Annotated in this window: 31 protein-coding genes and 1 pseudogene; 19 read left to right on the top strand and 13 right to left on the bottom strand. The window is 44.1% G+C overall.

The window, feature by feature from the left end; genetic code table 11:
* Positions 1-250 precede the first annotated feature (250 nt).
* From pstB to F0229_RS19355, 4 genes are all read right to left on the bottom strand, one after another.
* Positions 251-1000, bottom strand: coding sequence for a phosphate ABC transporter ATP-binding protein PstB (gene pstB, locus F0229_RS19370; protein WP_004737715.1), 750 nt, complete (start codon positions 998-1000; stop codon positions 251-253).
* Between the two features lie 90 nt (positions 1001-1090).
* Complete coding sequence (pstA, locus tag F0229_RS19365; protein WP_017064256.1) at positions 1091-1954, bottom strand: phosphate ABC transporter permease PstA; 864 nt, start codon at positions 1952-1954, stop codon at positions 1091-1093.
* A 15-nt stretch (positions 1955-1969) separates the two neighbouring features.
* Entirely contained in the window at positions 1970-2899 is a 930-nt protein-coding gene (pstC, locus tag F0229_RS19360) for a phosphate ABC transporter permease subunit PstC (RefSeq protein ID WP_017064255.1), read from the bottom strand.
* A gap of 111 nt (positions 2900-3010) precedes the next feature.
* A complete protein-coding gene (locus F0229_RS19355) occupies positions 3011-3832 on the bottom strand; it encodes a phosphate ABC transporter substrate-binding protein (protein WP_017064254.1) in 822 nt (273 codons plus the stop codon).
* Between the two features lie 480 nt (positions 3833-4312).
* On the opposite strand from F0229_RS19355, the gene F0229_RS19350 reads away from it, so the two are divergent.
* On the top strand, positions 4313-5956 hold the full coding sequence (locus tag F0229_RS19350; protein WP_171733489.1) for a methyl-accepting chemotaxis protein: 1644 nt from the start codon (positions 4313-4315) through the stop codon (positions 5954-5956).
* Between the two features lie 107 nt (positions 5957-6063).
* On the opposite strand, the gene F0229_RS19345 is transcribed toward F0229_RS19350, so the two are convergent.
* Both F0229_RS19345 and F0229_RS19340 read right to left on the bottom strand, forming a co-directional pair.
* Positions 6064-6951 (bottom strand): lipase secretion chaperone, encoded by an 888-nt coding sequence (locus tag F0229_RS19345; RefSeq protein WP_017060037.1) that lies wholly within the window; start codon positions 6949-6951, stop codon positions 6064-6066.
* A 38-nt stretch (positions 6952-6989) separates the two neighbouring features.
* Entirely contained in the window at positions 6990-7931 is a 942-nt protein-coding gene (locus F0229_RS19340; RefSeq protein WP_216606188.1) for a triacylglycerol lipase, read from the bottom strand.
* 464 nt (positions 7932-8395) lie between these two features.
* Between F0229_RS19340 and F0229_RS19335 the strand changes: the two genes are divergently transcribed.
* Entirely contained in the window at positions 8396-9643 is a 1248-nt protein-coding gene (locus F0229_RS19335) for an SGNH/GDSL hydrolase family protein (protein ID WP_171733490.1), read from the top strand.
* Positions 9644-9758: 115 nt separating this feature from the next.
* Here F0229_RS19335 and F0229_RS19330 read toward each other — a convergent pair whose 3' ends face one another.
* Positions 9759-11090 carry a DEAD/DEAH box helicase gene (locus F0229_RS19330; protein WP_017061883.1) on the bottom strand — a complete coding sequence of 444 codons (1332 nt, stop codon included), beginning with the start codon at positions 11088-11090 and terminating at the stop codon, positions 9759-9761.
* A gap of 361 nt (positions 11091-11451) precedes the next feature.
* Here F0229_RS19330 and F0229_RS19325 point away from each other — a divergent pair, with 361 nt between their 5' ends.
* Complete coding sequence (locus tag F0229_RS19325; protein WP_017061882.1) at positions 11452-11718, top strand: Lpp/OprI family alanine-zipper lipoprotein; 267 nt, start codon at positions 11452-11454, stop codon at positions 11716-11718.
* Positions 11719-11893: 175 nt separating this feature from the next.
* Here F0229_RS19325 and F0229_RS19320 read toward each other — a convergent pair whose 3' ends face one another.
* Positions 11894-12868, bottom strand: coding sequence for a L,D-transpeptidase family protein (locus F0229_RS19320; RefSeq protein ID WP_055319663.1), 975 nt, complete (start codon positions 12866-12868; stop codon positions 11894-11896).
* Between the two features lie 346 nt (positions 12869-13214).
* On the opposite strand from F0229_RS19320, the gene deoD reads away from it, so the two are divergent.
* The 4 genes from deoD (at position 13215) to F0229_RS19300 (ending at position 18713) form a co-directional block, all read left to right on the top strand.
* Positions 13215-13925 carry a purine-nucleoside phosphorylase gene (gene deoD / locus F0229_RS19315; RefSeq protein WP_048661021.1) on the top strand — a complete coding sequence of 237 codons (711 nt, stop codon included), beginning with the start codon at positions 13215-13217 and terminating at the stop codon, positions 13923-13925.
* 82 nt (positions 13926-14007) lie between these two features.
* Entirely contained in the window at positions 14008-15477 is a 1470-nt protein-coding gene (locus F0229_RS19310) for an IS1 family transposase (RefSeq protein ID WP_171733488.1), read from the top strand.
* Between the two features lie 186 nt (positions 15478-15663).
* The gene (locus F0229_RS19305) at positions 15664-17133 is read left to right on the top strand and encodes a hypothetical protein (RefSeq protein ID WP_171733487.1); all 1470 of its coding nucleotides are present in this window, start codon (positions 15664-15666) and stop codon (positions 17131-17133) included.
* Positions 17133-18713 (top strand): GGDEF domain-containing protein, encoded by a 1581-nt coding sequence (locus F0229_RS19300; RefSeq protein WP_171733486.1) that lies wholly within the window; start codon positions 17133-17135, stop codon positions 18711-18713. Before F0229_RS19305 ends, F0229_RS19300 begins: the two co-directional genes overlap by 1 nt.
* A gap of 32 nt (positions 18714-18745) precedes the next feature.
* Here the strand turns inward: F0229_RS19300 and F0229_RS19295 are convergent, their stop codons facing one another.
* Positions 18746-19648: a DMT family transporter gene (locus F0229_RS19295; RefSeq protein ID WP_017061876.1), complete on the bottom strand. Its 903-nt coding sequence runs from the start codon at positions 19646-19648 to the stop codon at positions 18746-18748.
* A 250-nt stretch (positions 19649-19898) separates the two neighbouring features.
* Between F0229_RS19295 and F0229_RS19290 the strand changes: the two genes are divergently transcribed.
* From F0229_RS19290 to F0229_RS19265, 6 genes are all read left to right on the top strand, one after another.
* On the top strand, positions 19899-20294 hold the full coding sequence (locus F0229_RS19290; RefSeq protein ID WP_123487236.1) for a DUF3302 domain-containing protein: 396 nt from the start codon (positions 19899-19901) through the stop codon (positions 20292-20294).
* A complete protein-coding gene (locus F0229_RS19285; protein WP_017061874.1) occupies positions 20294-21424 on the top strand; it encodes an HlyD family secretion protein in 1131 nt (376 codons plus the stop codon). The genes F0229_RS19290 and F0229_RS19285 overlap by 1 nt, the downstream gene beginning before the upstream one ends.
* Before the next feature lie 302 nt (positions 21425-21726).
* Positions 21727-22275, top strand: coding sequence for an ECF-type riboflavin transporter substrate-binding protein (locus F0229_RS19280; RefSeq protein WP_017066579.1), 549 nt, complete (start codon positions 21727-21729; stop codon positions 22273-22275).
* 6 nt (positions 22276-22281) lie between these two features.
* The gene (locus F0229_RS19275) at positions 22282-23976 is read left to right on the top strand and encodes an ABC transporter ATP-binding protein (RefSeq protein ID WP_171733485.1); all 1695 of its coding nucleotides are present in this window, start codon (positions 22282-22284) and stop codon (positions 23974-23976) included.
* Positions 23973-24812, top strand: a complete 840-nt coding sequence (locus F0229_RS19270; RefSeq protein ID WP_017066577.1) for an energy-coupling factor transporter transmembrane protein EcfT — start codon at positions 23973-23975, stop codon at positions 24810-24812. Before F0229_RS19275 ends, F0229_RS19270 begins: the two co-directional genes overlap by 4 nt.
* Before the next feature lie 223 nt (positions 24813-25035).
* On the top strand, positions 25036-25500 hold the full coding sequence (locus tag F0229_RS19265; RefSeq protein WP_017061871.1) for a TetR/AcrR family transcriptional regulator: 465 nt from the start codon (positions 25036-25038) through the stop codon (positions 25498-25500).
* Positions 25501-25598: 98 nt separating this feature from the next.
* Here the strand turns inward: F0229_RS19265 and glgB are convergent, their stop codons facing one another.
* From glgB to F0229_RS19250, 3 genes are all read right to left on the bottom strand, one after another.
* Positions 25599-27779, bottom strand: coding sequence for a 1,4-alpha-glucan branching protein GlgB (gene glgB, locus F0229_RS19260; RefSeq protein ID WP_017067442.1), 2181 nt, complete (start codon positions 27777-27779; stop codon positions 25599-25601).
* 175 nt (positions 27780-27954) lie between these two features.
* Positions 27955-30135 (bottom strand): 4-alpha-glucanotransferase, encoded by a 2181-nt coding sequence (gene malQ / locus F0229_RS19255; protein WP_017067441.1) that lies wholly within the window; start codon positions 30133-30135, stop codon positions 27955-27957.
* 185 nt (positions 30136-30320) lie between these two features.
* Positions 30321-32774 carry a glycogen/starch/alpha-glucan phosphorylase gene (locus F0229_RS19250; RefSeq protein ID WP_017068933.1) on the bottom strand — a complete coding sequence of 818 codons (2454 nt, stop codon included), beginning with the start codon at positions 32772-32774 and terminating at the stop codon, positions 30321-30323.
* 567 nt (positions 32775-33341) lie between these two features.
* On the opposite strand from F0229_RS19250, the gene malT reads away from it, so the two are divergent.
* From malT to F0229_RS19225, 5 genes are all read left to right on the top strand, one after another.
* Positions 33342-36050 (top strand): HTH-type transcriptional regulator MalT, encoded by a 2709-nt coding sequence (malT, locus tag F0229_RS19245; protein WP_171733484.1) that lies wholly within the window; start codon positions 33342-33344, stop codon positions 36048-36050.
* Between the two features lie 627 nt (positions 36051-36677).
* A complete protein-coding gene (locus F0229_RS19240) occupies positions 36678-37598 on the top strand; it encodes a DUF368 domain-containing protein (protein ID WP_171733483.1) in 921 nt (306 codons plus the stop codon).
* 203 nt (positions 37599-37801) lie between these two features.
* Complete coding sequence (locus tag F0229_RS19235) at positions 37802-38242, top strand: hypothetical protein (RefSeq protein WP_171733482.1); 441 nt, start codon at positions 37802-37804, stop codon at positions 38240-38242.
* Positions 38239-38835: an SCO family protein gene (locus tag F0229_RS19230; protein WP_004732104.1), complete on the top strand. Its 597-nt coding sequence runs from the start codon at positions 38239-38241 to the stop codon at positions 38833-38835. Before F0229_RS19235 ends, F0229_RS19230 begins: the two co-directional genes overlap by 4 nt.
* Before the next feature lie 83 nt (positions 38836-38918).
* Complete coding sequence (locus tag F0229_RS19225; RefSeq protein WP_017061862.1) at positions 38919-39377, top strand: copper chaperone PCu(A)C; 459 nt, start codon at positions 38919-38921, stop codon at positions 39375-39377.
* Between the two features lie 43 nt (positions 39378-39420).
* Here the strand turns inward: F0229_RS19225 and F0229_RS19220 are convergent.
* Positions 39421-40346 (bottom strand): annotated as a pseudogene (locus tag F0229_RS19220) (IS3 family transposase); the annotation flags it as partial.
* Between the two features lie 114 nt (positions 40347-40460).
* Between F0229_RS19220 and F0229_RS19215 the strand changes: the two are divergent.
* Positions 40461-44729 (top strand): NACHT domain-containing NTPase, encoded by a 4269-nt coding sequence (locus tag F0229_RS19215; RefSeq protein WP_148668791.1) that lies wholly within the window; start codon positions 40461-40463, stop codon positions 44727-44729.
* Positions 44730-44855: the final 126 nt, after the last annotated feature.

The following is a 44855-nucleotide window of genomic DNA, read 5'->3' as shown; positions in this document are numbered from 1 at the left end:
ATTTCACCTCACGGTGAACACCCTTGCATAGGCTAACAGTTCTCGCTCGACTGAGCCCGTAGAGGACTTTCACCTCCTAGATCAACGCCATGCTCGGCGCACCATAAAAAAGCCCCACCTATAGTGGGGCAAAACTTCCATCGCTTATAGTTATAGTGATAATTCTGTTGTTCTATTCGATTATCTAACCTGCGTTTCAGTTAGTGTGTAAAGGTATCTAATCGCTTAAATACCACACGTAAATCGTCGATTAACCGAAGTCACCGTTTACGTAACCTTTAGTACGATCATCTTTTGGTTCACTGAAGATAACGCTGGTTTCGTTATGCTCTACAAGCTCTCCCATTAGGAAGAAAGCCGTGCGGTCTGAGATACGACGCGCTTGCTGCATTGAGTGCGTTACGATAACGATAGTGAAGTCTTTCTTCAGATCTTCCATCAATTCTTCAATCTTGTGTGTCGCGATTGGGTCTAGAGCCGATGTTGGTTCATCCATCAGGATTACATCTGGTTCCATTGCAATGGTACGTGCGATACATAGACGCTGTTGTTGACCACCAGACAGACCAAATGCATGCGCTTTAAGACGGTCTTTTACTTCATCCCACAGTGCAGCACTGCGTAGCGAGCGCTCAACCACTTCATCGATGTGTTTTTTGTCTTTGATACCTTGAGCACGTAGGCCGTATGCCACGTTCTCGTAGATGCTCATTGGGAACGGGTTTGGCTTTTGGAATACCATGCCTACGCGGATACGTAGGTCAGCGACATCGATATTACCGTAGATGTCAGTGCCATCCATATCCAGCTTACCCTTAATCGTAACGCCTTCAATTAGGTCATTCATGCGGTTCAAACAACGCAATAGTGTTGATTTACCACAGCCAGACGGGCCAATCAGAGCAGTAACCTGGCGAGTTGGAATTGGCAGGTTGATAGATTTAAGCGCTTGGTTGTCGCCGTAAAACAGATCTAGGTTCTCAATATCAAATTTATTCATGTTCGTAATCTCTAAATTCTTAAATTCGTGTCTAACTTGATGCTTTCTTTATCACGGGGGCTCGCTTTATTTATGAGCCAGCTAATGAGCTTAGTAAGTTGCCGTGTTGAAGCGTCTGGCAATCAGTTTTGTAACCATGTTGATCAAGAGAACCAGTACGATTAGGACTGTCGCCGTGCCGTAGGCTTGGTTCCACTCATCGATAGTAAATAGCTCTGTTGTCAGCTTATATAGGTGAACCGTTAGTGTACGGCCAGAATCGAATACCGACTCAGGAACACGTGCCACCATACCTGCTGTTAAAAATACAGGTGCTGATTCGCCAATTACACGACCAATACTAAGAATGACCGAAGTTAAGATACCTGGCATTGCGCTTGGTAAGATCAAACGCCAGATAGTGTAGATTTTTGAAGCGCCAAGGCCGTATGAGCCTTCGCGGTAAGTTTGTGGCACTGCCATCAATGCTTCTTCTGTAGTACGAATGATTACAGGAAGAATCAGGATACTTAGCGTTAGTGCACCCGACAGAATCGAGAAGCCAAGACCAAGAATCGAAACAAAGAAGGTCATACCGAACAGACCAAAGATGATCGATGGGATACCAGCTAACGACTCAGTACAGAATCGAATCACTTTCACCAATCGGCTACCTACTTTCGCATATTCAGTTAAGTATATCGCCGTCATGATGCCCAGTGGCGCGGCTACCGCAATCGATGCGATTACCATGTAGATCGTGGCAATGATCATTGGGAAAATACCACGTTCTTCACCAGTACGAGTGTAATCGTCAGTGATGAAGTTCCAATCTACGTATTGCAGACCGTTCGATAGGATGTACCAAATAATCCAGAATAAGAAACCAACGGTTACAGCTGCAGCTGCCCAGATAAAACCTTTTAGGATGTTATCTTTGGTTTGACGTGCTTGTTTTAGTTTTACGCGATCCATATTACTTATCCTCGCCTACTTCGCTTTTTCACGGTTAAGATAAAGTAGAGCACCATTTAACATCATGATGAACACTAGAAGTACAACACCTGTTGCGTACAGTGCGTTAGCGTGAACGCCACTTGCGTAAGACATTTCAATTGCAATGTTTGCTGTTAGCGTACGAGCAGAGTCCAAAATGCCTTCTGGCATTGCTGGCGCGTTACCCATAACCATGATGATTGCCATCGTTTCGCCAAGTGCGCGGCCGATACCCAAAATCACACCAGTCATAATGCCTGAACGTGCAGCAGGAACGAGTAGCTTAAAAATCGTGTAGATTTTCGAAGCACCCAGTGCAAGTGAACCTTCTTTGTATGTACGAGGTACCGCACGAATCGAAGTTTCAGAAACCGTGATAACGGTAGGAAGAATCATGATACCCAGAACAATGATACCCGCCAGGATAGTGTTACCCGCTGGTACTTGGAAAACGTTTTGAATCATTGGAACGATAATTACTAGACCGAAGAAGCCGTAAACTACCGACGGGATACCCGCTAGAAGCTCAACTGCTGGTCGAATAATATCTGCAAGACGCTTTGGAGCAATCTCAGCAATAAAAATAGCGGTTAATACACCAACTGGCACACCAACAACTACAGCTCCAAGTGTCGAAACAATCGATGCAACAATCATGGTTGCAACACCGAATAGAGCTGGAGGTAACCAGTCAACACCCAGAACGATGCCAGAAACACCGGCCTCTTGGAATGCAGGGATACTCTCTGCAACGATAAAGTAAGCGATAACGGCTAGTGATACGATGCCGATTACAGCACTCGATAAGAACAAGCCGTGGAAGATTCTTTCTCTCCAGTCGATGCGCTTCTTAGCACGTAGACTTGGCTTGTTGATTTGAGTCGCTTCAGTATTCATAAGCTTTTCACTATTTGCGATGGTCATATATAAAATCTCAAACTTTGTGGCTCAATAAGAGCTCGAAATAAACAAAGTTGAAAGAAAAGGCTCAGCCTAAAGCAGGCTGAGCAATAATTAAGATTGAGTCAGTTAAGATTAGTTAACTGTGATGTAGCCTTTCTTACCAGCGATAGCTTGAGCTTCATCTGCAACCATCCAATCTAGGAATTGTTGAGTTTCAGCTGTTGGAGCGCCTGCTTTGTAAAGAACTAGGAATGGACGAGCAACTTTGTAAGAACCGTTCTTAACGTTGTCTACAGTCGCAGCAGCGCCGTCGATAGTTAGAGCTTGAACAGATTCGTCAACTGTACCTAGAGAGATAAAGCCGATAGCGTATGGGTTGCTTGCTACAGAAACTTTAAGTGCGCCGTTACCGTTTGCAACTTGTGCACGTTGAGAGATAGCCGATACTTTCTTATCGCCAATCTTCTTCTTAAGCTTCATGATGTCTTCGAATGCACCACGTGTACCTGATGCAGTATCACGAGTGATTGCTACGATTGGCTTGTCAGCACCGCCAACATCTTTCCAGTTAGTGATGTCGCCTTTGTAGATTGAAGTGATTTGCTCAGCAGTAAGAGCAGATACTTCGTTGTTCGGGTTAACAACAACTGCGATACCGTCACGAGCGATAACTAGCTCTTTCAGGTCAGCTGTTTTCTCTTCTTCTTTTAGGTCACGAGAAGAGATACCAAGGTCAGCACTTCCATTTTTTGCTGCTTTGATGCCTGCAGAAGAACCTGGTGCTTGAATTTCGATGAACACTGGTTCGCCTTTATTCATGTAGGTTTCTGCAAAAACTTCAACCAGTGGAGAAGCACTGTTAGAGCCAACTACAGAGATAGTTTCTTTAGCTGAAGCTGTATTCACTGTTAGAGCGCCTAGTAGTGCGATTGCACCGATAACTGTCTTTTTCATCACAAATTTCCTTTAGTGGCGTTATTGCCGTAATGTTTTGCTTGAACGAGGCCTACTTTAGAATCTGAATGTGACAGTTGTGTTTCACTTAATTGAAGCCTATATGACAACTACAAATTAATGGCTAATTTCTCTCCTACTCGATGAATTGATAGTCGCGCCCCCATCAGATGCAGTTAGTGAATGCAGGTCTCACCATCGTTTGAGCACCAAAAAGCTAGATTTCCTTCCCTATTTATATCGAATACTAACCAATATATTTCTCTATTTATCAATCAATTAGCCCTAACACGATGGATAAAAAGATCCACCTTTATCGCCATTTAGAACAATAAACAACCATCTATATCAAATACCTATCGCATATAACGAAATCAAAGCCTTTACTGATTGAATTGTCAGTCTCATTAGTTAGAATCGCCAACTAATTCTAATAATAATAATTCTCATCTTTTTATTTTATTCAAAGAAGGACATTACATGCGCCAACTTCTCAGTGGCTTATCAATCAAAATACAAATTCTTATACCCGTACTATTTTCCGTTGTCTTACTTTTAGCCGGTGTCATTATCGGTGGTGAAAAACTAGAAAGTGCATTCAAAGATGTGTCAGTAGCAACCGACCAGTTAATCTTACATAAAGAAGAACTTAGCGAAATCGTCGACAACAGCTATGGCATGCGCATCAAAGCGATTTACAGTCTATTCAATGCTGATGACGTAAAAACATTGGTTGAAACACTAAACCAAAAACGCGATCAGAATACTCGCCTACTGAATTCATTAGACACAGTGCCAGGCATGCAAGATGAAGTGGCCGCGATGAACAAAGCGATGAATCACTATGTCGACTTTTCTCGCACCACCATGCTTCCTCTATTAAGAGCGAAACACGGCGATACATCACTCTCTTCAGATTTTGAAAACCGCTACCAGATCGCAATCGACCAATACCGACACGCGGGTAATGAAATGGTGCAAGCGATCAATACTCTGTCTAAAAAGCTGAACTTGCTTGCCACTCAAGAGGTCGACATCAACGGCCAGCAACACGCTAGCACGCTGACTACTGCGACCATTGCACTGTTGGTGATCCTATCTGTAGCTCTAATTATCAGTTGGACGCTGGCTGGTATCATTGTTAAGCCGATCAGCAACATTCAAGAAACGATGCGGGAAGTAGCAAAAGGTAACTTGTTAGTTAAAGCAGAAGAGTATGGCGACAACGAAATCTCACGCCTAGCGCAAGACGTAAACCAGTCTGTTGAACAGCTGCGTGACACGGTAAGCTCGCTGTCTCGAATCAGTATCGAAGTGGCTTCTGCGTCGACAGAGCTAGCGGCTGTAATGACACAGTCCAGCGTTAACTCAGACCAAGAGAAGCAAGAGGTGGAGCAAGTTGCTTCTGCTGTGAACCAATTGGAAAGCACAGCAGCACACGTTAATGAGAACGCAGTACAAGCCGACTCAGCGTCTAAGCAAGCTGACGAAATGGCGACACACAGCATGAGCTTGTTTAATGAAAGCAACAAAGCTAACGAACAGATGGCGATTCAGCTAAGCGAAGCCGCAAATGTTGTGGGCACGCTAAAAGAGCACTCTGAACAGATTGGTAAAGTGATTGAGGTAATTCAAAGTATCTCTGAACAAACTAACCTGCTGGCGCTTAACGCAGCAATCGAAGCCGCTCGTGCAGGTGAAAGCGGTCGTGGTTTCGCAGTGGTTGCTGATGAAGTTCGAATGCTAGCGGCACGTACACAAGATTCAACCAAAGAGATCCAAACCATCATAGAAGGTTTGCAGGTTCAATCCGGTAACGCGAATGAAAGCATGAGCAGCTCATTATCTATGCTGGAACACAACCAAACTCTTGCAGGTGAAGTAAGCGCGGCGCTTTCAGGCATTGCTAACTCGGTAACGGACATGACTGAGATTAACACTCAGGTTGCCTCTGCCGCCGAAGAGCAAAGCCAAGTAACCTCAGACATCAACCGTAACATCTCAAACATCTACAGCCTAGTAAGCCAAAACGTTACCGGCATTACTCAAGCCGCTGCAGCAAGCCACGAGCTTTCTAACCTAGCAGAACAACAGAAGCAGCAGTTGGATTACTTTAAGGTATAGGCTTCAAGGTACGAAGTTCAAGGCAAACAGATTCAGGCTGTATGCTCTTTAGAACTCGCCGATAAACAAAAAGCCAGCCATCATGGCTGGTTTTTCGCTTTTAGACACTACTGACGAGATTCAGCCGCTCGAATTCTTTCAATCGCTTCTACCCTTCTAAGCTGTTCTGGTAGGAAATGTTCAGTCCTAAGTTGCGCAATCTTCTCTTGTTGTTCGGTTTTTGATAGGAATGAATCTTTCAAGACATCATTTCGTTCTGCGAAGTAGACCTCTAACGAGTCTTCAAAGGCCGCTCTTTGTTTATCAAGTGCTTCAAGTCTCTGGGTTGCTTCTTCACCGACAAGTTCGCTTCTCTTTAAGTATTTACCCTGTTCATCGAGACCTTCAGAGCTAGAGAGCTGTTGGAGTAACACCTGATTCTGGTGACTCGACTGAACATAATCAGGTTGCTCAGATAGATAGGATTCGAGTCTTTGTTGGTATTCTTCATCCTCTAATCCCTCCTGTTTCAGAAGTAACTTTTCTAAGGCGATTTCTCTCATTCTGTTGTCGTGCGTAAACAGAATACTTATCTCGCTCTCACTGAAAAACTGAGCTTGGAGGTCAAGGAGCGCTTGATTGAGTGCACGTAGATCATCAGCGGAAATGGATGTGGTACCGAACTGCACGTCCAACGATGTCAGTGCCGACTTATACTCAAGATATTTGGCAAACAGTGCTTCATCAACCACGGTTGTTGATGCTTGTTCGTGGTGTTTCGCCACGTTGTCTCGAATATCTTCAAGGGTTAATTCTGCATTACCTGACACGAAATATTCCATCATGTCTTTTGCTGATGCGTTATCGATGTCGGTATCTTGCTGAGAGGTGACTTTCAATGAGGAGACGCGTTGTTCGTCGTCAGTATGTGTATCTTGATTATTTAGATATAAAAAGACCGCCGCTGTGCTCATCAGGGCTATCGTGGTTATCGACAAAATGGCGGTCTTTTTCATCATACTTCCCTTGTTTTCTTGTTAAACGGCTTTGCAGACTACAAGCCAGCCAACTTCAATCGATTGGCATGCTGACGATATAGAGTTACAGGATCTGTCTCAAACAAGTGGTGAATTCCCAATAACCCATTAATCTCATCTAGGTGGTTCATTTTGTAATCATCACCAATCACTTTGCCCAAATGCGCGCTGCATGCTCCTACTAAGCCATCATTAGGTTCGTTGAAGGCTAAGCCTAGGATTGTCATCGCTCCGTCGGTAGGATCAAGAAGGTTGGTAAAAGTGGAAGACCCTGTCCATGAATAGTAATAAACGCCGTTACTTGCTTGCCACTCACCATCGCCACACTCAGACGTCGGAACGCCCTCAGGGTAAAACTGGTTGAAGGCTAGCGAGCCTTCTGTGGTCAATGCTTCAAGAGAAGCGAGGCCATCTTGGTCGAGATCCGTTCCACCAGATAAAAGGTTAATCAGTGTCGTTAATCCACCTGCTAATTTAACCGCGATACCTTCTGTAACAGAGCCTTCAGATACGTTCCCTCGAACGAGATCAGCGACCTTAGAACCTTTATGCACACCGCCAATACTGGTCACTGAAGCAACAAGATCAGGTCGAACTGACGCAACATAACGAGCCGTAGGCCCACCGTGGCTATGACCAACCAGATTCACCTTACTTGCTCCTGTTGCAGCTAACAGCGTTTCAACTTGGCTGAGTAACTGTTCACCACGGACCTCTGAACTGTTGGTTGCAGAGACCTGAGCGACATATACGTTCGCGCCATCTTTGGTTAGGGATTCAGGTAGGCCATAGAAATAGTCAACGCCCGCTAATGTATCGAAACCAAACAGACCATGTACCAACATAATGGGGTATTTCGTTTCAGTGTATCCCCTGGCTTCTAATGCTGATGCGCTCGTTCCGGCATATACGCCAAAACTGGATAGGCAGGCTATCGTCCAAATTAATATCTTTTTCAATGCTCTTTCCTTAAACAGATTAGACCTCTGATGAGTAAAAGAACCGTAGATGATGATTTTATAAAACAGAAAGTAACGACTTCATATTTGTGATGGCGAACTTGAATTAAACAGGTGCGATGAACATCAGGCAAACAAAATCAGGAAAAAAACATAAGCAATTGATTAAATTAACATTTAACTAAGGTTGATGAGATTGTTCTTTCAATATCCCGACTCAAATATCAATTCAACATTCTCAATAAACCAAAATTATTCGACAAATAACCGTTTGGAAACAGGTATTTTTCAACCAAAACTCGTTGATAACTTGATGCTTATTCCATTAACGACACACCACAACCCTGAATGTATTGACGCTAATTATTGATTTTAGATATAGGTCGTACCAGTTATTTACTTATCCACTTATCAAGCAACAGCGTTTCTGTTTGGCTCATCTAAATATAAAAGAGAATACAGTGATGAAAAATACGGCTTTAATACTCACGTTAGCCCTGCCTTTTGGCGCTTATGCCGCTGAAGACTCAATACCAACACCTGAATCGATTACATCTGCACAAGTACTCAGTGCACAAGGCTCAGAGACCTATTCATATGTTAGATGTTGGTATCGAACCGATGCCTCTCATGACTCCCCAACCACCGACTGGAAGTGGGCAAAGAAAGAGAATGGTGATTACTACACGATCAACGGATATTGGTGGTCTTCCGTTTCATTCAAAAACATGTTCTACAGCGATGCCCCGCAATCGGAAATTAAACAACGTTGCGAACAGACGCTCGACATCCAACATGACGCCGCTGACATCACCTACTTTGCCGCAGATAATCGCTTCTCTTACAACCACTCAATCTGGACCAACGACAACGCTTTTCAAGCCAGTAGCATCAATCGTATTGTCACCTTTGGTGATAGCCTGTCCGACACTGGTAATCTATTTAATGGCTCACAATGGGTTTTTCCGAACGCAGATTCGTGGTTTTTAGGGCACTTTTCGAATGGTTTAGTCTGGACGGAGTATTTAGCAAAAGCGAAAGATGTCCCTCTGTATAACTGGGCTGTGGGTGGCGCCGCAGGTACCAACCAATACGTGGCATTGACTGGTGTTTATGATCAAGTCACCTCTTATCTGACCTACATGAAAGTCGCCAAAAACTATCGTCCGGAAAACTCACTGTTTACTTTAGAGTTTGGCCTCAATGACTTCATGAATTACAACCGAGAAGTCGCCGATGTAAAGGCTGACTTTAGCAGCGCGCTGATCCGCTTAACAGAATCTGGTGCGAACAATATCCTGCTGTTCACCTTACCCGATGCAACCAAAGCCCCTCAATTCAAATACTCTACCGAACAAGAGATAATAAAAGTTCGTGGCAAGATCTTAGAATTCAACCAGTTCATCAAAGCTCAAGCCGAGTATTACCAAGGTATGGGGAAAAACGTGGTGTTGTTCGATGCAAGTGCGTTGTTCGCCAGCATTACCGATAACCCAGAACAACATGGCTTTCGAAACGCGAGTGATGCTTGTCTTAATATCAATCGAAGCTCAGCCGCGGACTACTTGCGAAGCCACAGCTTAACCAATGACTGTGCCACCTATGGTTCAGACAGTTATGTATTTTGGGGCGTGACACACCCAACTACAGCTACTCATAAATACATTGCCGACCACATCTTGGCGTATTCGTTCTCGACGTTCAATTTCTAACTAAATATCGAAAAGTAATGGCTGAGCCAAGGTCGAGATACAAAAAAACCGCCTAATATTGGCGGTTTTTATTTATGTCAGTTTTACTAGCAAACGCTTTAAAACTGGCTGGTGATTACTCGTCGTCCACTTTTGGTGCGACTTTCTTCTTAGGGATAAACACGGTATCACCCACGGCCACATTTTGGTGGAAGCTCTTATCGCGCTTAACTGGTTTCTTCGGCGTTTTCTTCGCTTGAGTGTTGGTCTTCTTCTTAGCAGGACCGCCTTTAGCAAACGCAGGTTTACGTGGCTTAATGCCTTTGAATTTACCTTTTAGGCCTTCAAGTACAGAGAAGGTCAAATCTTGTTGAAGGTAAAGTTCAACACGCTTGAAGCTGTCCCAGTCTTTTGGACCAACCAAAGAAATCGCATCGCCTTTGTTACCCGCACGGCCAGTACGACCTACACGGTGCACGTACTCTTCCGTATGCTTAGGCATATCAAAGTTGATAACGTGGCTCACGTTTGGAATATCAATACCACGTGAAGCAACATCGGTAGTTACCAAGATCTTGTAAACCGCACGCTCGAACTGGCTCATAATAGCATTACGTTGCGTTTGGTTTAGGTTACCACTCAGTGCTACCGCTTTAAGCTTCTTCTCGTTCAACTTATCTGTTAAACGGTCAGTATCAGCGCGTGTTGCTGTGAAGATCATTACCTGACGGTATTCAGCTTCTTCCAGTACACGGTCTAAAATCGCTTCTTTGTGATCTAGGTGATCACATAAGTAGAATTTCTGTGTGATATCTAAGTGTTGCTCGTTAGAAACACCAACAGAGATACGCTTAGGTGCGTCTAGCATTTCATTTGCAATGCCATTTACTTCAGCGTGATCTAACGTTGCAGAGAACATCAACGTTTGACGACGACGGTGTTTAGCTGCATTGGCAATGCGACGAAGTTCTGGAGCGAAACCCAGATCAAGCATACGGTCCGCTTCATCAAGGATTAGCGTTTCAACACCATCTAGGAACAATGAACGATGTTCTAGGTGGTCAGCAAGACGGCCTGGAGTCGCAACGATAAAACGAGGGTACTTACGCAGTGCTTTAACTTGGTCGTTAAAGTTCTCACCACCTAAGATAAGCGCCGCTTCATAAGACAGACCACCAAGCATGCTACGCAGTTCGCCGTAAACTTGCTTCGCTAGCTCACGAGTAGGAGCCAAAATTACACCACGAGGATCTTTAGCAGAAAACGCTTTTGTTTTTAATGCTTTATGTATCATTGGCAACACAAACGCCAATGTTTTTCCTGATCCCGTTTTTGATGAAGCCAATAGATCCTTACCAGCAATAGCAACAGGGATCGCTTTTGATTGGATCTCTGTCGCCTTCTTGAAGTCGTAATGTTTTAAGTTCTTCAGTAAGCGGTTATCTAAGCCTAAATCTTTAAAGTGCAAAGGACTCTCCAGTCATGATGGTATTGAATAAAATTAATTTAACGTGACATGATACCGCGAAAGTACTTTATAAGGATAGAGATCACAGTAAATTTATCCCTTTATCTATCTTTAGCTAGAACAACGTATGCATTGCTAGCAAAGGGATAGCTCTCCAAAAACACCTTCAAGTCGTCTCTAAATCCTTCATCTCATAAATGAGACACAACGTGATACTCAGCTAATTACCTCAAAAATTTAGCAATTTCTTTATTTATTGTTTTTGCAGTTAAAAAATTAGTCGCTACAATCATTAATGAAGCGACTATATGATAAAGAATGTATAGCGCATCTTTTGATGATAAATAAGCAAGGAGTTCTTATGAATAAGACGTTAATCGCAGCTGCAGCCTCAGTTTTCATTTTAGCCGGTTGTTCTTCAGAGCCAGAAGAAGCTGCAGTGTCAGAAATGGATCAACTAACTAACCAAGTGGCTCAACTTACTAGCGAAGTTGAAGCACTTAAGAGTGACAAAGCAGCCGCAGAAATGAAGGCACAAGAAGCAGAAGCAGCCGCTATGGCAGCAAAAGAAGAAGCGGATCGTGCTAACGAACGTATCGACAACATCGCTGAGTCGTACACTAAGTAGTTTGAGATCTAAGTGCGATTAAGCTGTAGTTTAAATAAGTCGCAAAAGCAGTATATGGACAGCACCACCTCTTAACGGATGTGGTGCTTTTTTTGGGCGATACTAACTTGAGTAGAAGGGACTAATTCGAGTAGAGAAAGGGAAACCGCCCCTTGTTACAGAAGAGGCAATCGAATTAAAACTCAATCACAGGTGGTGCTATCTCTACAGGCACGCCGTTTTGAGCAAAGATAACCGCCTTCGCTTTTGAATTAGGCAGTTCTGCGTCTTCAAGCCACCATTTTAATTCCACAGGGATCTGTAATGATTTCTTTGAACCATCACTTCGAGTTAATGGTTCGTGCGCTTCGACAAACACACTTCTATCTGGCTCTAGTGACACTTTGATTGGCTCATTGATAATGGTGACCTGTTCGCCACGGTTCACTTGCTCAAACAGCCATTCAATATCCTTAGGTTCCATTCGGATACAACCAGAGCTAACTCGTAAACCTATTCCGAAGTCTTTATTAGTACCATGGATCAAGTAGTCACCAGCGCCATAAGCAAGCCTCAAAGCGTACTCACCCAATGGGTTTTCCGGTCCGGCAGGAACCACTCTCGGTAATTCAATGCCCTTTTCAAGATACTCTTTGCGGATTGAATTTGGTGGCGTCCATGTTGGATTCGGTCTTTTTTGACTTATCTTGGTGATCATCTCGGGGGTATCGCGTCCCACTCGACCGATGCCGACAGGAAAAACATGTACTTGATTTTTATCGGGCTCAAAGTAGTACAACCTCAACTCAGCAAGGTTGATAACAATCCCCTTTCTTGGGGTATCAGGCAGAATCAGACGACTTGGAATGCTCAACACATAACCTTCCGCGGGAAGAAAAGGATCCACTCCTTTGTTGGCTGCCATTAAAGAGAGGAAACCAATATCGTATTGCTTGGCAATGATGGCCAAGGTTTCGCCCGCCACCACTTCATGCTGCTGTATTCTGCCAACAATACGGCTTTCTGTTGGTGGCAATTCAAAGGTTGCAGCAGACACCCACGATGAAGCTATTCCACTGGCAAGCAAAGTAGTTCTTACAACAAGCGATGCTGCCCTGTGTAGTCGGGTTTTCATTGACTGCAAAGGCGTCGAGTTAGCGCAATACGACATACAAATCCTTGGTTTGTCTTTTATCAAAGTTTAGATTATCGCTGATCAAACGTCTCTACAACGTATTGTTGTCTCGAAACTGATAGGCAACAAGTTTATATGTGGGCCTTTTCCTCTCATTGGCTTGCAATTTACCCATACAAAATCGATTGCCTTTACGCTTTCAACATATTTGGTTATCAATATTAATAAAACTATAATGACAGACCTATTTTGTGACTAAAGTCTCATGGAGCCACGTTCTAACTCGCTAATATTGCCTCAACAAAACGAATTCAATTCAACAGAATCGGTAATTGATTAAATCCTGTTCCTATAATTACCGTTTAAACTTTGGAGAACGACCATGGCTACACCTCATATTAATGCTCAAGCTGGTGATTTCGCAGAAACAGTACTTATGCCGGGCGACCCGCTTCGCGCAAAATACATTGCAGAAACATTCCTTGATGACGTGAAGCAAGTTTGTGACGTTCGCAACATGTTTGGCTACACAGGCACTTACAAAGGTAAGAAAGTTTCTGTAATGGGCCACGGTATGGGTATCCCATCATGCTGCATCTACGTACACGAGCTTATCGCTGAGTACGGTGTGAAAAATGTTATTCGTGTAGGTAGCTGTGGCGCAGTACGTGACGACGTTAAACTAATGGACGTTGTTATCGGTATGGGTGCTTCTACTGACTCAAAAGTAAACCGTATTCGTTTCAACAACCACGACTTCGCGGCTATCGCTGATTTCGGCCTTCTAGAAGAAGCAGTAAACCAAGCACGTGCACAAGAAGTTCCAGTTAAAGTTGGTAACGTATTCTCTGCTGACCTTTTCTACACTCCAGAAGCTGACCTTTTCGAAAAAATGGAAAAACTAGGCATCCTAGGTGTTGATATGGAAGCAGCTGGTATCTACGGTGTTGCTGCAGACCTTGGTGCTAAAGCATTGACTATCCTAACAGTATCTGACCACATCATCCGTGGCGAGAAACTAAGCTCTGAAGAGCGTCAAAAGTCTTTCAACGACATGATGAAAGTTGCTCTAGAGACAGCAATCAACATCTAACGACTTGATAAAAGATACATTGAAAAGCGTTACCCCGCAGCCAAGCTCGCTTGGCTGCTCAAATAATCCCGAGGGGGAGATCGTGTCTAACGACAAGCTGCCAAAAGATGCGGATGGTTTGCAACTCAACTTTTGTAAAACATTGGCGTGTGACAACTTTGGCTTGAGCGATGCAAAACGGTATGTTTTGCAACACGCGAACCCTAAGCGTCCAGCGATGGTTTGTCGTGAATGTGGAGCTTTCCCCCCCTTACTTAACAATCGTGAAGTGTTAAGCGAACTTCATCGCCTAAGACAACTTCACAGCGATGGGCTCCCTGCTTGTCGTAATGATGATTGCGATAACTTCGGCTTATCGGTTCATACCCACAAACATCTTTATCATGCCTTCGGCTATAGTGGCGACAGGCAGCGTTATCGATGCAAAGACTGCCAATCAACCTTCGTTGATAAATGGTCTGGATCCAATAAAAAACTTCAATTTCAAGAAAACCTCATGGGCTTACTGTTCATGGGCTATTCCGTACGTGAAATCTGCCGAAAATTAGAGGTCAACCCAAAGACTTTCTATGATCATGTTGACCATATCGCGAGCCGTTGTCGTCGTAAATTAGCGATGATCGATGCACGATGGGTTAACCATGCGAAAGATTACGAGTTCGCATCTCACTACCAGCGTCTGCAACCACAAAGTAACAACGGTGTGGTGTGGATAGCGACGGGCGAGGCGCATTCTGGCTATATACTTTGCCAACACGTTAACTACTCTCAAAATGAAGAACCATCAGGAAACGTCGACCATAACCCTTATGATGATGTGGCACGATTTGTATCCAAAGAGCACTCTTCAGAAGCAAATCTCGAACTGCCTCAGCCCTCTGACAAACTAAAAGAGCGCATTGAACAGCAGTACCAAGTGATTCTTGCGAGAGGTAACGTTGAGGACCCTATGGGTAACCTCACCACATTTAGTTACCCTTCAAAAGGCGCTCTCATTCGACCGCCTTATACCTCTTATGCTCACTTCTTACATGTGTTGGATATGTGTAACGAAGACAAGCATGTCGCCATCTATATGCCACAAGATCCATTACTAAGATCTGCCGCTTTAAGTGTATGTTTGCCGCGCATTCAGAGTCAAAATATTGACCTCATGTATGTCGAAGAAGATTCAGGCTGGCAAGACGACCAAAGTTTTGAAAAGATCGACATCGTTCACATGAGTTGGTGGCGAGATCGCTGGGCTATTGCCAATCAGGGTGATAACCAGAAAGGTATCTGCTACCTAACCGGTAACAATCCAGAACCAAAACAGTGGTTTAACACAGCCTCAATTCAACAAACTAAGTTCTATCAACAGCGCTTTCAGTTGTTATTTGATAGCTTTATTAATGAGCCCAGACGTAAGCTTCGTCCTGGGGGCATTCTTCCATTGCTCGACATATTTAGAGCTTGGCACAATCTGTGCTACCAAGATAAGCAAGGGCTCACGGCAGCACAACGCTTAGGCGTAGCGGAGCTGCCATTAACTCTAAAGCAACTACTTTCATAGCAACAAAGCCTCTAGGTAATTATTCGGGAACTCATTGATTTTAAAGCGACAACATGAGGTAACCCCCATAATTAGAAAAGATCGATGTTCCTTTGACGCTCTACGAAAGATAATTGGTGCTTATCTCAAATTACACTCTTATAATGATTGTGTTATCAATATGTTCGATAATCATGGATGTAAGTCTTGGACAAAAATCAGTACCTTCTTGAAACAGAATTAGAAAAACTCAAAACTCGTGTCGACTCTGAGCCATCGGTGATCCTAGAGATTGCCCAACAGTGCCTAGTCCGATCAGAGCAAGTTCTGTTTGAAGAGGGTGCCATCCAGTCATTGATGCTAATGGCAAGATGTAGCTGGAACCTGATGGATTACCAAAAAGGTTTAAAATACATCAAGGAAGCCTACAAGCGCCAAAGCCGATTAGATACCGACCTTTTTCTCCCTGAAATCCTCCATTTACACGCGCTCCAGTTCTGGGGGCAAGCCAAATATTACTCCGCCCAACAGTTCTGGATCAATGCCTTAGAGCAATCCGCGTTGGTTGATGAAGTCGAAATTCAAATTGAATGTCTCATTGGCCTTGGCAACATTTGGCGAATGACCCACGAATATAAACTTGCACGTTCTACCCACCAACTTGCCGTTAAAGTGGCTAACAACAGCCGCATTGGTTGGTTAGAGGGCAAAGCCAGAATACTGCTCGCGTGGGATTACTACCTACTCAACAACTATGTTGAAATGCTGTCGGTATTGGACGGTGCAGAAGAAGCATTAAAAGACCATAAAGATAACACTTGGCATGCTGAGGTGTGGGACTTCCGAGGCCTTGCTCTACTTGGCCTTGAGCGCTTAGATGACGCAGAGCGTGCCACGGCCAAAGCGCACAATCTGGCAGTCGAACACAACCTAGTTTGGATGAAGGCGCACTCATACATCAGTCGAGCGCGATTGGAGCTCCTGAGAAAAAGACCAGAACAAGCGGCGGAATTACTAAGGCTCGCAGAACAATCCGCAAACGAGTTCGATAATGGCGAGTTGCTGAGCCAAATCTGTTACCAACAATCCTTGGTGGCGGAAGAAAACCAAGACTTCCAAGCCGCGCTCGTCGCCTTTAAAAAGTACCGTCAATATTCTATCGGCATGCTCAAAGAGCAAACGACACGTGTCGGTTTGGACAAAGCACGCAGTTCAAAACGCCAGCTTGAACAGAGAGCACGAAAACTGATTAACCGTATTCGCGGTCAACACGAGTACGACCCTGAGAAGCACCTCTCTTATGTTGTCTCTGAAACCTTTTGGTGGGAAAAATTGGTGCTGTTCAAGACAGAGCTTAAACGCTCGAACCACAGCATCATTATGTTCCATCATGTCGATACTGATTATTTAGATATCTGTACCGAGATTGCTCATGCTTTATGTAACCAGAATGACTTCATCGCAAGGCTAAGTTCTGAACGTGTGGCTCTTATGCTTTCCGAGAAAGGAGAAGCCGCAGAACAAACCTTCCAAACTCTCAGCACCATGCTCGATATCTATCCATGGCATAGAAAAGGATTAAAAGGTTCGAAACCAAGCGTCAGCCTCAATGATATTTTGACGTTCCCGTTCACGCTTGAACAACTCGAAGAAGACGATGCTGAGGTAATAGAATAATGGAAACTCTATTAAGCAAGATCACAGACGCCGGTTTAGACCCTTCATCAGTATCAGGTGAAGAAGCGATCATCTTCTGGAACCACATTCGTCAGCACGTTTCGACAACGCAAACAGAACAAGCGCACTGCTATATCATTAGCTCTGAATACCGTGCCGAGTTACAACAAAATCAAACCAGTATCGAAGAGTTGAGACGAGCACTCGATCTGCTCCACCTTCCTGCCGATATCGAAGATATTCTGACAGTCAAAGCCAGTTTAAGTGACCGCTTAGTTGAAACTGGTGATTACACCTCAGCACTCAATGAATTCGTCAGTTCATCGACTATCGCGGTTGAACACGGTCATATCGATGAGTATGTATTAGCTATTTTAGGCATGGGCAACCTGTGTGATTCCTATGGCGATCACAACAGAGCACTTCGTTACTACCAAAAAATCAGCAGCATAGACCATGCGATAAGCAGTCGCTCACTTCGCCTCAAATTCAAGCTGCATATGGTAGCAAGCCTACTTCTACTCAATCGCATTACAGCAGCCAGCGATTTACTGAATGAGTGCGAAGAACTGAGTATTTTGGTCAGTGACAAGTTGCTCACAGCTCAAATACTGCTTTACCAAGCAAAGGTGCTGCGCGCTAAGAAAAAACACCATGAAGCGCTACGCTGTCTGTCTAAGGTTCAATACCCAGCCAACAGCACTCAAGCAAGCTGGCTTGCAACCATGACTCGTCTAGAGCTCGCACATTGCCTAAGTGCAACCGGCAAGCAAGACTACGCGAGCATGATTTTGTCGAGCACAGACAAACGCGTGAAAGCCTACTCGTCGCCAGTACTTGCAAAACGATTCTACGATTCGCTGAGTGATGTGTGTATGAATCAAGGGCGTTTTCAAGAAGCGCTAAGCTATGAGAAAAAAGGCTACCGAATTGAAACCGATCTGATGAAGCAGATCCCGATCAGTGAACTCGGTGCAAGCCAACTACGCCGCCTGTCCCGTTTTGAATTACAACTCAAACTCATTCTCTCTGAACAAGAGAACAAAGAGCTCAAAGAGACAACGGAACAACACAAGAATGCGGTGGCTCAGCTTCAACAAGACGTATTCACAGATCCATTAACAGGGTTGCACAACCGCCGCTGGTTAGATGTGAAACTGAAAGACATGCTGCTGCACGATACCTCTTTCGCGCTGATGGTTATTGATATTGACCACTTCAAGTCTATCAATGATGAACTGAGTCACTTAGTGGGCGATAAAGCGATTGTTAGTGTGTCTCAAGAGCTACGTTCATACTTTAAGTTTAGAGGCGCGTCATGTGTCAGATTTGGTGGAGAAGAGTTCCTCGTCATTCTAGAGAACACTGATCTTCCGAAGGCAGAAATGCACTCTGAAAATTATCGAGAGCGCATTTTCCAATTCGGTTGGCATGAGATACTTGGGGAGCGCGGTTTGACCGTGAGTATTGGTATCACTTTGCATCGTGACGGAGAGAATACTCAACGTACCTTCTACCGTGCCGATAAAGCGCTATACCGAGCTAAAGCCAACGGCCGTAATCAAGTGTGTACAGAGTAGTGGCATATAGCTCTGTAGCTTAGGCCAACTGCTTATTGATAAAAGAACAGAGAAATACCAGCAAGGGCGGCAAGTGTGCCTATGATACTTTGCTTTGACACCTTCTCCCCTTTCAGCGCATAAATCACCAAAATAAAGACCGGGCTGGTCGCTATCAACGTTTGTGCAATCGCAGGGTTAGCATTCTTCAACGCCACTTGTTGAAGCCATAGAGCGAGAAACGTCCCGACAAAGATTGCTCCTAATAACCACAGTTTATCGAGCTTGGTCATTTCCCATAAATCTCTTTTTATCGATGAATACGGCTTCTTTTCAACGAAAGGGATAATCAGCATCACAGCAAACACGCCAATCGTCAGGCGAATCAAAGCACCTAACAATGGTGGGATATCACCCGCCACTAACGCGTAATGAGAAATAACCACACCAGATGCCTGACAGACACTCGCCACAAGCCCATAACCAATGCCACCCCACTGCGCTTTGTTATTCGATTCACCGCTCGCCGATTTTGATGGCTGGAAGACAACGAAGGTCACCGCTAGTGTTGTAATCACGACACCGAGCCAACTTTGCACTGTCAATACAGCGCCCAGGAACATTAATGCCAGCACACCAGAAAGAGGCGGGGCTAAAGATTCCAGTAACAGCGTCTTATTGGCACCGATTCTTTTCAACGCCGCAAAATAGGCGCTATCTCCAATCGCAATGCCAATCACACCTGAAATTGCCAATATCAGAAAATGGTTGGTACTCAGTTCAAACTCCGGCATCGGAATAAGAGGCATCACCAGCAACATCATCCCTGACGCCACTACACCCTTAACAATGTTCAATTGCATCGCAGAGAAGCGATGACCAAACTGTCCATAAATCCATGTCGCACACGCCCACACAATCGCAGCACCAATAGCCGCCAATTCACCTATATACATCCGTGTTTATCCTTTGTGGTTGTGCACGTCATTTAGAATCGTAGCTGTCATCATTTCAGCTAAAATACCAACCAGAAAGCCGAAATAGCCTCTTCAAACGCGATTAGATTTTATAAGATTCGTCAATGGTTTTGCTCACATTAGAAGTGAACACTCATTATTTATAACTCAGCAAATCATTTTTATAACAATTACTTGGATGATAGCGTACTATATTTATAACTAACATCTAACATTACAAGGATCTGTTATGTTTTTAGACTACTTTGCACTAGGCTTACTCATTTTCGTTGCTCTAGTCATCTTTTACGGCATCATCGTTATTCACGATATCCCTTATGAAATAGCCAAAGAACGTAATCATCCTCACCAAGACGCAATTCACGTCTCAGGCTGGGTTAGCCTATTCACTTTACACACTATTTGGCCGTTCCTTTGGATTTGGGCTACGTTGTGGCGCAAAGATCGTGGCTGGGGCTTCGCTAAGCTTGAAGAAGAACAACACGACATTCATCACCGTGTCGACTCTCTAATCGACCAAGTGAGCGCACTTCAGGACGAAATTGCCCAACTCAAACAAGCGGCTACTGTGCAAAACAGCACAGAGAAAGAGACCACCAACGTTCAAGATCAGGAGGCTAAGTAATGGATTTACTGCTGATAATGACCTACGCGGCACTTTGTATTACGATTTTCAAAGTATTCAATATCCCTCTAAACAAATGGACAGTGCCTACCGCAGTGCTCGGTGGTGTGGTCATCGTAGGAACATTGATCCTATTAATGAACTACAACCATCCTTTCACACAACTTGGCAACCAAGTTTACTCAACGACTCCAATTGTTTCAGGCGTTAGAGGTAAAGTCATTGAGGTTCCTGTTGAGGCGAATTCTCCTTTAAAGAAAGGAGACATCCTCTTTAAAATTGACCCTATCCCTTTTGAAGCAGAAGTCGCTAAGCTCGAAGCGAAAGTAAAAGAAGCAAGCCAAGGAGCACTTGGGCTTGAATCTCAAGTTGCTGAAGCTGAAGCTGCTAAAATCAAAGCGATTGCAGAAAGAGACAAAGCGCAACGCGAATTTTCTCGTTATAAGCGTGGTTTTGAAAGTGGTGCGTTTACCGAACAACAATTGGATACTCGTAGACAAGCTTATAAGGCATCGGAAGCAGCAGTAAAAGTAGCAGAAGCAAGTCAACAACAAGCTCAGATCGCTCTAAATTCTGAAATTGGTGGCGAGAACACCGCAGTGGCAGGATTACTTGCAGACTTACGTAAGGCTCAATTCAACCTTGACCAAACGGTCGTGAGAGCACCAACGGATGGATATGTTACACAACTAGCACTGCGTCCAGGCGTAATGGCTGTACCGCTACCTCTTGCTCCTGTCATGACATTTGTCCATACGGAAGAAAAATACTACATCGCAGCATTCAGACAAAACTCATTGCAACGACTGCATCCTGGTTTCGAAGCTGAATTTTTATTCAGAGCACTACCAGGCAAGATTTTCAAAGGACGCATTGATGAAATAATCCCAGCTATTGGTGAGAGTCAAATTCAAGCGCGCGGGACACTTATTGGTACCAATGCACTTCGTACTAATGGACGCGTATTTGCTAAAATGACCATCACTGATGACCTGTCTGACTACCATTTACCTATGGGTACCGCGGTTGAAGTTGCCGTTTATTCTGACAGCTTCACCCACGTTTCAATCATGCGCAAGGTCCTTATTCGCATGAAGAGTTGGCAAAACTATCTATACCTAGACCACTAAACGGTCAAAGGTACGTGACGAACCCGCTTAACACATTGTTAAGACGAATGAAAAAGCCAGACCCGCTCTGGCTTTTTTGTTGCTTGATTAACCGTAAAATTGCGCTTTTTACACGATATTTAGGTGTTCAGATGGAATTTTAGACATCTAGACACTTACCTTCCCTTATGTAAGGGTTCTACTGTATAATGCGCGCCTTATTTTTTATATTTGCCCAAAAAACGTTCTCATTGAGACGCATATTAATAATGGCGAATATTCGTTCTTTATTAAGCTTTATCTTTCAGTATTCGAGGTTATCTATGAACTTTTCAGCTAAAACAGTGGTCGTTATTGCCATTGGCGCGGCACTGTACGGCATTGGTGGTTTACCTATGTTTGGTGTCCCAGTGTTTGCGAACACGACATTGAAACCAGCGATGGCAGTTCTAGCACTGTTTTCTGTTTTGTTCGGCCCAATTGTTGGCTTCTTAGTTGGCTTTATCGGTCACTGGGTTACGGATCTATTCGCAGGCTGGGGTGTGTGGTTAACTTGGGTTTTAGGCTCAGGTATCGTAGGCATGGTTATCGGCTTATTCCCGATGTTGACCAAGAACCGCCTTCAGCAAGGTGAGTTGCCTATGAAGGACTTCGCGCTGTTTGTGGTACTTGCCCTTGCCGGTAATGTGGTTGGTTACGGCTGCTCTGCATTCCTAGATACCATCCTTTATGCAGAACCGTTTACTAAAGTCTTCACTCAACTCTCTATCATTGCTGCGGGTAACACCGTTCTGATCGCTGTTGTTGGCTTACTGATCCTAAAATCAGTCGCTAAACGCAACAAACAAAGCCGTAACCTGACTGAGGCATAAGCGATAATGACTATAGCATTTTCGAACTTCTCTTTTAGATATGAGTCGCTGGATAAACCGACGCTAAAAAATATCAATCTAAGGATAGAGAAAGGAGAGAAAATCGTCATTATTGGACCAAGCGGTAGTGGTAAATCTACCCTAGGTCAATGCCTTAACGGTCTGATTCCTCATGCTATCAAAGGTGAGGTGACTGGCTCTCTAGAGATCAACGGTAAGAACATTTCTGATTTTTCTATGCACGACTATACCGAGCAGGTTGGCACAGTATTACAAGATACTGATAGCCAATTTGTCGGTTTGAGTATTGGCGAAGACATCGCATTCGCACTGGAAAATCAGTTAGTGTCGAACATTGATATGTACCCTCTGGTTAAGTCGACAGCAAAAATGGTCGACTTAGCAGATATGCTTGATCGCTCGCCACATGATTTATCCGGCGGCCAGAAACAACGCGTGTCATTAGCGGGCATCTTAGTTGATGACGTTGACATCCTGTTGTTTGATGAACCTTTGGCTAGCCTTGACCCGAAAACGGGTAAAGCGACTATCGAAATCATCGACCAACTTCATAAAGAAACCAACAAGACTATAGTCATCATCGAGCATCGCCTTGAAGATGTACTACATCGCGATATCGATCGAGTGATCTTGATGGAGCGCGGTGAAATTGTCGCGGACATGACACCCGATGAAATCTTAGCTTCTGAACTGCTTGAAACACACGGTATTCGTGAACCACTTTATTTATCTGCTCTGAAGGCAGCGAAAGCACCTTTGACCAGTGAAGATAAGCTATCAAACCTCAAAGCTCTCGATTACAAAAGATTCCGCCCTGCGGTTCAGGCTTGGTTTGCAGAGCGCCCGACTCCAGTTGCCGAGAAGCAGTACCAACCTTTGCTTGAGGTCCACGGCCTGACTTACTCTTACGATGGTGAAAAGAACGCTCTCGAAGATGTCAGCTTTAAGATTGGTAAGGGTGAGTTCGTTTCAATCTTAGGCAAAAACGGTTCAGGCAAATCTACCATCACTAAACTCATCATGGGTGTGATCGATGCCGATTCAGGCTCTTCCTATCTAAATGGTGAAGACCTATCTGAGCTTTCTATCTTTGAAAGAAGCCAGAAAGTCGGTGTCGTGATGCAGAACCCAAATCATATGATCTCGCATCATATGATTTTTGATGAGATTGCTTTTGGTCTTCGTAACCGCAACATTGCAGAAGAGCTGATCACAGAAAAAGTAGAGCATGCTCTTGAGTTGTGTGGGCTGAGTAAGTTCCGCCACTGGCCGATCGAAGCACTGAGCTACGGTCAGAAAAAACGAGTAACCATCGCTTCTATTTTGGTGCTGGAGCCTGAGCTTCTTATCTTGGATGAGCCGACAGCAGGTCAAGACTACCTTAACTACACATCCATGCTGGCATTCATCCAAAAGCTTAATCGTGATTTGGGTATTACCGTTGTGATCATCTCACACGACATGCACCTCGTTCTCGAGTACACCACACGTTCAATCGTAATCGCAGACAGCAAGTTGATTGCCAATGCCGCGATGACGGAAGTATTTAGCCAACCATCACTTCTAGAACGTGCAAATCTTTGTACCACCAGCATTTATGAACTCGCGACTATGATGAAAATCGACGACACCAATGCGTTTATGCAGTACTTCATCGACTACGAGAGAAGCGCTCAATGAACGCATCAAAAGTAAAATTCGGCATCAATTACATTGATACAAAATCACCGCTTCATGCACTTAACGGCATCACCAAATTTGCGCTCTTCTTAGCTTGGGTAACCGTGGTCTTAACTACGTTCGACCTAAGATTGATTGCACTGCTTATTGTGACTGGTTTATACCTGCTAAAGCTGACCAATGTGCCTGTACGCGTGTACAAGCCTTTGTTATTAGGAACGGCGAGTGTATTAAGCCTAAATGCTCTGTTCATGTACCTACTGGCTCCACAGCAAGGTACTGAGCTCATCGGCAGCGAGACCTTATTGCTGACATTGCCGGGTAACTACTCGTTGAGCCAAGAGACTCTGTTTTACTTAGTCACTGTTACGCTCAAATACATGAGCATGTTCCCGATAGCGTTGATTTTTGTCTTCACAACGCATCCAACGGAGTTTGCTGCGAGCCTCAACCGTATCGGTGTTCCCTACAAGATCGCCTATGCGGTCAGCTTAACACTGCGTTACTTGCCAGAAGTTAAGAAAGACTTCATCAATATCATGCATGCTCAACAGGCTCGTGGTGTAGAGCTCTCAAAGAAAGCGCCTCTAATTACTCGAATCAAAAATGTGGCTAAGGTTCTAGGCCCGCTCATTTTCTCTAGCTTGGACCGAGCAGACGAGATCTCTAACGCAATGACGTTACGAGGTTTTGGCCGACACAAAGCTCGCACTTGGTATAGCTATGCACCTTTGAAACGTATCGACTTTGTTTGTTTAGGTGTCATCGCTTTTATCGTGGTGTTAGCCATTGCGAAACGCATTCTAGAGCCGCAGTTATTTTGGTATCCGTTCTAGTCATCTGAATTAGCATAGATAAACAAAGACTTTAAATAACACACCGCTCAATAGGGCGGTGTTTTTGTTTATGCCAAAATCTGATTGATAATTGAACCAATGACACAATACTGACTATATTTAACGATAAATTGACCAGTTATTTACCCTTGGAGTTTGAGATTTAATTCATAAGCTCTTAATATACTCGTTTACAGAATGTTACACTCAATAGAGATTTGTAATGGCTCGAATTACTCAAGTACAGAAACTAGAAAATCAAAAAAACTACGATGAGATCGTACTAAACCTTTTTCTGGCTGAAGGACATGAAGCACTAACTTATGCAAGGATTGCTCAAGAGATTGGCATTAGTTTAACGACGCTTCAGGGCTATTATCCGTCGACCCGCGCTATTCGCTCAGTACTTCACGAACACATGCTATCGATCGTTATAGACAGTCTAGACTTTTCATCGGAAGCGCTTTTTATCCAATCTTGGCAAGCCGCTCTAGATAATGAGCAGTTTCGATACGTGATTAAATTGATGTTTTTCCATGCTTCGCAAATCAAGAATCCTGAGCAATTTAACCTCAGCTCGAACGGCGAATTTCGTGAAAAGATGTTGGACAGTTTCGGCAACAACTCAGTTCGAATCCTTGAAATGGTAGTCGGACGCTCAATGTTCTATCTCACCAACTTCAAGTAACGCTAACCAGCTTACTGAAATAGAAAAAGGGAACCCTAGGGTTCCCTTTTTTAGACTTTCAGAAAAGTGAGCAGCGATGACCTGCTCAACTTATAGACCTAATTTAGCTTGTAAAAAACGGTCGATAACGGCGGCAAACGCAGCTCAATCGATGTGTCTAGCCCTTCGCTTTCTACAGATTCAATCTCAGCAGTCTGCTTCACTTCAAAACCGCTGCCTGCATAGTCGACAGAGTCTGTATTCAACAACAATGCGTATTCACCTTTTGCAGGAACACCTAAGCGGAAATGCTCGTGAGGCACTGGCGTAAAGTTAGACACTATCAATACTCGCTCACCAGATTCACTGATGCGCTCGTGCGCAAGAATGCTCGCTTCAGCAGAGTCCTGTAGACGCCATTCAAAGCCTTTCGGATCAAAATCAAGATCGTGCATTGCAGCTTCAGAGCGGTACAGATTGTTCAGGTCTTTCGTTAAACGCTGAACACCTTGATGACGCTCGTAATCCAGCAAAAACCATTGCAGCTGGTCGTCATGGTTCCATTCAGCCGTCTGACCAAATTCTGCACCCATGAAGTTCAGCTTCTTACCTGGTTGCGCATACATGTAACCCATGTAAGCACGTAAATTAGCCGTTTGCTGCCATTCATCACCCGGCATCTTATTGTGGATAGAACCTTTACCGTAAACCACCTCATCGTGAGACAGAGACAATACATAGTTCTCACTGTGTGCGTAAACCAGCGGGAACGTAATCGTATCGTGGTGGTACTTACGGTTGATTGGATCTTCTTGAATGTAAGACAGGCTATCGTGCATCCAACCCATGTTCCACTTAAAGCCGAAGCCTAAGCCGCCCATAAAGGTCGGTGCTGAAACACCAGGGAACGCCGTCGATTCTTCCGCAATGGTCATCGCATTCGGGAAGTGCTTGTACACTTCTTCGTTCATCCACTTAAGGGTAGCAATAGCATCATAGTTCTCGTTGCCACCATCCGCATTCGGGATCCATTGGTCATGGCTACGCGAATAGTCGAGGTACAACATCGAAGCAACCGCATCAACACGAATGCCATCAATGTGAAATTGCTCGAACCAGTACAGTGCATTAGAAACTAAGAAACGACGAACATGCTCTTTGCCTAAATCGTAAATGTACGAGTTCCAATCTTGATGCCAACCACGACGTGGATCTGGATCATGGAATAATGGCGTACCATCGAAGTTTGCTAGGCCGTGATCATCACTTGGGAAGTGAGCAGGAACCCAGTCCAGAACAACGCCAAGACCCGCTTGGTGACATTGATCGACGAAGTATTTGAAATCATCTGGAGAGCCAAAACGGCTAGTCGGTGCAAATAGACCTACAGGCTGATAGCCCCAAGAACCGTAGAATGGATGTTCTGAAACTGGCATTAGTTCAACGTGCGTGTAGCCAAGATCCGTTAGGTATGGGATCAGCTCTGCCGCAAGCTCGCGATAATTTAAGAATTCACCTTCAGCGTTACGCTTCCAAGAACCTGCATGCAATTCATAGAACGAAAGCGCTTCTTTGCGCTTTTGCGTTACCGGGCGATTTTGCCATTGAGTATCTTGCCACTGGTAACGAGCGTGATCGTAAGTTACAGATGAGAACGATGGGTATTGCTCAGAGTAGAAACCCCATGGGTCAGCTTTGTGTGGTAAGCCTTCGCCATTTGGTCCTTTTAATTCAAACTTGTATTGAGCGCCTTCTTCCAGTTCAGGAATGAATAAGCCCCACATACCGTAATCTAGGCGTTGCATTGGGTGGCGGCGACCATCCCAAGCGTTGAAGTTACCCACCAAGCTTGCCGCAGTTGCATGCGGTGCGTACACCAAGAAACGCGTACCTGAAATCGTCTGTCCATCACGCTCTAGCGTAATAAACTGAGCCCCCATGTGATGATACATATCTTTCGGTGTATGAAGATCTTCATAACTCGCATATAGATCGTGGTACTGATACGGATCATCAATGATCTGTTCTACGCCAGCCCAATCAACCGCAAGCTTATAGTGAGTGAAACGTAAGTCTCTCTCTTGCTTAAGAATGAAACCACTTTCACCCTCTCGCGCTAACTCAATACGAGGTTCCTTTCCAACAATCAACTCGACTTTATCTGCCCCAGGAATCCACACACGTAATGCACCTTGCTCAGAAGGTAGGTATGGCCCTAAAAACGCGAATGGGTCTGTGAAACAAGCCTGTGATAGTTGGGTATATATTTGTTTTTGCTTTGAAATCGAACTTAGTTCCAAAACGTTTCTCCCTAACCAAACATCCAAAAAACATAATACAAAAATGCCCGCTATTAGTGCGGGCAATATAACGACGGTTTATTCTACCAGATGAGCATTCATTATTGAGTGACCGAGGTTGTAGTTTCGTACGGCGTAAGCAAAAAACCACCTAATTTCAAGTCACTCAATATCATTACTTACCTGCTTTTTCTCGAACGTCAGTCAGCTTAGAAGCGATACGATTAACGCCTTCGTGAGCAAATATTTCGTCCAAGTTCATTGATAGTTTACGACGCCAGTTAGGGTATTCATCAACCGTGCCAGGAATGTTTACTGGCTTGTCCATCTCTAGCCAATCTTCTAGCTGAACGCTCAGTAGTGTTGAACCACCAGCCGCTACGTGCAGTTGAAGTGCCTCAGCAAGGTAAGAGTCCATCGGTACTTGGCTCGCATCGCGGCCCACACCTTCTGGTAGGAAACCATGCCATGCTACTGAATCTAAGATACCTTGCTTGCACTCTAGGCGGTCATCGAACAAGGTTTCTAATTGTTCTGCATCTGGGTATAAGCCAATCTCTTGGCCCATTTTTAGGTCATCACAGTGCCAAAAGCCGCGAAGCGTTGGCATATCGTGAGTACACAGCGCCGCCATCGATTGTGATGCGTAGTGTTTTGGTGAGATGAAACCACCGTCGTCTTCTGATGTTTCGAAGAAGAACACTTTGTAAGAATGCACACCAGCATCTGCAAGGATGTCGACAATCTCATCCGGTACCGTACCTAAATCTTCACCGATAACGCTACATTGGTAACGGTGAGACTCAAGCGCCAGAATAGACAGCATATCTTGTACTGGGTAGTAGATGTACGCGCCCTTAGTTGCGTTCTCACCCTTTGGAATCCACCACAAGCGCAGTAGACCTAAAACGTGGTCGATACGCAGTGCACCACAGTGCTTCATGTTCGCACGAAGTAGCTTGATGTAAGCGTCGTAGCTTGTTTCTTGAAGCACTTCTGGGTTTAACGGAGGTAGACCCCAGTTCTGACCCAAAGGACCAAGAATATCAGGTGGAGCACCAATGCTCGCATCCATCACTAGGTTGCCTTCGTCAGCCCAAGTCTCGCTGCCTGAATCTGCAACACCTACCGCTAAGTCACGGTACAGGCCAACAGCCATGCCCTTCTCTTCTGCAAGAGACTGTGCATCGTTGATCTGGCAATCTGCTAGCCATTGCAGGTACATGTACAGATGAACGTTTTCTAAGTTCTCTTTGATGTATTTCTGTGTCGCTGGGCTGTCGAATGTACGGTACTTCTCAGGGAATACCGGCCATCCCCACATGCCAGAATCTTCTGCATGCAGTTCACCATGTAGAGCATCAAACGCCGCTTGATGCATCAGGCTATCGCCACCCTCTTCTACGAAGGCTAAGAACGCTTGTGCACGGTCGCTGTTTTTGTCTAGATGACGAGTCTTAAATTCTGCGAATAGCAGAGGCAAGATGCTCATCTTAAGCTCAGACACTTCGGTGTAGTTTACCCAGTGTGCTTCACGCGCTTTTTGTAGACGCTGTTGGAACTCTGCGCTGCCGACTGTTTGTTGTGCTTCAGCACTTAATGCGAATTCAGGAACTGAACTCACATCAATGTATAAAATGTTCAACCAGCGACGAGAAGATGGGCTATATGGGCTCGCACCTTCAGGGTTCGCAGGGAACAATGAGTGAATGGGGTTTAGACCAACGAAGTCACCACCACGAGAAGCGATATCCGCAACAAGCTGTTTTAGGTCACCGAAATCACCAATACCCCAGTTATGCTGAGTTCTTAGGGTATAAAGTTGAACACTGGGTCCCCAAAGCTTTTTGCCTTGCTCGATTGGTGACTGCTTGAAACACGCTTTTGGCGTAATAATCAGTGTCATCTCGTAAGGCTTCTTACGGCGCTTACGGCTCACAATGAGCTTGTGATAACCCCATGCCAAATCACTTGGCAATGCAAACACTAAAGGGCCACCCTCGGCACGCTCATCACGAATGACTTGAGATTGAAGATAGCCTTCAAGTACCTCTCCTTGCTCGGTTTCTAAGCGCCAGCTGAACTCACTTTCACGAGCACTTACACCTAGATTAAGCGCCACTTCTACTGGCTCACCGTCACGCAAGACAAGAACTGGGTCTAGTACATCTTTTTTGTGTTTTCTTTCTGCTGACTTAAGCAGTGCATCATCGCTGCTTGTATCGTAGCCCAACGAAGCCAATAGAGACGTGATCGTCTCGTCTGATACTTGTGCTTCATCGCCCCACGCACTAACGTAACTGTCGGCAATGTTTGCCATTTCTGCGACTTGTTTTAATACGGTCTGTTCTTTCATCGCTCTCTCCGAAAACGTTCTGACGCTTTCTATTTTGTAGGGTTGTTAATTTAATTTTTACTAATCAATTAGCTTGTGACAATCGGTTTGTAAGCAGCTTGTTTATAAACGAAACCTTTAAGCCTTTCGTTTGCTCACAAGCTAATTGAGCCAAGGCAGAAACTGCCTTGGCTACTTTGGAAGTATTAACGGTTAACCGCTTCAAGTTTCCAGATGTTGTTCACGTAGTCGCGGATAGAGCGGTCTGATGTGAACTTACCAACCAATGCTGTGTTAAGAATTGCTTTCTTAGCCCAACCTGCTTGGTCTTTGTATTGCGTGCCCATGTCTTCGTGCGCTTTCACGTAAGATGCGAAGTCAGCAAGACATAGGTAAGGGTCACCACCGTCTAGCAGGCTATCAAACGTTGCACGTAGAAGGCCTGGTTGACCTGGAGTGAACTCATCGCCAGTCAGTAGGTCTAGAGATGCTTTCAGTAGTGGGTCTGCATTGTAGTAGTCGTATGGGTTGTAGCCTTGAGCTTTCAGAGCTTGAACACCATCAACGTCTAGGCCGAAGATGTAGATGTTTTCATCACCCACTTCTTCACGAATCTCAACGTTTGCACCATCCATCGTACCGATAGTTAGCGCGCCGTTTAGAGCCATCTTCATGTTGCCCGTACCAGATGCTTCTTTACCCGCTAGTGAGATTTGCTGAGAAACGTCTGCTGCAGGGATGATGATTTCAGCCATGCTTACACGGTAGTCAGGAATGAATACCACTTTCAGTTTGTTACCGATGCGAGGGTCGTTGTTGATCTTCTCTGCAATCTTGTTAACCGCGAAGATGATCTCTTTCGCTAGGTGGTAACCCGGTGCTGCTTTCGCTGCGAAGAAACATACGCGTGGCTCACACTCGAAACCAGGTTCGTTAAGAATACGGTGGTACAGAGATAGAATGTGTAGCAAATCTAGGTGCTGACGCTTGTATTCGTGAAGACGTTTGATTTGAACGTCAAAGATAGCGTTAGTATCTAGCTCGATACCCATGTTCTCTTGAACCCAATCAGCTAGGCGCTGTTTGTTTTCTTTCTTAACAGCCATGAATTCTTTTTGGAATTTCGCGTCTGTTGCAAACTTAGCGATGCCTTCTAGCTGCTCAAGTTTTGCTGGCCATTCAGTGCCGATCTTACCCGTGATTAGCGCAGATAGACCTGGGTTACAGAACTTCAACCAACGACGTGGCGTGATGCCGTTCGTTACGTTAGTCAGTTTACCTGGGAAGATTTCGTTGAATTCAGGGAACAAGTCTTTCTTAACCAGTTGAGAGTGAAGCGCAGCTACACCGTTTACTTTGTAAGAACCAATCACACATAGGTTTGCCATGCGAACCATACGGTGGAAACCTTCTTGGATGATAGAAAGCTTCGCTTGCTTCTCACCATCACCAGGCCACATCTTGCGAACTTCTTGCATGAAGCGGTGGTTGATTTCAAAGATGATTTCCATGTGACGTGGAAGAAGACGATTGATTAAAGATTCAGACCAAGTCTCTAGCGCTTCTGGAAGTAGTGTGTGGTTCGTGTAAGCGAACGTGTGAGCACTGATTTCCCATGCTTGATCCCAAGATAGACCTTTCTCGTCAATCAGGATGCGCATTAGCTCAGGAATCGCGATCGTTGGGTGTGTATCGTTCAGCTGAATCGTTTCTTGCTTAGGCAGATCTTCTAGAGAGAAACCTGCTGCTTCGTGGCGACGTAGAATATCGCGAACCGATGCTGCTGAATGGAAGTACTGCTGCATTAGACGCAGTGTCTTACCTTTCTCGTGGTTATCGTTCGGGTAAAGAACCTTAGTGATGTTACCTGCATCGATTAGCGAGTGTTGCGCTTCGAAGTAATCACCGTTGTTGAAGCTTGCTAGTGAGAATGGTGCAATTGCCTGACATTCCCAAAGACGCAGCGGGTAAACCGTGCTTGACTCGTAACCTACGATTGGTAGATCCCAAGGCATTGCTTTTACTTCCATACCTGGAACCCAAGTACGTACTTCTTTACCGTCGATGAATTCAACGTCTACATGACCGTAAAAACCAATGTGTTGTGCTAGTTCTGGACGAGCTACTTCCCATGGGTAACCTTCAACACCACGCCATGCGTCAGGTGCTTCTTGCTGACGACCGTCTTGGAAAGACTGTTTGAATAGACCGTATTCGTAGTGAAGACCGTAGCCTACTGTTGGGTATTCTTGAGCGGCACAAGAATCCATAAAACAAGCGGCTAGACGACCAAGACCACCATTACCTAGTGATGGGTCGCGCTCTTCTTCTAGAAGATCAGTTAGGTTTTGACCTAGCTCTTCCATTGCATGAGTGATCTGTTCATACAGACCCATGCTGATCAGGTTATTACCGGTTAAACGACCAATCAAAAACTCTAATGAAAGGTAGTTAACGCTCTTCGCGTTCTTAATTTTTTCGTCATTTTCAGTTTCTAACAGATCAAATGTTGTGAGTTCTGCTAGCGCACGCCCCATTGCTAGGTACCATGCGCGGCTATCTGCGTTTTCAATCGTTGTTGCGTAGGTTGCAGATAAATGTTTCTTAACACTCTCTTGGAATGACACTTTATCGAAAGTTTTTTGCTGAGTTGGTTTCATTTCAGAAATCTCGCTTTTAATAGTTCTAATTCATCTGTGACATATCGTGCATGGTCACCATAAACTAAACATCCTCCCGCTAATGCAACTGACTAGGAGTAGATGGGAGGGCGTAGGGGGCGTACCGACTTAGGGTTAGTGATCTGACTCTCATGTTCTGACTGCGAACAAAAACTTGGAGTGACTAAGATCACAAGCTCCCGTTCGATAACTTAACTTCAATTGATGTGACTTTTATTTAACCCATTTAAAGTCATTGCCAAATCTGAGTTTCAGATCACGAAAATAATTTCCAACTCTCATCTTTTGCATTGATTTCCGTGTAGGGATGAACGAAGTCACATTCACAAACCAACCCGCAACGTGAGCAAAGTCTCAAATAAAGGGCGTAGACACCCAAAAACATGCAGGAGTGCAAGGTTTCTGAGGAGGATCGTAGTCGGTAACGTTTGGCTTCACGTAATATGAGTAAAGACTTAAGTAATTAGGCTCATGTCATTGGAGTGCACTCAACGATAGATTGGGATATTCCAGAACATAGCCACGGAATAGGTGTAAAACTTCGATATGTGGATCCCTTCGAAACTGACTCGTCCCGGCCGCTTACATAATGCAATCCTACGACCTAGGGTTCTCGATCTGCTTCACAATGCAGATTGCTATAAGCTTGTGTTGTTCCGCTCTCCAGCGGGCTACGGCAAAACCACCATGGCTGCACAATGGTTGGTAGATAAACCTAATGTGGGTTGGTACAGCATTGATGATAGCGACAATGATGCCTTCCGCTTTATCAACTACCTACTTCAATCACTTAATAAAGCGACTCAAAATGCCTGTCCGAATGCCCAAAAACTGGCAGAAAAGCGACAGTTTTCATCGCTGCATTCTTTATTAAGTGAAGTATTTGCCGAGATGTCGGAATTCCATCACGAGTGCTTTCTGGTGTTGGATGACTATCACTTGGTCAACAATGACGACATCCACGAAGCCATGCGCTTCTTCCTCAAACACATGCCCGATAACCTAACGATGGTTGTCACCAGTCGTGGTACGCCACCACTTGGTACAGCAAACCTGCGCGTTCGTGACTTAATGATCGAATTAGGTAATGACTCGTTGGCGTTTGATACCGAAGAAACCACACGCTTTTTCAACCAACGCGTAGCCGACGGCATTGATGACACCACGGCAGATAGCATTTGTAGTTATGTAGAAGGTTGGCCTTCTGCACTACAACTTATCGCGCTACAAGCACAACACCAAAAACGCACTCTTGCACAGTCCGCAGAGTCATTCTCTCACTTTAACCACGCCCATCTTTGGGACTACTTGGTTGAAGAAGTATTCGACCTGCTAGACAAAGAAACCCGACAGTTCTTGATGCAATGTTCTGTGCTTGATCACTTCAACGATGAGCTTGTGTGTGCACTTACACAGCGTGAAGATGCGTTAGGTATGATCGAATCACTCAACCGTTTTGGTTTGTTCATCTACCCGCTTGAAGGTGAAAAGAACTGGTATCGCTTCCATAACTTGTTTGGTGAATTCCTCGCACATGAGCGCCAAGCTCGAATTCCTCAGCAAGAAGCTGAACTGCATCGAAGTGCTGCAAAAGCGTGGATCAAGCAAAACACACCACACCAAGCACTACGTCACGCACAGCGCGCTGAAGATCCAGAACTGATCATTCAAATCCTGACTGAGCACGGTTGGCCGATGTTCAACCAAGGTGAGCTTTCGTCATTAGAAATGGCGATCAAACAGCTAACCACAGATCAACTATACAGTGAGCCAAAGCTTTCGATGTTGCGCGCTTGGCTTGCACAAAGTCAGCACCGTTATGACCAAGTGGGTACTTTGTTGGAAGAGGCTGAGACTCAATATCAAGCGCGAAACATTGAACTCGATACTCAGCAGCAAGGCCAATACAACGCCTTACGCGCACAAGTTGCCATCAACAGCAATGAGCCTGAGAAAGCATTGGAATTGGCTGAGCTTTCGTTGAGTCAGTTGAACACCACCGTTTATCGTAGCCGCATTGTCGCAACCTCGGTTGTGGGCGAAGTGAATCACGTAATGGGTAACCTAAGCCGTGCGCTACCGATGATGCAACAAACAGAAAAACTGGCACGTCAGTATCAGGTTTACCATCAGGCTCTGTGGGCGATTCTGCAACAAAGCGAAATCTTGATTGCTCAAGGTTATGTTCAAGCTGCATTTGAGCTACAAGACAGTGCATTCAAATTGATTGAAGAACATCAGCTGCAATACGTACCTCTGCACGAATTCTTGCTGCGTGTTCGCGCTCAGATCTTCTGGTGTTGGAACCGACTAGATGAAGCGGAAGAGTGTTGCTACAAAGGCTTAGATATCCTTGGTCACCACTCTCCGAGTAAACACCTGCACAGCTATTCTATGTTGGCTCGTATTTCATTGAGCCGTGGTGAGATTGATAAAGCGTCGAAATTTATCGACCAGATTCAGCACCTATTGCGTCAATCGACTTACCACGTAGATTGGACGGCAAATGCTTCTCTTTCTTTGATTCTGTTCTGGCAAGTAAAAGGCGATAAAGAAGCTATCCGTGATTGGCTGAGTGTGGCTGTTCGACCTGAATCGGCAAGTAACCACTTCTGCCAACTTCAGTGGCGAAACATCGTTCGTGCTCACATCATCCTTGAGCAGTATGAAGACGCAGAAGAAGCGCTGACTTTCCTTAAGAGTGAAGCCCAGCGTTCGCACCTGATTACAGACACCAACCGCAACTTGATCGTTGAAGCCGTGTTACGTACACAAATTAACGATGAAGACAGCGCACGAATACTACTCGAAGAAGCGCTTCATATGACTAACCAAACCGGTATGGTCGGTAACTTCTTGGTAGACGGTGGGACTATCGGGCATATCTTGGATAAGTTGAGCAACAAGCCAGGCTTAGGTGATTTAGAACGTCACCGCGCACAACAAATCATGAAAGATATTTCCGCGACCCAACGCAGCCGCTCGGTTCACTTCGATGAAGACTTTGTTGAGAACTTGGTTAATCACCCGAACATTCCTGAGCTTGTGCGTACTAGCCCACTCACCCAGCGTGAATGGCAAGTACTTGGTCTGATCTACTCAGGATTCAGTAATGAGCAGATCGCTCAAGAACTCGATGTAGCGGGTACCACAATCAAGACTCACATCCGTAACCTTTACCAAAAGCTCAACATTGCTAACCGTAAAGAAGCAATCAGCACAGCGGAGAACTTGCTGCAGTTGATGGGGTACTAAAACGGATTCAAGATTCGAGATTCGAGATTCGAGATTCGAGATTCGAGATTCGAGATTCGAGATTCGAGATTCGAGATTCGAGAAAAGTTTAAGCTAGTCACCTATGGTGGCTGGCTTTTTTTCATCTGAAGTTTAGAGCCTAAAAGTGTAGGAACGGGAAATGAAAAAAGACAATCACCAAATGACAAGCAAAAAAATAGCCAACCGCAATAATCGCGATTGGCTCTATATATTTGTGAACAAATCATAAGTTCACTAACAACGTCAGTTGGCTAGGTGACCCTCGGCTTAAGAAGGGTCAATGTATATAATGCAGTTAGTGTGCCAACTTTTATTCGACGTTTTATAAGCCCTGCATCGCATAAAAACCATGAATTTGTCATGCGAATTGCAAAGTGCATTTGCATATTGCAACCAAGATGCAATATCGATAAGGGATCAGTTTCATCTCTGCTCTTAATGACAAATCACTAAGTGGTTGTTATCTAAATGTTAGGCAAATATTCACTTCAACTTATTGCCTTACAATTAATAGAGTAATAAAAGCCCTTCCCCAAAAGCATATTCATACTTTTTTTACACTAAAGTTTGTATACTGCACAAAATCATCCTCAACTCTATGAAGCAATGAACTACTTAAGTACTTTTTTCAAAGGCATGGCAATGGGCGCAGCAGACGTTGTACCTGGCGTGTCGGGCGGAACCATCGCATTCATCACTGGTATCTACGATACGCTGCTAGAAAGCATTCGCAGAATTAACCCTAGCGTACTTGGCTTATGGAAACGCGAAGGCTTCAAAGCCGCGTTTAATCACATCAATGGTTTCTTCCTAATTTCACTGTTCGCGGGCGTATTCACGAGCATTGCGACATTCGCAAAATTGATTTCTTGGTTATTAGTCACCCACCCTGTTCCACTGTGGTCTTTCTTCTTCGGCCTGATCTTGGTCTCGGTTTTCCATATTCTTAAGCAAGTAGAGAAACGCGATATGATTCGCTTCGTGTTTTTGCTGCTTGGCGTTGCTTTCGCTTATAGCATTACCGTGCTTAAACCGCTGCAAATGGAACCAACCAGCATCAACGTATTGATTGCGGGTGCGATTGCTATCTGCGCGATGATTTTACCCGGTATTTCAGGCAGCTTTATTCTGCTCCTGATTGGCATGTATGGCCCCTTGCTTGGCGCCGTTAAATCATTTCAAGTCGATGTACTTGCGCTATTCCTTGCGGGCTGTGTGATCGGACTGCTGACTTTCTCACATGTACTGTCTTGGCTATTGCGTTCATTCCGCGACTTCACATTGGTATTCTTAACCGGTTTGATGATCGGTACGCTGCCTAAGATCTGGCCTTGGAAAGAGACCATCAGCTGGCGCACAAACTCAAAAGGTGAACAAGTTCCTCTGATTCAAGAAAACCTATCACCGTTTGATTTTGAAGCGGTAACCTCTCAGCCTTCTCAGTTGGTCATGGCGATTGTGATGATGTTTGCTGCGATTGCATTGGTTTTAGGCCTGGAGAAGTTCGCAGAGCGTAACGCTGACTAATCATTCAACGTATTTCTGGAACATGTTCAAAATGGATAGAACTTAGAAATACTAAGCTCACATATCTATTAAACAGACAAAAGCGAAGCCAATGGCTTCGCTTTTTTAGTTCTACCATACGCACAAAATTGCTTTTTGATACAAGCACGTATTGAGGGGTGTGATAACATCGCCGCTCTTATAAAATTAAATGAGAACACGACATGCACTCTGCATTAAAGGTTGCTGCTGTTGGGATCGCTCTCGTGGCAGGCTTTTATGGGCCGCAAGCAATTCAGCAGTTTAAATCAGCGATGGAGCACTCAACTGCCGACGTCAACTTAGATGATTACTGCATGCTTTCAACCACATCGTGTGAGCAGGAATCCATTTCAATGTCGCTTGACCGAGAAACCGCGCAACCTCTTCTACCCACAAAGATAAAGGTAGTTTGGGAAGGTGCTGCATCTGAGACACTGGTGTTATCGCTCACAGGTTTAGAAATGGAAATGGGATCAGCGCGTTTTCAATTAAAGAGCATTGGCAACAATACCTATGAAGGTGATGTGATTTTACCTGTATGTACTTTAGATAAAATGACATGGATCGGTGAACTCACTGATGGTGTCGATACTGTAAACCCTGCAATAAGGATGGCAAGATGAGTAGAAATTGGTCGTTAGCATTGGTTGTCGCTTTTGTACTTGGCTTTGGTGTCAAAAGCTATCTTGATGGGCAAAACGAAGTTCAAGAACAACACGCTGCAAAACAAGAGTTCTCCGCAACGACTCTTTTCGGCAAAGACAACCAACCAACGGAAATCTTTGACCAAACCGATGACAGAATTCGTATCGTTTACTTCGGTTTCACACGCTGCCCAGATGTGTGCCCCACTTCTTTGGCTATGTTGGCCGGAGCACTTAACCAAGTCTCTGATGAAGCAAAAGCCAAGATTCGCCCGATGTTTGTCTCTCTCGACCCTGAGCGTGATGCAGCAGAAGCCTCATACGAATACGCACAATACTTCCACCCAATGATGGAAGGATTAAGTGGTCCTTTGGATGTGACAACCACGCTTGCACACAACTACGGCGTTATTTTCAGAAAGACCAAGCTTGAAGGTTCAGAGTTGGAATACACCCTAGACCACAGCTCATATTTTTATTTTTTAAAGCCCGACGGTACCTTGATTACCAAAGTACCGCACACGTTGACGCCAGCGCCAATTGTTGAGGCTATCAACAAGCTGACGCAGTAAAACGTAAAAACAAAGAACTTACTCAATAAAGTTCTAAAAAAGTCAGGTCCCAGACCAAAAACATAAAAATTAAGGACAACAACATGAAGTTAAAAGCACTTGCTCTAGCAGGCTTATTGCTCACCCCTTTTGCTCAGGCTAGTAGCGATATTATGGTTCATGACGCGTACGCTCGTGCAACACCGCCTTCAGCAGTGAACAGCGCGGTGTTCACTACTCTGATGAACCACAGCGATAAAGATCGCGCTATTGTTTCTGCAACAACACCTGCAGCAGGTAAAGTAGAACTTCATGATGTAATCATGGATGGCGATGTTATGAAAATGCGCCAAGTTCAAGAAATCACCATTCCTGCGAACGGTGAAGCGGTACTTAAACCTGGTAGCCTACACATCATGTTGTTCGACCTAGCAAGCAGCCTAAAAGAAGGTGAGCAAATCGAGATGACACTGACTTTCGCCAATGGTGAAACACAGACCTTCGATGCGCCGGTTAAGAAAGTGATGAGCGGCATGAAGAAGATGAATCACGATCATCATTAATCGTATTCATAATTGTGTCTCGTCCTAAAATACGTTGACGATTTTAGTAAGCCAGTAACGCAAGTTGCTGGCTTTTTTCATGCATCTTATTTGGCGTATTCATACCTAGGCTGAGATGTGGCCTCATTTCGTTGTACGTATATATCGACTCTTCAACAAGTGTTTTCAACTCGCGAAGATCTTTGCACTGAGTAAGCAAGAACTCTTGCTTGAGGATACCATTGACCCGCTCAGCTAAAGCGTTTTGATAACAGTCATAACCATCTGTCATTGATGGTGTTATGCCATACTTTTTAAGTTTCTCTTGATAGAGGTTTGAGCAATACTGAAGCCCTCTATCTGAGTGATGGATTGTCGCATGACGATAACATCGAGTTTTTACCGTCATATCTAAAGCCTTCACAACATCGCTCGCTTTCATTTCATTGCTGACTTCATACCCCATTATTTTACGGCTGAAAGCATCTGTAACCAATGACAAGTAGTGAACGCCCTCGTTCGATTGAACATAAGTGATGTCGCTCACCAGAACCTCTTCGGGTTTTGAAGGAACAACTTCTTTTAGCAAGTTCGGATGTTTTTTCATCCAGTGCCTGCTGTTCGTTGTTTTGGTATAACTCCGTTTTGGCTTAACGAGTAAGCGCTCTTCTCTGAGGTAATCAAACAAAGCATCACGCCCAAGTTTTATTCCCATAGCTATCAGCTTAGGTTTCAATAAGAAATAGAGCTTACGAGTTCCTAATCGAGGCATGAAGCGTCTTAGTTCAAGGACCATTCCTTTCACTGGGGCAAGCTCAGCCTGACGAGTTTTCTTACGTTTTTCTATCTGATAGACATATTGACGAGATATATCGAGCAATGAGCAAGCTTTACTTAAGCTTACTTTCCTCTCTTTTTGAAGGCTTCTTGCTCCTTCGCTATATACTTTTTTCTTAGCGACATCCCATGCTCAGCGTCAAGAATATCGACACCTCTTATATCAATTAATGTTGTCAGAGCGCTAACTTTTTTAAGTAACAAGTTGACTATAGAGCTTTGTAGGGAAGAAGATCAGTCAATTAATGCAAGTATAAGGTCATGTCAGTGTATATCGACTTAAAGCGGAAACTAAAACAAATTCCCATAGACAAATTAAATGAAGAAAGTGATTTGACTCTAGGATGGGGAAGCTATGGAAGCATTGGTTTACAAGATATTACAAATGAATATCGGACGGTTATCTTATCAGAAGCAGGAACAGGTAAAACAGAAGAGCTTAAATCTCTAACAAATAAACTTCGCTCAAAAAATCTCCCTGCATTTTTTATTCGACTAGAAGACCTTACCGGCGATCTTGAAGACGCTTTTGAGCTTGGTACTTATGAAGAATTTATCTCTTGGATAAGTTCAGAAAATGAAGGTTGGCTATTATTAGACTCTATCGATGAAGCACGACTGTCTGACCCAAAAGATTTTGAGCGAGCAATAAAAAAGATCTCTAGGCGACTAACTACTGCTCTAGATCGTGTGCATATTATTTTAACAGGAAGAACATCTGCATGGCGTCCTAAAAGTGATTTGCTCTTATGCGATTCAATGCTTCCATTAAAACAAAGCCAGAAAGGCAATGCTAAAGATGCCCAGAACCCAAGCGATAGCGCTTCTACTTCTGACTCAACGTTAAGTACTGAGTTCAAATTCTACCAATTGGTTGAATTGAGCCGTGAACAGATAAAACTATTTGCGGAAGCGAAAGGTATTAGAGATCCATCTAAGCTACTTAATGATATTGAGCGAGTTGATGCTTGGAGATTTACGACCCGCCCTCAAGATCTTATAGACCTTATCGAATATTGGAAAGTTCATAATAAACTCGGTACACGGATGGAGTTAATGGAAGACAATATTCAAAGAAAATTGTCTGAGCGCTCTCTCGACAGGGTTGAAGCAAGCGAATTATCACTGGAGGAGTTATATTCAAAAGCTCAAACCCTAGCTGCGGTATCCACCCTGACAATAGTACCGCACATCGAGCTCCCTGAAGGTTCTACACACTTTTTCGGTAATTCATCTACTTCAATTCTGCGTGATTGGAATGGCAATCAGATCCTGAATCTACTTAAAAGGCCTATTTTTGATGAAGCAATATACGGTGCTGTGCGCTTCCATCATCGTTCAGTCAGAGAATTCCTTACAGCAAAGTGGTTCAATGCCCTGCTATCTCAGAACTCTTCTCAGGCACACATAGAATCTCTATTTTTTAAAACGCAGTACGATATTGAAGTAATAACCCCTTCATTAAGACCTATTCTCCCATGGTTAGTCATCTGGAATGAAAGCATCCGTGAACGAGTATCCCAAGTAGACTCTAAGGTATTTTTCGAAGGTGGTGACCCTAGTCAACTTAACTTGGAAGTACGTAAAAAAATATTACGAGATGTGTGCGAGGAATTAGCTAAAAAAGATTCCAGGCAACTTCAATATGATATTAGTGCAATTCAGCGTTTTGCTAGCCACGATTTAACTACACATATAAAATTACTTCTTGAAGAGTATTTCGACAATGAAGATGTCGTCGGGTTACTGTTAAGAATGATTTGGACAGGTAAAATCAAAGGGCTCGAAAACGAGGTCATCAAAGCGATAAAAACACTACATTTTGAAAAGTACACCCACATCTCTGCCATAAGAGCCGCTATGGTAGTTTGCTCTCCTGAGACTATAGAGATGCTCAGAGATTACTATCTTGAGAGTCACTCCAAGTTAAGCAGAGAAATACTGTCAGACCTAATTGAAGACTTAGAAATAAACGAAAAGAATTTGAATTGGTTAATAGCTTGCTTTAAACAACTTGCTCCAGCAAAAGAGTATACATATGACAGATTAGGCGAGAGCCTGATTCATACTTTAAGAAAAGCAGATGCTGATAAGTGTTGGTTTGTCATCACTAAAATAAAAGAACTCGTTGGAACAGAACCATTTCATGATACTTGGCGCTATTCCATTTCGAAAAGGTATGCATGGTTACTTCCCCTTGCAGCATGCTTAATTGACCGACTTATTAATGAACAGAATTCTTTAGCTCTCAAACCTAACGTGATTGAGTTGCTTCAAATGATTTCGGTAGCTAGAGAGTACGACATAAGAGGTATTGATGAGGTTAAGGAAGATTTTGCCAAGAAAATACCTGAGTGGAGTGAGTTGAATTGGACTCTCTTTTGGGCTTCCATTGAACAAACAAGAGAAAATGTAAAGTGGGAAGTACAAAATTATAGGCAAGCTACTCTTTATGGAAAGTATTGGAGCTTTGGGGTTAATGACTTTGACAAGGTACTAAGTGAGCTAAACAACAGGAAGACGCTCGATGACAAAAGAATCGTCTTATCTTTAGCCTTCGACTTATACAAGTCATCTGGAAAACAAACGGCTTGGCTAAACAAAATTCAAGAGGGTATATCCGAAACCCCAGAGCTTCTAAACTGCTTGTCCCTATTAGTCACACCGCCTCTCCCTACCCAAGAAGAACTTAAACACCAAGAACAAGAAAAAAAATGGGAAATAAAACGAAGAGCGCGCGAGGACAAAGACAAGAAATACCACGATGACTGGAAAACCTGGCTAAATGTTAACTTACAGAGAATCAAAACTGAGCAAACAAAGAGCCCTGGAGTTCTTACTAATGCATTATGGTATCTGCACCATCAAACAGAGAAGTCTGATGATTCTTCCGCACGCTGGACTAACTATAACTGGTCTTCTTTGAAGACAGAGTATGGCACAAAAGTCGCTGAATACTATCGGAATGGGGCCACTAACTTTTGGCGCAACTTCAAGCCACAGATACGTTCAGAAGGTGCTGATTTTAATAGTACAAAAGGTGACGTGATTTTCGGCCTTACCGGTTTAGAAATAGAAGCTCACGAAAACATAGACTGGGTAAAGTCGCTTACTCCCGAAGAAGTCGAGTTGGCATGTAGATATGCGTCCTTCGAACTTAATGGATTCCCGACTTGGTTTCCTAAGGTATTTAGTGCTCACCCTCAAAAAGTATCCAACTTTATTTGGAAACAGATAGAGTTTCAATTACAGGTGGAGACGGAATCTAGTCAGTTTAATTATATCCTAGATAAAGTTAACTGGACTGGTGATTGGTGCTGGGACTCCATCTCGCCGCGAATTCTCTCTTTTATAAAGAAAGAACCCAAGAACCTGGGAAGCTTAGATAAATTGCTTAAAATTGTGATGAGCTCAAATGTTAAGTCAGATGTTCTTGAAAAGTTAGCGTCTAAAAAATGTAAGCAATTAAAGGCCTATTCGCATCTTGCTCGTTGGTATGCAGTTTGGGTCGCTGTTGAACCTTCAAGCGCAATAGAAAGCTTAGAAAGCAAGCTGTCCCAATTTGAGAGTGAACAAGAGCAGTTTGCTATGCTGTTCTTAACTAGTCTGCTCGGAGATCGTCGAACTAGAATCACTCATGAGAGAAATGACTTCAAAAGACCAATGTACCTGAGTCGACTATATCTACTAATGCACAAATATATACGCCCTGAGGATGATCTAAATCGTAGTGGTGGTGGTGTGTTCAGCCCTACATTGCGAGATGATGCCCAAGATGCAAGAGAACTTTTGTTTCGTGAACTAGACTCACTAAAAGGAAAAGATGCATTTTATGAAATGAAGCAATTGGCACTTACACACCCTGACCCATATTCCAGAAACTGGATGTTAGAAAAAGTTAAGGTTCACGCTGAAATTGATTGTGAAACTGGACCATGGCAGTCTCAGCAAGTATTAGATTTTCAAAATAACCTAGAGCGCACTCCAAAAAACCATGCTGAACTAGCAGAGTTGGCAGCTCTTAGGCTAAAAGACCTCAAATACGATCTTGAGGAGGGTGATGACAGTATAGCTAAAACTCTTCAAAAGGTTGAAAAAGAGACTGAAATGCGAAACTTCATTGCTTACATACTACGCAGCAAAGCTAATGGTAGATATAGCGTGCCTCAGGAAGAAGAGATGGCTGATGAAAAAAGGCCCGATATAAGGTTTCATGGTAATGGTTTTGATGCACCAGTACCTATTGAACTAAAGCTAGCAGAAAACTGGACAGGGCCACACTTAGCTGAACGTCTTGAAAACCAACTATGTCGTGATTATCTAAGGGACTGTCGGTCTGATAAAGGGATATTTTTACTTGTCTTGAGAAAGAAAAGAACTGATTGGAAGTTACCCAACGGAAATGCAAAGAGCTTTTCCGAACTAATTTCTAAACTTGAGCAGCATTGGAAAGCAATATCTAGCAAATACCCGAATGTATCAGATATTCAAATTATTGGAATCGACCTAATGCGAAGAAATAACTTAGGAAATTAGATTAACCTAATCGAGTGCATACCGGTGTTTTTCAAGGTAGTTGTCATCATTTGCTTACTTATTAAGCAGCTTCTCTTTCTGGATTTAGGTGAACGTCACCAACAGGCGCACAGTTCCTGATATCAC

Origin of the sequence: Vibrio sp. AIC-3 (assembly GCF_013114515.1) — a bacterium.
Lineage (GTDB): Bacteria > Pseudomonadota > Gammaproteobacteria > Enterobacterales > Vibrionaceae > Vibrio > Vibrio crassostreae_C.
The sequence above is the reverse complement of the archived record's forward strand: the minus strand, read 5'-3'. Positions and strand labels throughout refer to the sequence as shown.

Coding starts and splice junctions, on each gene's coding strand:
- F0229_RS19265 (WP_017061871.1), top strand. CDS start 25,036: ATGGCTCGAATTACTCAAGTACAGAAACTAGAAAATCAAAAAAACTAC.
- pstC (WP_017064255.1), bottom strand. CDS start 2,899: ATGACCATCGCAAATAGTGAAAAGCTTATGAATACTGAAGCGACTCAA.
- pstA (WP_017064256.1), bottom strand. CDS start 1,954: ATGGATCGCGTAAAACTAAAACAAGCACGTCAAACCAAAGATAACATC.
- F0229_RS19280 (WP_017066579.1), top strand. CDS start 21,727: ATGAACTTTTCAGCTAAAACAGTGGTCGTTATTGCCATTGGCGCGGCA.
- F0229_RS19240 (WP_171733483.1), top strand. CDS start 36,678: ATGAACTACTTAAGTACTTTTTTCAAAGGCATGGCAATGGGCGCAGCA.
- malQ (WP_017067441.1), bottom strand. CDS start 30,135: ATGAAAGAACAGACCGTATTAAAACAAGTCGCAGAAATGGCAAACATT.
- F0229_RS19235 (WP_171733482.1), top strand. CDS start 37,802: ATGCACTCTGCATTAAAGGTTGCTGCTGTTGGGATCGCTCTCGTGGCA.
- F0229_RS19295 (WP_017061876.1), bottom strand. CDS start 19,648: ATGTATATAGGTGAATTGGCGGCTATTGGTGCTGCGATTGTGTGGGCG.
- F0229_RS19250 (WP_017068933.1), bottom strand. CDS start 32,774: ATGAAACCAACTCAGCAAAAAACTTTCGATAAAGTGTCATTCCAAGAG.
- F0229_RS19230 (WP_004732104.1), top strand. CDS start 38,239: ATGAGTAGAAATTGGTCGTTAGCATTGGTTGTCGCTTTTGTACTTGGC.
- F0229_RS19325 (WP_017061882.1), top strand. CDS start 11,452: ATGAATAAGACGTTAATCGCAGCTGCAGCCTCAGTTTTCATTTTAGCC.
- deoD (WP_048661021.1), top strand. CDS start 13,215: ATGGCTACACCTCATATTAATGCTCAAGCTGGTGATTTCGCAGAAACA.
- F0229_RS19300 (WP_171733486.1), top strand. CDS start 17,133: ATGGAAACTCTATTAAGCAAGATCACAGACGCCGGTTTAGACCCTTCA.
- F0229_RS19355 (WP_017064254.1), bottom strand. CDS start 3,832: ATGAAAAAGACAGTTATCGGTGCAATCGCACTACTAGGCGCTCTAACA.
- F0229_RS19290 (WP_123487236.1), top strand. CDS start 19,899: ATGTTTTTAGACTACTTTGCACTAGGCTTACTCATTTTCGTTGCTCTA.
- F0229_RS19225 (WP_017061862.1), top strand. CDS start 38,919: ATGAAGTTAAAAGCACTTGCTCTAGCAGGCTTATTGCTCACCCCTTTT.
- F0229_RS19285 (WP_017061874.1), top strand. CDS start 20,294: ATGGATTTACTGCTGATAATGACCTACGCGGCACTTTGTATTACGATT.
- F0229_RS19350 (WP_171733489.1), top strand. CDS start 4,313: ATGCGCCAACTTCTCAGTGGCTTATCAATCAAAATACAAATTCTTATA.
- F0229_RS19270 (WP_017066577.1), top strand. CDS start 23,973: ATGAACGCATCAAAAGTAAAATTCGGCATCAATTACATTGATACAAAA.
- malT (WP_171733484.1), top strand. CDS start 33,342: ATGTGGATCCCTTCGAAACTGACTCGTCCCGGCCGCTTACATAATGCA.
- F0229_RS19275 (WP_171733485.1), top strand. CDS start 22,282: ATGACTATAGCATTTTCGAACTTCTCTTTTAGATATGAGTCGCTGGAT.
- F0229_RS19320 (WP_055319663.1), bottom strand. CDS start 12,868: ATGTCGTATTGCGCTAACTCGACGCCTTTGCAGTCAATGAAAACCCGA.
- F0229_RS19335 (WP_171733490.1), top strand. CDS start 8,396: ATGAAAAATACGGCTTTAATACTCACGTTAGCCCTGCCTTTTGGCGCT.
- F0229_RS19345 (WP_017060037.1), bottom strand. CDS start 6,951: ATGAAAAAGACCGCCATTTTGTCGATAACCACGATAGCCCTGATGAGC.
- pstB (WP_004737715.1), bottom strand. CDS start 1,000: ATGAATAAATTTGATATTGAGAACCTAGATCTGTTTTACGGCGACAAC.